Here is a 57,671-nt window from a genome sequence, read left to right as displayed (position 1 = left end):
AATATCGCTGCCAAACTTAAGCTGCACTGCTACTTCTCCAGCGTCTCCATAACGGAATGTACGTAAATTACTGCCTCGTAGTGCTGTAGAGACAAGTTTAGCCACATCGTTCACCTGAATGCCAAAACGGTTTGCTTTCTCTCTGTCTATGCGTATCTGAACTTCATCGCGGGTAGACCCCGTGTCGGCTTTTACATCCTCCAGCCCTTCAATAGTTGAAAGAATAGGAACTATTTGCTCTGAAATGTTTAGCAAGGTTTCGGACGATTCACCCAACAGCGTAACTCTTACGCCACCGCCGTTGCCGCTATCCCATTGAAAAGAGGGATGGGCTCGCACAAAGGAGGGCATGTTTTCACGTATATCCTCTTTAATTCTGCCCACACTAACGGGTAGTTCGTCATTAAGCGTAATACCGCTTACTGCATGGCCGGCAGTAAAATAAGTATAAACCTGTTTAATATGAAAACGTTCTTGGTTTTCATAAAGGTAAGCTTCCATTCTATCTACGGTTTTTTCCACTTCTTCAAGCGTAAAATTCTGCGTTACGTGATAGTTAAGCCAAATACGTTCCTGGTTGTTATTACCCTCATCGTCAGATGTAACTACCTGCATAGGTACGATTGTCGATGCAAGTAGCAATAGAGCAATTACACAGGTTGCGCCTTGGTGCTTCAACATCCAGTTAAGTGCGCGGCCATAGTCTCTTATGTAGGACGGCGTTTTAGGCGTTTTTACTACTGGGATCTTTACCCTAGTTGTCAGTAAGGGAATAAGTGTTTTAGCAATGAAAAGCGACGCGAAAAGAGATATACAGATAGCCACAGCAACGTGCTCTAGGAAAATAGTCACGTCTATTTTTACTCCAATAATATTAGGTAAAAACACTATTGCCGTGGTTGCAGTTCCGGCAATGACCGCAAGACTGACTTTGTTTACACCAATCTGGGTGGCTCGCTTAATGTCTCCCTCTTGTTGGCGTTCTTGAAACACGCTTTCAGTGATCACCACGGCGTTGTCTACCAGCATACCTACCGCTAGCATGAGGCCCATTAACGATAAGATGTTGAGTGTATAACCTAATAGATACATCACACCTAAGGTAATACAAATTGAGAATGGCACTGAAAGCACCACGATTAAGGTGGTGGTAAGCTGGCGCAAAAATAAGTACAGCACAATAACTGAAAGCAGCGCACCTAAAAGGCCAGCATTTAGCAAATCACTCAACGATGATGTTACGCTTTTAGCGGTGTCGTCCATTACAAATAAACTAATGCCTGTAAACTCAGGGTCTTCCTTGGCTTTTTCGATAACCTTCATTACCGCGTCGGAAACTTCTACAAGATTGCTGCCCGATTCGCGAAATACGTTAAAGCCTACCGCAAAGGTGCGATCTAAATGACGTCCTTCATTGCGTTGAGGAAGCTCGTACGTCACGCTGGCAATATCAGACAAGCGAACGCTGCGGGTAACCCACATGTTTTTAAAATCGTTTACATCAGTAAATTCGCCGGTTGGGTTAACCAGAATTTTTTCACCGTTATTGTACATGTAGCCCGCGGTGAGCGAGAAGTTGGCGTTTTGAAGCTGCTGCTCTAAGCGTGTACCGTCTATTTGGTAGGCCGCCATTTTCTTAGGATCTAAGCGAATAGTAATTTGACGCTTCATGGTGCCGTATAGCTCAACTTTCGATACACCCGGAACACGCTCCAGCGGACGCTTAAGGTTACGCTCAAGCAAATCGTAAGCATTCGATAAGTCGCGGTCGCTCGATACGCGCAGCTGGAATATAGGCATATCGTTTGTGTTGAATTTATACACCATGATCCGCTCTACATCGTCAGGAAGTTCATGGCGAATAGCATCAATCTTTTCCCGTGCCTCAATGCTTTTAGCTTTAAGGTTTTCATCCCAATCGAACTCCACAATGACCTCAGCCATATTGTCGTACGAGCGGGCCCTTAAGCGCTTTATCCCCGACATGGTAGCAACGGCCTCTTCAACCGGACGGGTTATCATCGTTTCAATTTCAACTGGCGTTGCATCAGGGTAGGGGATCTGCACTACCATTTCTGGAATATCAATCCCGGGGAACTTTTCAAGGGGTAACAAGCGTCCAGATACAATGCCGAAAAGCAACATAGACAAAAACAGCATTCCAATGGTAACGGGCTTATTTAACGCAAAGCGTGCAAGCCCAGCGCCTATACCTGCAATTTTTGAAAGGTGCGGCTGTGAAGCTATGTCTGTCTCGCGTTGATTCGGGTCACGTGTTTGGCGCTTGTCAGTGTGGGTTTCAGAACTGTTATTAGTGTTGTGAGAAGGTGTACTCATAGTACACCTCCTTTTGGCATTGCTTCCTTGTCACCAAAGCCTACGTTTTCACGAGAATTATCTTTCACAGGCGCTTTCTTCTTAACGTCGAACAGGCTGTAAAGCACTGGCAGTAAAATGAGGGTGAGCAAGCTTGCAAACAAAAGACCGTAAATTACCGTAATGGCCATTGGCGTACGAATTTCAGCGCCTTCGCCAAAACCAAACGCCATAGGCAATAAACCCAGTACCGTAGTGAGCGTAGTCATCACAATAGGGCGTAAACGGGTCTTTGCAGCATCTAGAATAGCGGTGTCTTTCTCTACTCCTTGGCGGCGTAACTGATTTATACGGTCAACTAATACAATAGCGTTGTTCACTACAATACCGCACAGCATAATCAAACCAATAAATACCACCACGTTAAGCGGCGTATTGGTAAGCCACAACCCGTACACAGAACCTGCACCGGCTAGCGGCACTGCGAACAAAATAAGCAGAGGGTGCAGCAGCGACTCAAACTGAGACGCCATAACCAAATACACCATAAACACGGCAAGTGCTAGGGCAAACTGTAGCGAACGGAAGCTGCTTTGCATGTCTTCACTTTGTCCAGTTACTGTTGCACTTAAAGATAGAGGAAGTTGGGTTTCATCAATGACTTTATTAGCAACGGCAACCGCTTCATCAAGCTTACCTTTGGCTAAATTCGCAGATACCAGCGCTACACGCTGCTGTCCAACGCGGGTGATCTCGCTAGGACCGACACTCATGTATACGTCTGCAACGGCACTTAATGGAATAGGTTGCGCAGAGCCTGGATTAACAACAATGGCGCGCACGCTGGCGATGTCATCTCGCTGGTTTTCTTGCGTTCTTACTAGCACATCTACCTTTCTGTCTTCAACACTATACTGTGTAGCGACACGGCCACCTACTTTGGCCGCAATAAGCTGAGAAACGGTTGATGCATCAAGCTCAAGGCGAGCAAGTTTCGCGTGATGGAAAGCTATTTTAAGCTCTGGGTTTCCATCACGAATGCTGGTCGTTACGTCTGCAAAATTATTAAAACTGGCTAGTTTGGTCGCAATAGCGTCGCCAAACTGTTGTAGTTGATTAAGGTCGTAACCTGCAATTTCAATTTGAATAGGCGATGCAAAGCTAAATAGCTCTGGCTCTGAAAACCTTGCCTGAACCTGAGGTTTAAACGCTAAATGATCGCGAAGGGCACGCTTTACCGCGTCCATATCGTTAGCCGTCGCCGTAGGCTGCATAACAATGTTTAAGCGGCCCCAATGATCGCCACCCTGATTAGGCGCGGCGCTTATCAGGCTACCAGTACCAGACATGGCATAGGTGCGAAGCACCTTGGTTTCGCCGCCATCATTGTTATTTACTGCAACCGCAGCAAGCTCGCTGATAATAGCGTCGGTACGCGCTAGTGGCGAACCCGCAGGGAGGGTCACTTCTACCGAAAATTCTCCTTGTGACAGGGTAGGGATAAGTTCCATACCTAGTCTTGGTACCAGCATTATCGCGCCAGCAGCAAGAATAAAGGCAGTAGCTAACACCAGCGCTTTGGCTTTAAGGCTTACGCGCAGCAGCTTTTCATAAGCATAAGCAAGAAGGTCAAACCCTTTGTTAAATACCCAGATAAGTGGTTTAAACGCAACGCTTAATAACTTGCTAACGATATGCCATGCGCCAATCACCAAAGTTACAAAGGCTGCAGGTAAAAAAACAAAGATAAGTCTGAATACCCAACGAATTGGCAGGGTAACGTAATACATAACTTTGCCAAACGTTGACGTAGGAGGGGTAGGCGCTGATGTAGTGAACACATCTTCGTGATCTAGCTGTTGCTTTTTCTTCTTATGTGCCATCGCAGGGATAAGTGTGAGCGCAACAACAAGCGATGCAGCTAAAGCGAACGACACGGTTAACGCTTGATCTTTAAACAGCTGACCTGCAATACCTTCTACAAATATCAGTGGCACAAACACGGCCATAGTGGTCAGTGTCGAAGCCACAATTGCGCCAGAGACTTCTTTTGTTCCTTCGCTAGCGGCAGATGCCTCAGTGTCTGTGGCTTCTGCCGTCGTTTTTTCATTAGCTGTAGCGTTATCACTCCCAGCCACTTTTAATTTTTTATGACGATCGATATTTTCAAGCACAACAATGCTGTTATCTACCAATAGTCCAACAGCAAGCGCGATACCACCTAAGCTCATCATGTTTAAGCTTATATCGTTGGCATACATTAGATTAAAGGTGGCAATTACTGATACCGGAATAGAAACCGAGATAATAACGGTAGCCCAGAAGTCTTTAAGAAAAAGGTACAGTACCAACATGGCTAAAATACCGCCCATCACTGCCGCTGACTTCACGTTGTCTATAGCTTGCTTGATGAACACGCTTTGGTCATAAATTTCGCCAAGCGTGTAGTTAGAAGGCAGGTTGTTGTTGACCTCATTTAACCGGCTAGCCACTTTTTGCGCTACGTTAACCGCATTAGCATCGCCTTCTTTATAAATGGCAATTTCAATGCCTTCATTGCCGTTAAAGCGCGTTACCACATCACGATCTTTATAAGCACTTTCAACCGTTGCCACGTCTTTAAGTTGAATGTTTCTGCCTTCAAAACGCCCAATGAAAAGGTTTTCGATATCGCTCAGTGTTTCAAACTGATTCAGGGTTCTGACCAAAAACGCCTGGGCTGCGTTATCAATTCGACCGCCGGCAGCGTTAATGTTTTCGGCACTGACCCGGTCAATAATTCGGGTAATGGGAATAGACAGCTGACTGGCTTTCTGCTGGTCGATAAGAATGTGTATTTCGTTTTCTAAACCACCGCCAACGCGCACGGCTGCCACACCTTCTACCGACTCTAAAGCTCGTTTTACCTGCTGTTCGGCATATAAACGTAATCGCTTCATTTGCGCTACGCTTAAACTTGACGTATCGCTTTGTGCCGTCAGCCCCAGTTTAATTACTGGATCTAAACTTGGGTTAAAACGAAGGAGCCTTGGCTTTTCTATATCAAGGGGAAGCTGCAATACATCAAGTTTCTCGCGCACTTCTAAGCTCGCGAAATCCATGTCAGTACCCCATGCAAATGAAAGCACAACGTCAGACTGGCCTGCACGCGATGTGGACGTGACTTTAAGTACGCCTTTTACTACGCCGATGGCTTCTTCAATGGGTTTTGAAACCAGTTGTTCGACTTCGCCTGGCGCTGCACCGTCGTAGTCAGTGCGAATGGTGAGAGTAGGGTACGATAAGTCAGGCAGTAGGTTAACCGACAGTCTGCCTAACGACACCATACCAAATAGCAATACCGCAAAAGTGAACATACTAACGGCAACAGGGCGCTTTACAGCAATATCTACAATACGCATTGTGTGAGTTCCTTGTTAGGCCGAATTAGCTGTTAACTACTTCAACAGGGGCGCTGTCTTTCAAGTTTTGGTGGCCTGCAGTAACCACTTCTTCATTACCGTTTAAACCATTAATAACTTCAACGACTTCGTTATTTTCAAAACCAGTAGAAATATCAACTTTCTTGACTTTGCCGTTATCAACAACGAATACGCTGTGGCTGTTATCGATGGTAACCAGCGCTCTGCGGGGCAACAATGTGGCGTTAGCATGGGTAGCATATTCAAGCGATACATCGGTAAACATACCGGCTTTGAGTTTGTTGTCTTCGTTCGGTACTTTTAAGGTTACTTTGAACGTGCCGGTGGTTGCATCAATGACCGGGCTTATACGTTCAACACTCGCGGTGATACTTCTGTCGCCTAAAGCTGCCACGGTAAGTATTGCACCTTGTCCAATCACTACGTTAGGTAGCTCATTTTCAGGCAGATACACAATGCCTTGAAGATTGCGCTGTTGAACGATATGGAACATTCTCTCCCGTTGGAACGATTCAGTCAGGTTGCCTACTTTGGCATTCCTTTCTGCAATGTATCCATCAATCGGTGCCGTGATCGTTGCTTCTTTCAAATCAAGTTCAGCTAAGCGTACAGATGCTTTTGCTGATTCAAATTGCGAAGTGAGCTTGTCGTAAGTGTCATCGCTGATAAGCTTTTTAGAATAGACTTTGTTGACCTTTTCTAGTTCGCTTTCAATGCCAGCTAAATCAGCCAAAGCTTTTGATAAGTTCAGCTCGTAGCGGCGTTTATCAAGCTGTGCCAGTACTTGGCCTTTTTCAACATAATCACCTTCTTCTACGAAGATTTCTTCGATAATTCCAGACGCTCGCGCAACCACAAATGCTTCTTCACGGGCTTCTAAAATAGCTGTTGTGTCATAGGTTGACGTAATGTCGCCAGTAACAATGGTTTGGGTTTCAACGGGAATAGCGAAAACGGTTTCTTCAACTTCGGTGGCGTTGGCTTGGTCGTTAATGGCATCAGCATCAGAACATGCTGTCATCGAGAGAGTAAGGGCGATAATACCGCTTCCAACAAGTAATTTGAGTGATGTTGGCGAAAACGGTAATAAAGAATGTGATGGTGAAAAAGAGGTGTTGCTGTGCGTTGTAGTTTCCATGGTCAATAACCCTAACGTAATTGTCGTTATATAATAATGACCATATACAGCAGCTAATATGCCAAAGATGTTAACTAATGTTAATTGTTAATTATTTCAATAATTTACGAGTGTAACAAACAGTTTTAACGAAAAAGCCAACCCAAGTGGTTGGCCTTTTCTACTAATGCTTAGCGAGAATCGCTAAAAAGAGGCTGGTTCTACTATAGTTTATTAAACCAAAGTATAACTTGTAGTGATCTCAACATTACCCGTTAGCATTAGCATGACGGAACAGTATTTTTCTGCAGAAAGCTGCACAGCGCGAGCAAGGGCCTTTTCACTAATGCCTTCACCTGACACCGTGTAATGCGCGTGAATTTTAGTAAATACACGAGGCGGCTCTTCAGCGCGTTCAGCTTCTAATTCACAGTTACAGGCTTCAATGTTAAAGCGACCTTTTTTAAGAATATCTACAACGTCAATACTTGAACATGCACCAACTGCCAACAGCACAGACTCCATTGGAGATACGGCCTTACCGCTGCCGTCCATCACCGTTTTGTAACCGCTGTCTGTAGTTCCTGTAAAAGTTAAATCTTGATCCCAAGAAACACGTGCTTTCATTGTTTGTCCTAATGTCATAAAAATAAAAAAGGAAGCTGCAAGGCAGGCTAATTTAGCGCTTCAATGCAGCTGTGACATGTGCGTTTATTTGTTAAGGCGAACTGCATCTGGGCTAAGCGTGATTTTCTTTTGCTTATACAACGCCCCTAACGCTTTTTTATACGCCGCTTTACTCACGTTAAAATGAGAGTAAATGGCTTCTGGCGCACTCTTATCTGTTAGCGTAGAAATGCCACCGTGGGCTTCTAAGTCATCCAAAATGGCTTGTTGAAGTGCATCACGGCCACCTTTGTCTACGCGCTGAAGGGCTACGTCCACTTTGCCGTCGTCACGAATTGTTTTAATTACCCCTTCAGTAGCTTGCCCGACTTTAAGTGGCTTAAAGGCATCGCTATGGAAAATAAGACCTAAGCTTTTTTCATTGATAACTACCTTAAAACCTAAATCAGTTTTGGCATAAACCAAGCATTGCACTGTGTCGCCCTCGTTGAGATAGGCACTACTTTCCTTTAGAAAATAGTGAAGCTTGGTAGCACCTAAAATACGCTGGGTTTTATCATCAAAAAAGGTGTGAACAACATAGTACATACCTGGATTAACAGGTTGGGCTTGGTAGTCGTTGGGCATTAAAAGGTCGTTGTCTAAACCCCAGTCGAAAAATGCACCAAAGTTAGTGGCAGATACCGCTTTAAGTACCTTAGTTTCACCAACTTGAATCAAAGGTTTCTTCATGGTGGCATAGAGATCGCCGCGCTGATCTGTGGCTACAAATACGTCTATCTGTTGTCCTTCTGCGAGGGAAGTTTCTACTTCGTCAATCGCAAGCGTAACAGTTTGCAGCTCTTCAGCATCATCTATTTCTATTACGCTGTCGTTTTCGTCGTTGTTTTCGACAAGTGGCGCTAAAGCGTAGCCAAAAGGGTATTGGGCTACCACGCGTAATGTATTAATTTTTCCAATATTTATCATCAGCACTGACTTTTTAAAAAGAACAGGTAACATGATACTGGAATGAACGTAAGAGCTAAACCATTATGAAGTTAAATTGCGATTTAGGTGAGAGTTTTGGCGCATGGTCTATGCCGGTGGAATCGGCCATTATGGCAGAAATTGATCAGGCCAACATTGCGTGTGGTTTTCACGCTGGTGACCCGTTAGTGATGAAGCAGGCTATTCGGTTAGCCAAACAACATGACGTGGTCATAGGTGCCCATCCAGCCTATCCAGACTTACAGGGATTTGGTCGCAGAAGTATGGCGATTGCCGCTGATGAACTCAGCGCTATGATTCAGTACCAAGTGAGTGCGTTGTCGGGTATGGCCACATTATATGGGGCTAGCGTTAGTTATGTTAAACCACATGGTGCGTTATATAACGATATGATGAAAGATGCAGGTATAAGACGTAGTGTTATGCAGAGTATTGCTGACATCAATGCGCAATCTTCACAAGACCCATTAACCCTGATGGTGCAAGCCACTGCGAAAAACGAGCTTATAAAAGAAGAAGCAAAAGAATTTGGATTGCCGCTCTACTTTGAAGCCTTTTCTGATAGACGCTACACCGATGACGGTTTATTACAGTCACGCAATATAGAAGGTGCAGTATTAGAGGAAAAGGAAGCACTAATGCAGGCTGAACAGCTTATAGAATCTGGAACGGTCACCACAGCATCGGGAAATACGCTGAAAGTTGAAGCTGATTCTCTTTGTGTACATGGGGATACGCTAGGCGCGGTAAGTATTGCTCAAAGGATCAGAGCATTTCTATAAATTTGCCTCTTAAAAAACACATTTACTAAGAATAATTATTTTATCAAGGACAGAAAATGCAAGCTTTTGGGTGTATTAAGCGAATTGTGACAGCGGGGGCTGACGCCATTATGGTGTACTTTGACGGCGCAAATCTGGATGAAGCAAACGATGCTTGCCACCGATTACTGTCTGCTATAGATATTAGACAGAGAGAAAGTCAAATATCAAAAGGTTCAAAAGCTGATGAACAAGGTGCCACGAGTTCGTGGCATTGGTTATTAGAGGCAGTACCTTCTTACGATAGTTTGTTAATTATTTTTGATATGGCGTTAATTGACAGCCACGGAGTATATCGCGCATTACGTAGTCTAGACACTGAAAGTGTAAGCGCCCACGTTGACATAACTAAGCCAAGTTGCGAAGGGAAAGTAATTGAAATACCTGTTTGGTATGGTGCGCCCAGCGCAAGCGATCTAAGTATAGTAAGTAAAAAAACTGCGCTATCAATTGAAGAGATTATCGAGTTACACACAAGCGTAACTTATAAAGTATACGCAGTAGGGTTTTCTCCGGGTTTCGCCTATATGGGCGATATTCCAGAAGCGCTCAGCTGTGCGCGGCTAGGTACACCGCGTAAACGGGTACCAAAAGGTGCTGTCGCTATCGCCGATAGGCAAACTGCCGTTTACCCCAGTGAATCACCAGGGGGCTGGAACCTATTGGGGCTCACGGCATTTGACATGCTCATTCACAGCGACGAACAAAGTGAATCGCGATTAAAAGCAGGGGATGTGGTTAAGTTTGTTTCGGTTACTGAACGAGAATACAAAGCAGGATTGCAGGTTGAACGATGAGAATTGAAGTACTCAACAAAGGACTGTTTAGCCTTATCATTGATAGCGGACGGGTAGGGCGACAACGGGATGGTTTTTGTGAATCTGGCCCCATGGATAGTAACGCCTATGAATGGGCCAATTTTCTTGCCTTCAATTTAGATGGCACGCCTTGCATTGAAGCCATTGGCGAAATGCAATTACAGGTAAATGAAGATTGTATAATTGCTGTGACTGGCAGGGAGACCACACTCGATATAGATGGAACACAGAGCGCGCCTTATCAAAGCCAACAGGTATCGGCAGGCGCCGTTATCACATTTGGTAGCACACTACTTGGTAGTAAAGCTTACTTAGCAATAGGTGGAAATTGGCTAGTGCCCAAAGCAGTGGGCAGTGCTTGTACCGTTGTTCGTGAACAGTTAGGCGGGTTAGACGGAATGGGAAGCGTGTTAAGAGAAGGCGACACTATTGAGGTTTTAGCTAACACAAGAAACCAGGGCAGCGCTAAAATGCGCACGCTTGCGCAGCAACATATCGATGACTATGGATTTTTAGAGTCTATTCGTGTGATCCCTGGTTATCAGTTTTCTAGCTTTAGCAAAGTTGCGCTGCGTACGTTTGAAACCAGTAGCTATACGGTTTCATCGTCTATAGACCGAATGGGGTTTAGGCTTACCGGCGAATCAGTTTCCGCCGAAATAGAAAACATGCGTTCTGAGGCAATACATTTAGGTGCAATTCAGGTGCCTGGTGACGGGCAGCCAATTGTGATGATGCGTGACAGGCAAACATTGGGGGGCTACCCTAAACTTGGCTGTGTAAGCCCCTGTGATATAAGTCGCTTGGCCCAAGCCGTACCAGGTGAAAAAGTGAACTTCGTATTTCAAAACGAAGAAGAAGCAAGGGCAGACTGGCTATTAATGACAAGTAGACGTCGCCGATTACAAGGAGAAATATTGTGACGATTGCGTTTTTAAACGGTGAGTATATGCCTCTTTCCGAGGCTAAGATTTCTCCAATGGATAGAGGTTTTCTTTTTGGTGACGGTATTTATGAAGTTATCCCTACCTATTCTGGTAACGCAGTAGGGTTTAAAGGCCACACCTCACGGATGTCGCAAGGCCTTGATGCTATAGAAATCACCAACCCGTATACGGCAGAAGAGTGGCAAACCATTTTGTCCAGCTTAATTGAGAAAAACAAAGTGTTTATTGAAAGTGGAAATATAGGCGTTTATTTCCATGTGAGTCGAGGCACCGATACAAAGCGTTTTCATGCCTACCCAAAGAATATAGCGCCGACAGTGTTCGGATTTGCCTTCGAAATAGCACCACCACAGCCCACGACAAAAGAGGATGCAAAACCTTTCAAGGTTGCGCTTGAGCAAGATAAAAGGTGGCAACGTTGTAATATTAAATCAACATCCTTGTTAGGCAACGTAATGCACTATCAAGCAGGCGTTGATGCAGGTGTTAACGAAACTATTTTGTATAACAGCGAAGGTATGGTAACAGAGGCGAGTTCATGTAACGTATTTATAGTGAAAGACGGGGGTATTTCTACGCCGCCTTTAAACCATGAACTTCTTCCCGGTATTACTCGCGCCATAGCCATTGAGGCATTTAAACATGCTGGCCTAGTGGTAACTGAAACCTGGTTTAGCAAAGCTGAGTTGCTAGAAGCGGATGAAGTATGGTTAACCTCTTCAAGCAAAGAAGTAGCGCCGGTAGTTGAAGTAGACGGCAAACCTATTGGCACAGGGGAAGTTGGTGATATATGGGAAAAGGCAATAAAGGCCTACCACGCCTACAAATTTAAAGCGTAATAAACAGCAAAAGGCCCGCTTAATGAAGCGGGCCTTTTGCTATAAGAGTAGCGCTACTTATTCAGGAGCGTTATCACAGTTACCGTCTGTACATTCACCGTACAGGTAAAGACTGTGATGAGTAAGCTTCATTTTATGCTGCTTAGCAATCATCTCTTGACGTTCTTCGATGATCTCATCTTCAAACTCGATCACTTTGCCACACTTAAGGCACACAAGGTGGTCGTGGTGGTCTTTATGACTGATTTCGAATACTGACTTTCCACCTTCAAAGTGGTGGCGGTTAAGAATACCTGCATCATCAAACTGGTTTAAAACGCGGTATACAGTAGCAAGACCAATTTCTTCACCCTGTTCGATAAGGATTTTATAGACGTCTTCAGCGCTGATATGTTGGTTTTCTGGCTCTTGCAGAATTTGTAAAATTTTAAGGCGAGGCAGAGTGACTTTAAGCCCTGCTTTTTTCAATTCTTTATTTTGATCCATTACAGCCTACTAAGAACGAGTGAAAAGATGTTTGGTGGTTATTATAGGTAAGTTGAAACAATTTAAAAGCAAAACCGTGGAATCTTTGTCTTCTCGACGAATATTTGCCCAAGGCGTAACTGCAAAAAATATTGCACTTATATGTGGGGCTTGCAGCATGTAGCCTGACCAGAATGTAAGTGTTAGATTTATCTAACAAATAAGCAAAATAATTAAAACTTTTGATGTATTGAATTAACATCCTGTTAAACTAAACTTAAAGAGTTGCTTTCTATTTTGTGGTTTTTGGCATGTTTTTAAGTGGAAGTACCCATGCGGTTAACAATTATAAATAAAATTACGTTAGGCTTCGGCTTATTCGGCTGCTTGTTATTACTAACTAGTATTCTTTCTTATTTTGGTCTCAGTGGCATAAAAGATTCTGCGCAAAATGTGGTAGAACAAAAAATGCCGGTACAGACCAGCATGGTTAAAGTTAAAACAGAAATATTGTCTCTTTCGGTGATAACAGCCAACGGCTATCACGTAGAAAATAGAAACGAACTCGATGCTAATAAGCAAACGTTCAATTCGCTTTCTTCAACCTTCTCCGATGACCTTGCGCAATTAAAATCGCTTATGCCTAGCAATTCGGTAGCAAAGAATGCTGTTGAAGTTAGTCTTGCGTATGTCAGTGATAGCATTGAAATGTATTCTGCAATCGATGAAAGGATGAATATAGAAAAAGCGCTTGCGGCACAACTTGAAAACGTTCTGATGATTGCTGATGAAGCGAGTGCACTCATGCTCGACCTTTCTTATCTAGAAAGTAACAACCCAAGTATTGAAACACTCATTGGGGCAGGTACCGCCATCGACAACAAGCTGCTAACTATGAACGATTCCTTTATCGAACTTGCTGAATCTAATGACGCAGAGCAAAGTGCCAGCATTATTGAGGATCTTGAATACCAGTTAAGCAATCTACAAGTAGACAAAGACTATGTGAATCGCTTGGCTACAGGGGTGGATGATGGTGGCACAATCGAGGCTTTTAATGAGCAATACGATTTATTGATAGACGCGGTGAATGGCTCGAGCGGTTTAATTGCGCTGCAACGCCAAAAACTCTTAGAGGTTGATAAAGCAGCGAAAGCGCAGAAACGAGCGAAGCTGGCATTAAAAACTGCGCTGACAGACATTAATACCCTGTTTGATACCGTTCAAGCACAATCACTGGAAGGGCAAAATGCTATTCTTGAATCTGTGCAAGAAAATTTGTTACGCAACATTATTGTTGCGGTATTGGGCCTTACCGCCGCTATCTTCCTTGCTGTTATTGTTACGCGTAGTATTTCAAAACCTCTTGGTAGAATTAATAAAGGGTTAAGCTTGTTAAGCCAAGGCGATTTGAGTACTAAATTGCCAGAAGAAGGCAATGATGAATTCTCTGCGCTTTCAGCAAAAGTTAATAGCTTGACCGATAGCTTACGAGAGTTGGTAGGTAATATTCTTGAGCAAGAAAAGCGTTTAATTGAGATTACAAAAGAAAGTGTTGAACTTGGAAATAAAAGCTTGTCTGAGGTAGACAAGCAGCGAGAACAAGTAACCGTTACTTCTACTAACACTAAAAATGTGCAGGATAAGAGCCGCAGCAACTTAGCCCAAATTAATGAAGCGATGGATGCGTTACGCACAATCACTAAACAAAGTTCAGATATAGGTCAACTCGTTCAAAAAAGCAGTGAGCAAGTAAGTAATCAAGCCAAACAGGCAGAGTCGTCGGCGCAGGTTATCGGACGTTTAGATGATAACTCACGGAGTATTGGCAGTATTTTGGACGTGATCAAAACCATTGCAGAGCAGACAAATTTGCTTGCGCTTAACGCCGCTATCGAAGCTGCGAGAGCCGGCGAGCAGGGCAGGGGCTTTGCTGTTGTTGCGGATGAAGTTCGAACTCTGGCAAATCGCACACACGACTCAACAGAAGAAATTGAGCAGATGATTGGCAATCTACAAAAAGATGCGGCACAGGCTGTGAAGGCGATTAATGCGGGTCGTGAGCAAGCACAAGAAGGGGTAGAAATTACGCACCAAGTGTCTGAGCAAGTCAATAGTATTCGCGAAATTATTGAACGCTTGAGCGATATTAATGAGCACATTGTTGAAGACACTGAACAACAAGATGTGTTGTTAGGAGATGTAGCGAAAAGCTTAAACCGAATAGTAGCACTGGCCGATTCAAGTGCGCAAAGCACAAGGCAGTCGAACGAATCAACTATGATGCTGGATGCGCAAACAGAGAGTTTACGAAGGGCGGTAGAGCGGTTTCAGCTTTAGCGGACGCTGAAAAATTATGCCAAAAAATTAAAAGAAGGCTCTTTACGAAACAAAAAACCGCTCCAATAGAGCGGTTTTTCAATTTATCGTTACTTAACAGCTTTCACAGTAAAGGTTAAGCAAACTCCAGCGTTTCTAGGCAAGCTCCGCCAAGCAAAGCTCGTCGTGAATTTGCTTACACCAGGCTTTAACGCGAGAGTCAGTTAGTTCTGGTTGACGGTCTTCGTCAATACCCAAGCCAACAAAGTGATTGTCGTCAGCCATGCCTTTAGACGCTTCAAAGTCGTAGCCTTCAGTTGACCATTGACCTACCAAAATAGCGCCCTTGGCTTCTACAATGTCGCGTACCATGCCCATCGCGTCTAGGAAGTATTCTGCATAGTCTTCCTGGTCGCCACAACCAAAAATTGCAACCAGCTTATCATTGAAGTCAATTTGCTCTAATTCAGGGAAAAAATCATCCCAGTCGCATTGTGCTTCGCCGTAGTACCATGTAGGGATACCGAAGATAAGCAAATCAAACTCAGCGATGTCTTCTTTACTGCTCTTGGCAATATCTTTTACATCAATTAGCTGTTTACCCAATTCCTTCTGGATCATTTTCGCAACATGTTCGGTATTACCCGTGTCACTTCCGAAAAATAGGCCAACGCTTGCCATATCTAACCTCTATTAATCGTTACTAATTAAACGCCTGTGCTTAGCCAAAACCATTCAATAATGCCTTTCGCAAGAAACCCTAACGCGCCTAAACCCAGCACGCCATAGGTAACCACTCGTCCAATAAGTGGAACATCGTTCTTACGTAATACATCGTGTACAGCAAAACCCATCAATCCAAAAAGAATAGACAAGCCGCCATACAGCATAATGGACTCAATGAGTTCGTAATTTTCTGCAAGCATAGTGTTGTTACTTAAAAATTTCTGGCGCAACTATACCACAGTATATACGCCTGTAAGAGCCTAAAACGTTCAAAAATATGTAATAATAGTCATTCTCATCCTGTTGAATGAGAAATATTCCACTTTATGACGATTTGTTGAGCGTTCTCTCTACAATTCCGTTAAATGCAGCTGGCTTTTCAGCGTGTAACCAATGCCCCGTACCTTCAATAATATGCGCTTTCGCATTTGGAAAGTAGCGAGCTATCGCATCGCGATAGGCCGGTGTGATGTAGTCGGACTCGCTGCCCTTAATAAATAAGGTTACGCCATCGTACGTTTGATTGGTTTGTTCCCAATCAATAATGTGCGAGTAACTTTTCATTAGCCCGTTCACGTTGAAGCGCCACTTCCATGCTCCGCTTTCGTCTTGATACAGGCTTTTTAAAAGAAACTGCCTAACGCCCATTTCTTTTATGTGGGCAGCCATTTGTTTTTCAGCATCCTTTCTACTTTCAATGGTGTCCAAAGAAACAGAATTCAACCCATTAAATACCGCTTGGTGGCTGTGTCCATAACTCACTGGGGCAATATCAGCTACGATTAAATGTGTGATTTTTTCGTTATGATTTAATGCCAGCTTCATTGCAACCTTTCCGCCAAGGGAATGACCCAGTACAGCGCTTTTTTCAATATTTAAAGATTGCATAATGTCGTAAATTGCATCTGCGGCAGCTGACATAGAAAAACTATCAGTCCACGGAGACTCACCGTGATCCGGAAGGTCTACACTTATAATATTAAAAGCTGATTCAAAATGCCGTTTAACAACGGCTAAATTATCTGCGTTGCCGAAAAGCCCATGGATTAAGATTAACCATGGTGATGATGCATCTCGCTTTGAAAGTTTATAATTTAACTTCACAACTTATGTACCCATGAATAATTGTCTGATAGACATAGCTTGAGTCTTAAAAACAAAATAAGGCCTGTAAAAACAGACCTTATTGGCAGGTTAAATAGTGATATTAATTAATAGCGTAATCGTTGAGAGATTTGCCGCTATCTAGTGCATCTTTGTAAACGCGAGGCATACGACCAATGCCCGTCCACAAGTGCTCTTCGCCATCGCTATCGACAAGTTTGTATTTAACGGGGCGCTTCTTACCTACGTTTTTATTTGTGCCGGTATCCAAAGCTTGTAAATCTTCTACGTTTAGACCTGCTTCTTCCATTTGCTGTTTAATAGCAGCAAGTTTTTCTAATTTTTCTTTTTTTAGTTGTTCTTGTTCTAATAATTTTTCTTTTCTTTTTTCTAATATACCGTTAAGTTTTTCCTGAACTTGTTCAAGTTCTTCTATGCTTAATTCCTTAACAGCACCTTGTAAACGTCTTCCATGGGTTAAAATATCTAAAAAGTCGCTCATTAATTAACCTTAATACGTTGTACTAAATTCCTATAAGATAATAATTAAAAGTAGCACAAAAAAAAAGCGAGCTAAGCTCGCTTTAAAAAAATATCAGTTAAATAACCAAATAATGCTTTAAATTACATATTTGGGTAATTCGGTCCTCCAGCACCTTCTGGTACAACCCACTTAATATTCTGACTAGGGTCTTTAATGTCGCACGTTTTACAGTGAACACAGTTTTGCGCATTAATTTGGAAGCGTTTTTCACCTTCTTCTTCAATAACCTCATAAACGCCAGCAGGGCAATAACGTTGTGCAGGTTCTGCGAATTTGGGTAAATTAACCTGTAAAGGAATAGACGGGTCTTTTAATTTTAAATGACAAGGCTGATCTTCTTCGTGATTCGTGTTTGATAAAAATACTGAAGATAATTTGTCAAAGCTGAGCACACCGTCCGGCTTTGGATAAGAAATCTCTTTCGCGTCCTTTGCTTCTTTAAGCTGCGCGTAATCTTTGTGTTCGTCTTTCATAGTGAAGAACAAATTACCGTTAAAGAAATTTTGTTCTACCGTGTTAAACGCACCGCCCCAGAAATTACCTAGTTTATGAATTGCAGGGCCGAAGTTACGAGAGCGGAACAACTCGTCATATAACCATGAAGACTTAAATTTCTCAGTAAAACTCGTTAGCTCTTTTACTGGCGCTTCGGCATTTTCTGAAATCGCTTCAAAAATACTTTCAGCTGCTAACATACCTGACTTCATTGCTGTGTGGTTGCCTTTGATTTTGGCGAAATTAAGCGTGCCTGCTTCGCAGCCAACTAATAATCCACCAGGGAAAGTCATCTTAGGTAAAGAGTTAAACCCACCTTTGGCAATTGCACGTGCGCCATAAGATACACGTTTACCGCCTTCAAGGTATTGTTTAAAAACAGGGTGGTGTTTTAAGCGTTGAAATTCGTCAAACGGACTCAAATAAGGGTTGTCGTAGTTAAGGTCAACAATTAAGCCCACAAACACCTGATTATCTTCGGCGTGATATAAATAGCTACCGCCTGTGGCGTCATCAAGTGGCCAGCCTGCACTGTGGACTACTAGACCCGGCTGGTGCTTAGCTGGGTCTATATCCCAAATCTCTTTAAAGCCAATAGCGTAATGTTGCGGTGAGCTGTCTTCATCTAAATTGAAGTGAGAAATAAGTTCTTTACCTAAGTGACCGCGACAGCCTTCTGCAAACACAGTGTATTTAGCACGTAGTTCCATGCCCGGCATGTAACCATCTTTTGGTTCACCGTCTTCACCCACGCCCATGTCGCCGGTAAGCACGCCGCCAACACTACCGTCTTCGTTGTAAATAACTTCAGAAGCTGCAAAGCCGGGGAATACTTCAACGCCTAGTTGTTCGGCCTGTTCTGCTAGCCAACGACTAACATTACCCATAGATACGATATAGTTACCGTCATTGTGCATGGTTTTGGGCGTAATGGCGTTTGGTAACTTCTTCGCTGACGTTTCGTCATTAAGTAAATAAATGTGGTCTTCGGTTACTGGGGTGTTAAGTGGCGCACCTTTTTCTTTCCAATCGGGAAATAGTTCGTTGAGAGAACGAGGCTCAAACACCGCGCCTGAGAGAATATGTGCACCTACCTCGGAGCCCTTTTCGACCACACAAACCATAAGTTCTTGGTCTTTTTCATTCGCAAGCTGCATAAGCTTGCAAGCAGTTGATAATCCAGCTGGGCCGGCACCGACGATGACTACGTCAAACTCCATCGATTCTCGTTCCACGGGAGGCTCCTTATGTTTGTATTTTTATAGTGCACTATTGATGAAACAAATAATGCTTTGTGTCAAAAACATGTAAATTAATTGTCGTTTTGCAAGGTAATGCAGGTTGACGTTTACGTCAACAGTAAGTACATTGCAAAGCAGTTTACGTTAACGTTAACTGGCAGCGTATTATACCTGCTCGTAAACGTGGTGTTAACGTCGTTTTAAGGCTAGCCTTTAAAAAACGTACGTTCCACAGATTCTTTTTTAACGTATAAGCATTGTTAAAGTTTCAAAAAGCGTGGTGATGTAATACGTTTTTAATTATTAATAGTTAATTATTAGTGAAACGTAATTAGCACTGACGAACTCAACAATTGAGGTAAATATGAAAATACTCGTACCGGTCAAACGCGCGATCGACTACAACGTTAAGGTAAGAGTGAAGGCTGATGAATCAGGCGTAGATCTTACTAACGCGAAAATGGCGATTAATCCTTTTTGCGAAATTGCTGTTGAAGAAGCCGTTCGATTAAAAGAAAAAGGCGTGGCCACTGAAATCGTTGTTGTTTCAATTGGTGACAAGAGCTGCCAAGAACAAATACGCACAGCACTAGCCCTAGGCGCTGACCGTGGTATCCAAATTGATACAGACCAAAATCTTGATTCACTTCAAGTAGCGAAGCTTTTAGCGAAAGTGGTTGAAGAAGAGCAGCCTCAACTTGTTATTCTTGGTAAGCAGAGCATTGACTCTGACAACAACCAAACTGGTCAAATGCTTGCAGCGCTAACAGGTATGCCTCAAGGCACCTTCGCATCAGAAGTGGTTGTAGATGGCGAGAAGGTGAATGTAACACGTGAAATTGACGGTGGCCTCCAAACGGTTGCACTTTCGCTTCCAGCTGTTGTAACGACAGACCTTCGTTTGAATGAACCGCGTTATGCATCGCTTCCAAATATTATGAAAGCAAAGCGTAAGCCCCTAGATGTTAAGGCTGCGGCAGACTTTGGTGTTGCGCTTGAATCAAACGTTAAGGTATTGAAAGTTACGCCTCCGCCTCAGCGTGAGGGTGGCATTAAAGTAGCAGACGTTGCTGAGTTGGTAGACAAGTTAAAGAATGAAGCAAAGGTGATCTCATGAGCGTACTCGTATATGCAGAACACGACAATGCAAGCTTAAAAACTGAAACGCATAAGCTTGTTAACGCCGCACAAAAAATGGGTGGCGATATTCACGTATTAGTAGCGGGTGAAGGTTGCCAAGCGGTTGCTGAAGCAGCAGCGCAAATTGACGGCGTTGCAAAAGTAGTTGTTGCCGACAATGCGGCCTACAAGCACCAGCTTGCAGAGAATACAGCTGATCTAGTAGTAGAGCTTGCTGGCGACTACAGCCATGTTGTTGCCGCTGCAACAACTACAGGTAAAAACTTTATGCCTCGCGTGGCTGCATTGTTAGATGTTGCCCAAATATCTGACATTATTGGCGTAGAGAGCGAAGATACTTTTGTACGTCCTATTTATGCAGGTAACGCGATTGCTACCGTTCAATCATCTGACGCAAAAAAGGTGATTACGGTTCGTGCCGCATCATTCGATGCTGCTGCAACTGGTGGTAGTGCTGAAGTAACCGCAATTGATGTTGTTAAAGGTAGTGAGAAGTCTGACTTCGTTTCAGCAGAGCTTACCGAATCTGAGCGTCCTGAACTTACTGCTGCAGAAGTCGTTATTTCAGGTGGTCGCGGTATGCAGAACGGTGACAACTTCAAGCTCCTTGAAGGTATTGCAGACAAGCTTGGTGCAGCCATCGGTGCATCGCGCGCAGCGGTAGATGCTGGCTTTGTTCCAAACGATATGCAGGTGGGTCAAACAGGCAAAATTGTTGCGCCTCAACTTTATATCGCTGTTGGTATTTCAGGGGCTATTCAGCACCTTGCGGGTATGAAAGATTCTAAAGTTATTGTTGCTATCAACAAAGACGAAGAAGCGCCAATTTTCCAGGTTGCTGACTATGGCTTAGTAGGTGACTTGTTTGACGTGTTGCCAGAGCTAGAAGGCTCTCTTTAATCTGCGTTTATAAACGACAATAAAACGAAAGGCTGCATTTTTGCAGCCTTTTTTGTAGGGAATTGTTATTCTACGCCCAGAGGTATTACTGGCATGTTCTATTTTTGAAGCATTAAGTTAAACGCGCACAACGGAATTGTCTTCAATGCTAACAGGTGAGGGGATATAAGCGTCGGCTTCCCAATCGTTTTCCCACTTCTCTCCGTCTAGCAGATATCGGAACTGGTACTCCTGATCTTTCTCTAAATCTACCGTTAATGTGAAATCACCACTTTTCAATTTTTTCATTGTCAGTGGCTGTGTCTTCCAGTCAGTAAAATCTCCGCATAGCGATGCTTCTTTGGCGTCCTTCGCCGCTTCCGCATTAAGTCGAAATGTCACTTTGCACAGAGGTTTTGATTTAAGGTATTGTTTCTTAAGACTCATAATGTGTTTTCCCTTCAACGTAGCGAAATCATTTCCGAGGCTACAATCTGTTAAGACTGCGCTTAACTAGCAGCCGCCGGTTAACTCATAACCAATGAGTGGTTAAATAATCAACGAAAAACTGATAATTATCAATCTTACTTTGTATTCTTTTGATAATTTTTTATATTAGAGGTTCTGATTTTGCGTGCACATTAAAATCAATAATTAGACACAAAATTTAACAATCTTAATTGAGCATGCAGAACATAAAATCAGTACACTAGTGTTGAAACAATAATAATAGAATTTAGTGGGTTATCGGGTGATAAGTGAATAGGGTGGTAATCTATAGCCTAAATGTCACTAGCACAGGTGCCTTCTTTCTCAGGGATAGTAAATGAAAAACTCCATGTTAATGAAAAGTGGTATTCCATTATTCATAGTGCTGCTCGCGTTTATCGCCGCGACGGTTATGATCAAATCACGTAAGCCTCCAGAGCAAGTGCCCGTAGAAATTCCCGCTTTTCTCGTTGACGCAAAAGAAGTTTACTCAGAAGCAGTAAACTTTGTTGTCAAATCCCAGGGTAACGTAGTTCCGCAGAATAAAACGTCATTGAGTGCACAGGTCAGTGGTCAAGTTATAAGCTTGTCGAAAGTTTTTGTTGCTGGTGGAACTTTTAAAAAAGGCGATGTACTTGCCACGTTAGAACAAGATGATTATCGCACTGATCTTAAGCTAGCCGAAGCTGAATTGGCCCAAGCTAAAGCAGCCCTTCAAGAAGAAATAGCTCGCGGAAAAGTAGCCGAACAAGAATGGCGTTCAGTCAGAAACGTAGCGCCGCCTGAGTTAGGCTTAAGAAAGCCTCAATTGGCAAAAGAACAGGCAAACGTGAAAGCGGCAGAAGCTAAGTTGGAGCGCGCTAAGCGTAACTTGGCTAGAACCCAAATTACCGCTCCTTACAACGGTATTGTGGTGGAGCGTAATATAGATCTCGGACAGTTTGTCGCCATGGGCTCTGTACTTGGCACTATTTACTCTACTGATACCGCGGAAGTTAGGTTACCTATTACCGACAGCGACTTAATGTTTATTAATATTGCTGGGCAGTCTAGCGAAGGGGCCCCTGTTTCATTAACTGCGACTGTTGGTGGTGTTAAACGCGTTTGGGAAGGTCAACTGGTTCGTTCAGAAGGTATTTTGGATACAGGAAGCAGAGTGGTGTATGCCATTGTTGAGGTGCAAGACCCTTACAATTTGCAGACTTCACACCAGTCACCTTTGCGTTTTGGACAGTTCGTTGAAGCAGAAATTACCTCACGTCAAAACGAAGAACTTGTCGTGTTACCTCGCAGCATTTTGCGTTTAGACAATACCGTGCTTACTGTGAACGATAACCGCGAAATTGAAATTAAGCCTGTCGAAGTAGCCCGCACCACAGCGAAAGATGTCTTTATTCGCTCAGGAATTGCGGAAGGAAGTTTGGTGGTAACCAGTGCGGTTCCAAACCCATACGACGGCATGAAAGTGCGCTTGCCGGGTGACGAGCCCGTACTTGCTGATACTGCAGAAGCGGACTCTTCTGATAGTACTGATAGTGTGGAAAGCGAATCGTCGGAAGGTGACAACTAATGAGTCGCATCGATACCAACAAAGGTTTAATTGCTTGGTTTGCGCGTAATAATGTGGCGGCCAACCTGCTGATGATTTTGCTTATTGTGGGCGGCTTGTTCAGCGCTTTTAGTATTCAAAAACAAGTGTTTCCGAGCTTTGAAATTGACGTCATTAGTGTTCGTGTACCTTACTTGGGCGCAGCCCCTCAGGAAGTAGAAGAAGGGGTGCTGCTTAAAATTGAAGAGGCCATAAAAGATTTAGAAGGCATCAAACAGCTAAACTCAACTGCCGTAGAAGGTATGGGTACGGTAAGTATACAGGTAGAAGAAGACTATGATGTTCAGTCTCTACTTGATGAAGTAAAGGTTCAAGTTGATGCCATTCCAAGCTTTCCCGCGGATACTGAAAAGCCCGTTATCTATCGCCAAAAAATCCAACAGGACGTGATATGGCTATCAGTTTATGGGGATGCTTCTGAAAGAGAGTTGAAAGAGTTTGCTAAAGACTTAAGGGATGACATTGCTAACCTGCCAGGTATATCAAGTGTTCAGGTTGTAGGCTCAAGAGATTATGAAATTTCTGTAGAACTTTCTGAAGTTGACTTGCAAAAGTATAACCTTACGTTTGCTGATGTGGTCGCTCGTTTGAGTCAAACCAGTGTTGACTTACCTGGTGGTTCAATCCGAACGGAAAACGGCGACATACTTTTAAGAACAAAAGGGCAGGCCTATACCGGTTGGGACTTCTCTCAAATCGTACTAGTCACAAACGCTAACGGTACTCGCGTTACTTTGGGTGATGTTGCCTATATCAACGATGGCTTTATTGAAAACAATCAATATGCATTGTTTGATGATAAACCCGCGGTTAGCTTGCGTGTGCAGGCTGTGGGCGATCAAAACGCCTTAGAAATTTCTGAGCAGGTTAACAATTACGTTGATAGTCAAAAATCGGAGTTTCCCGCGCATATTACTGCGGATACGTGGGGCGATAGCTCGTTCTATCTGGCTGACCGACTTAACATGATGCTTGAAAACATGTTCTTCGGTGCACTACTTGTATTTTTAGTGCTCTCGTTATTTTTGAAAATTAAGCTCGCGTTTTGGGTTATCGTTGGCTTGCCAGTCTGCTTTCTTGGCACCCTGCTTGTCATGCCGTTAGATATGGTTGGCGTGTCGATTAACATGCTTAGTCTTTTTGCCTTTATTCTTGTATTGGGTATTGTGGTAGATGACGCAATTATCATGGGTGAATCGGCTTACTCTGAAATAGATAAAAAAGGGCACAGTGCTGATAACGTTATTGCGGGCGTTAAAAAAGTAGCTATGCCTGCAACTTTTGGTGTTTTAACCACTATTGCTGCGTTTTCACCCATGCTTATGGTATCCGGTCCGTTCGGCATTATTTGGAAAACCATCGGCATGGTGGTGATTGTTTGTCTTATCTTCTCGCTTATTGAATCGAAGTTAATCCTGCCGGCGCACTTAGTGCACATGAAACTCAAGCCTTATGATCCGGAAAAAGCTAACGCGTTCCAAAAGTTCCGCGACTTCTTCAGTGAAGGCATAAAGACATTTATTAATGATAAGTACGCGCCGTTTCTGGCAAAAGCAATACGCAATCGCTATACAACAGTGTCTGTCTTTTTGGCGATGCTTATTCTTACAGTGGGGCTGTTTGGTGGCGGCATCGTACGTTTTGTATTCTTCCCGAATATTCCTAGTGACTTTATGATGGCCAGCTTTGAGTTAGAGCCTGGCTCGTCACTCGAACAGCGAGATAAGGTACTAACTACACTTCGCGAAGCTATGCACCGTATGGATGACAAAGTTGCAGAAGAGACGGGCGAAAACGTCATTAAGCACGCAATAGCCTTTGACAATGGTAACTTAGGTGGTGAAATCTTTGCTGAGCTTACAAAAGGTGAAACCCGCACCCTTACTGACTTTGAAATTCAGGATATGTGGCGTCAAGAGGTCCCTGAAATTCCGGGAGTGAAGTCATTTAATATTAGCTCACCGGGTGGTCCTGGCGGCGGTGCTGACTTAAGCTTTGAATTCAGCTCTAGCGATATTAAGGCATTGCGAGCTATAAGTGACGATATAAAAGAGGCCTTAGATAAATACGAAGGCGTTACCGATATCAACGATACCTTCTCAGGCGGTAGCGAAGAAATTCAGTTAGCGCTGAAACCTCAGGCCGATGCGTTGGGCATTTCACTGCGCGATTTAGGTCAGCAAGTTCGCTTTGGTTTTTACGGTGCAGAAGTGCAGCGTATTCAGCGTGATGATGAAGAAATAAAAGTTATGGTGCGCTACCCGAAAGCGGAACGCAGTTCCATAGAGCACCTTGAAAATATGCGTATTCGTGCGCCAAACGGTCAAGAGATCCCGTTCGAGCAGGTGGCCACATTCACCGTGGGGCAAGGGTTCGATTCAATCATTCGTGTAGATGGTAAACGTTCAGTCACCGTAACGGGTGTAGTTGATAAAGCGTTACTTGACCCTTCAGAAGTGACTAATGATGTCATTGATAACTTAATGCCAGACCTACTAGCCCGCTATCCGAGTGTTGAATTTCAGCTACAAGGGAATTCAAAGGAGCAGGCTGATGCTATGGTTAGTCTGATGCAGGGGCTCTTGTTTGCGTTATTTGCTATTTATGCCTTACTTGCGATACCGCTTAAATCTTACAGCCAACCCTTCATTATCATGTCAGTAATTCCTTTTGGTATTGTGGGCGCAATAGTTGGTCATTTGGTATTGGGAATGGCGGTGAGCGTTTTGTCTGTCTGCGGCATCATAGCTTTGTCGGGTGTTGTGGTGAACGATAGCTTGATTATGGTGGACTTTGTGAATCGCGCGCGTAAAGAAGGCATGTCGCTTATGGATGCGGCTATTAGCGCTGGTACGCAGCGTTTTAGAGCAATCATCTTGACGTCATTAACAACCTTTATGGGCCTTATGCCGATAGTATTTGAACGCAGCCTGCAGGCTCAGGTTGTTATTCCAATGGCGGTTTCTCTGGCCTTCGGTATTTTATTTGCCACGGTAATCACCTTGCTGCTGGTTCCTGCGCTGTACTTAATTCTCAACGACCTTAAAAATGTGTTTAGAGGAAGAAGACACCAACAAGTTACGACAGAAAGCTAAATAGACAATGCCGGGTAAAACCGGCATTTTCTTTTAAGGAATGAAAAAATGAAAAAAAATTTGATTTATGCAGCTGTAGTAGCAGCGTCAGCATGCTTAACTTTTGCATGCACAAGTTCACATACCGCTGATACTAATTTGGTTGGAAGTGAAACCCAAAGCGTTACTATGCCTAAGGTATCCAGCTATCCAGCAACCAAAACCGTTGCGCAGCAAGATAACTATCACGGCACTATGGTAAGCGATCCATATCGTTGGTTAGAAAACGAAAAGAGCGAAGAAGTTAAAGCTTGGGTCGATTCGCAAAACACTTTGGCTCGTCCTTATCTGGCTGAACTACCTTCTAGAGAGCTTTATAAAGAGCGCTTAACCGCGCTGTGGGATTATGAAAAGTATTCGACACCTTATATGGTGAATGGCAAGCTGTTTTATTCTTATAACGACGGCCTGCAAAATCAGTATGTACTTTATATGGCCGACGGCGTGAACGGTGAACCTGAAGTACTTATCGATCCGAATACGTTGAGTGATGACGGCACCGTGTCAATGGCGTCGACTGAACTTAGCCCCAAAGCATCTTATCTTGCCTACATGCTGTCTGATGGCGGTACCGACTGGAAAACCATCCACGTTCGTAGCACCAGCAGTAAAACAGACTTAACTGATACCATTGAAGGCATTAAGTTTTCAAATATTGCATGGCTTCCTGATGAAAGTGGTTTCTTCTATTCTCGCTACCCAAAAAATGAGGTGGGTAAATACGATGATAGCCAAACTGTATCTATCTATTTTCACGCTATAGGTACAGAGCAAAGTGCAGATAAAAAGGTCTTTGCATTTGATAATAAACCCACTTGGAACCCATACCCATCGGTTGTGCAAGGCGGCAATACTTTGCTTATATCCGTTTTTGAGGGGTACCAAGCTAACGGTGTTTACGCTAAATCGCTTGAAAAAGAAAACAGTGAACGTGTTCCCGTTTTCGACAAATGGGATGGGCGTTACGACCTAATCGGCGAACGCAAAGATGCGCTATTTTTTAAGTCTACTGCAGGTGCGCCTACTGGTAAGGTTATCAAAGTCACTTTTGATGGTGGTGTTAAAGCAACGGAAACCGTAATTGAAAGTACATCTGATACCTTGTCCAGCGTTTCACTTCTAGGTGAAAAACTTTTCGCTCAGTATCTAAAAGATGTAAAAGGGCAGGTAAGTGTATTTGATTTAAACGGCAAAAAAATAGATGAAATTGCGTTTACTGACATTGGAAGTGTAAGCGGATTTTATGGAAGCAAAAATGCAGATATAACATTCTATAAACTTACCGGGTTTACTAACCCGGGCCAGGTGTATTCCTATAATGTTGAAACTGGTGAGTCATCGCTATTTAAAACCATCGATACAGGTATTAATTATGATGACTACGAAACCAAGCAGGTGTTTTATACCAGTAAAGATGGCACTAAAGTTCCCATGTTTATTGTGCACAAGAAAGGCTTGAAGCTAGACGGAAACAATAAAACCTTATTGTACGGTTACGGTGGTTTTAATATTTCACTGCTTCCACGGTATTCAGTGTCGCGCATGGTATGGGTTGAGCAGGGTAACGTGTTGGCCATCGCCAACTTACGAGGTGGTGGCGAATATGGCGAGCAATGGCACAAGGCTGGGACTAAGCTTAATAAGCAAAACGTATTTGATGATTTTATCGCAGCAGGCGAGTATTTAGTTAAAAGTGGCTATACCAACCCAGACAAAATGGGGAGCCAAGGTGGATCTAACGGCGGGTTACTTGTGGGCGCTACACTTACCCAGCGACCTGATCTCTTCTCGGCAGCACTACCCGCTGTGGGTGTATTAGATATGCTTCGCTATCACACACCTAGTGCAAATGCGCGAGCATGGTCTTCTGATTACGGATTAAGTGAAAACAAAGACGAATTTGAAGCGCTTTATGCTTATTCGCCACTTCACAACACTAAGCCCGGCACGTGTTATCCGGCAACATTGGTAACAACAGGCGATCACGATGACCGCGTTGTACCATGGCATAGCTACAAGTTTACTGCGCAATTACAGGCCGCTCAAGGGTGTGATAACCCAGTACTACTTCGTGTAGAAACTCGCGCGGGTCACGGCGCAGGCACGCCTACGTGGATGAGAATTGAGGGGTATGCAGACCAGTGGGCGTTTTTAGAATCCGCTCTTAATTAACTTCTCACAATTTTCAAAGAAAACAAGCCGCTGTAAAAAGCGGCTTTTTTGTTTGCATTTTAAACAAATGACCATATACTGTATAAATATCAGTATGGTTTATTTTGGGTCTTATTTGGTTGGGCGACTTTGCACAACCTTTAGGAGAAAATTATGCAAACAGGCATTAAAGCGGTTGATCAACTTATTTCAAAACACGGCATTATGGCTGATTTAGGTGCAGACACGTTTCAACGCCGTACTCGCCTAACCGGTGGCGATGAGCGCGCAAACGCACTGCCATTTTGTATGTATCAAAAAGTGGCACATGCCCCATTATCAAAGCAGTTTACCGTGCACCATTTTTATATGCCGAGTAACAAAGGGAAGTTAGCAAGCTTTCTGTTTGATGAAAAAGGGCAATTGATAGAGCAAGTATACTATCAAAAAGTCGCGCGCTGGGTGCAGGTGTGTAGAAAGCTACAGCAGTTAGTGCAAATGCCTACGTCTGATGTTCATATGGCGGCGTAAAAGACATAAAAAAGCGGTGCCGTTTTTCAACGCCACCGCTTTTGATAATCCAAATAGCTACAATAAATGAAAGTAGCTACCTATCTTTGCTTAATAGTAAGTGTACTTGAACTCAACACCCCAAACGCGCGGCTCATTTACGATACCTGTAAGGTTGTTGAAGTCGATTGCACCTTTAACATTGTCTTCGTCAGTAATGTTACGACCAAATAGCGCTACAGTGTAATTGTGCGCGAAGTTTTCGTAACCAATACGTAGACCGCCTTCAAAGTTGTCGTCAGTAGTGAACTCAACCGCTTCGTATAGGAAGATGTTTGTTTCACCTTGGAACGCCCAATCAGTAAATACGAAGAACTCGCCATCATCACCCATAGGGATGGTGTAACGTGCAGTGAAGTTAAAGATAGACTCTGGCGCCTGAGGGAATGGGTTTCCGTCGATAGAGGCAACAAAACCGTCTGGACGAGGGTCTGTTACTGTACAGTTACCGGTAAATCCATCAGCAGCACTTGTTCCACACGGTGAAACAGTCAGTGAGTCATCTTTAATTTCAGTGTGGTTGTAGCTGTAGCCTGCTGTAAACGTAAGCTCATCAGTCGCTAGCCACTGTGCGTCTACTTCAAAACCGTACGCTTCGCCTTTGTCAGCATTTACAAGGGCAGTAAAGTTGTTGCCACCACCGATTGCTGAGAACTGCATGTCATCTACTGTGTAGTAGAATGCTGCAGCGTTTAGACGTAGTGAGTCATCGAACAAGTCCGACTTAATACCAAGTTCAAATGAATTGATCGTTTCTGCATCTGCAACTGAAGGCGCGCCTTCGAATGCAACGTCGCGGCCTTGAATTGTTTGAGCACGGAAGCCATTAGCGTAGCGAGCAAAAACAGACATATCATCAGTAACGCGATAGTTTGCGCTTAATTCAAAGCTCGCTTGACCGTCATCTACGTCAATGTCTTCATAGTCTTGAACTTGAGCTGCGCCAATTACTAGAGCAAAACCGTCAACGTTTTGGTCGCCGACTACTAAATTTTTAGAGTCGTGGGTGTAACGAATACCGCCCGTAACGTTTAGTTTTTCGTTAACTTGATAAGACGTCTGACCGAATACTGCCCACGTTTGGTTTTCGTGGAATACGGTTGTTGCACCAAAGAATCCGTCGATGCTGGTAACGTTAAACGATGCGTCATAGTAGAACGCACCTAGCTGCCAGTTCAAAGCATCGCGCGTGTTGCTTGAAAATCTAAATTCTTGGGTGTATTGCTCTAGGTCGTCAAGGTTATCTTGCGTTACCGCAGAGAAAGGAATAAACCCAGGGCCTGAAGTGCCGTCAGCACGATTAAAGCCACCATCAACGTCACCTAGGCTAGAGCCTTCAGCTGTTTCAATGGCTGAGATCGACGTGAATGTAACTTCATCCATGTCGTACTCTAATTTAAGCGAAGCACCAAAACCGTCGTATTCCTGTGGGTTGTTATCAATGCCGTCGCCTTGAAGGTCGCCGTCGTAGAAAACAGTTTCACGATCGTAGTTTTCGTTAAGTTCGTTGCTGCCTTTAGTAAACACGTTAGCGCGGAAAATAGACGCTGTGCCTTCAAGCTCACGGCCGTGTACGTTTAACAAAGCAGAAAAGTCGGCAGACGGCTCCCAAAGAAGCTGTAGACGGTAGGCTTTTTCGTCGTAGCCACCGATTGCATCGTTTTCGCCGGTGAAAGCATTATCGATGTAATCGTCGCGTTCTTGCGAAAGTAGCGATAAACGTGCAGAAAGCTCGTCGGTAAGACCGCCGCTAATCGCGCCTTCAAAATTCATAGTTCCGTATGAACCGAAACCTGCTTTCGCATAACCTTCAACATCTTGTGTAGGCTTAACGGTGTCAAATTTGATTATGCCGGCTGTAGTGTTACGACCGAATAATGTACCTTGCGGACCGCGCAGTACTTCAACTTGTTGAACGTCGAAAAGCGGGAAGCTTTTAAGCACAACGTTTTCCATTACCACTTCATCCATGATAATTGAAACTGGTTGTGAAGCAGCAAGGTCGAAGTCGGTGTTACCTAGGCCACGAATATAAAAACGCGGCGCAACACGCCCGTTAGATGACTCGGCGTAAAGACCAGGCACGCGAACTGCTAGAGCAAGGATATCTTCACCGCCAGAGAATAGGCTTTCGAATTTTTCACCGCTCAATGTCGCAACAGAAATAGGTACTTCTTGTATAGACTGAGTACGCTTTTGCGCAGTGACGGTAATTTGTTCAAGTGAGGCTTCTTTTTTTTCTGTCGTTGCGGCCTCTTGTGCAAGAACTGAAGAGCTGAACGCAGCACTAACGGCAAGCGCTAGCGTGGCGATTTTGTGTGTTCTCATGTTTCCACCAAGATGATTTTAAATTTATACTTTTGTAGTGTTTTTAGCACAAAAATTAATAATCTATGCTTGGCGTTGCATTTTACACAAAGTTTTAAATAAAAACTTCAAATTTGTGCAAAAAAGGCATGAATTCGTCGAAAATGCACTACATCAGGTAATACTAATGTGGCTTAAAAGGCATGGTGCACGGTCTTAGAGCATTAATTAGGAACAATGATTCTTTTTTGGTGCTTGCCTGTGATCGGATTCAAGCGACCTTATCCGCGTTTAAACTTTGTTCGATATTGAGAAGGAGATAGACCCGTATACTTTTTGAATAGTCGGGTGAAAGAACTCAGATCTTCATAGCCTACCGCGTTGATCAATAGCTCAAGCGGCATGCTGGATGTCTCGAGTAGTTTTCTTGCGTGTTCAATTCGCAGCGATTGTAAATACTGGCCAGGCGTGGTGTCACAAGCGTTTTTGAAACGTCGTATCAATGTACGTTCTGTCATATTGTGCCGCACTGCTAAATCATGAAGCGAACATTTGCTTTGTAAGTTTCGTTCCAGAAAAGATTGGACCGCTTTAATAACTTTGTCGTTGTGAAATCGTCGTTGACGACTACTTGCATATACCGTTTGGCTGGTTCTGGACACATCCAACACATGAGACTTTGCAGTATCGCTGGCAATTTGGTGACCACAGTAACGCTCTATTAAAAGGATCGACAGGTCAATCCATGCCATACCGCCTCCCGCGCAATAGACGGTGTCGTCCTCTGTCACCATTTTCTCTGGCTGCAGGTTTACACTTGGAAACATGGTTTCGAATTTATCTGCGTAACCCCAGTGAGTCGTTGCGGTTTTATTGTTGAGTAAACCTGTCTGCGCTAATAAAAAATTTCCCGTGCAATTAGCTGCTATATCCGCCCCCATTTTTTGAAGGCGCTTTATATGAACCAGTAGCGGCCGTGTATCATTCAGTACCTCATCAATATCACCACCGATAGTTGGAATAAGCAAAACATCGGTGTGAGATACATCTTCAATAGCAATATTCGGCTGCAGCACAACTTGATTAGAGCAGAGAATAGACTGTCCGTGATGACTCGCCAGCTGAACTTTAAATTGAGGTGCAGTAGGCAGATTGTGAATTCGCTGCCAACTAATACCAGCAAATGCAAACACATCAAGTGCGCCTGTAATGGCAGATGCCAAGGCTTGGTCAAAACCGAGAACGGTAACAGTGAATTTAGCGCTATTCATAAAAATAATTAAATTTATAAAAGAACATAAAGTTTAGTGATTGTTGGCAGTATTGGCCATTATTGTGTCATAAATGACAATAATGGCACGATAACGAATATGACACAATGCGTTAACAATTATTCGTAGGGGACAGAACACCATGGCCGACCAACTTATACCACGCCGTGAAATGCAATTTCAGCTGTACGAAGTATTAAATACTGCTGCACTGTGCGAAAAAGCACGCTTTGAAGAGCACAACGTTGAGACCTTCAATGCCGTTATTGACATGGCTGAAAAAATGGCAGAAGAGCTGTTTCTTCCCCATAACGCAGTAGCTGACAAAAATGAGCCTACGTTTGATGGCACCAAAGTATCTATGATCGACGAAGTAAAAGTCGCTTTCGATACCTACAGAGAGTCGGGCTTTATTGCGGGTCATTTCGACTTTGAAGATGGTGGCATGCAGCTTCCCGTCACCGTGATGAACGCATGTGCGGGCTATTTCTTAGCGGCAAATCCGTCGTCTACTGCATATCCTTTTTTAACTGCGGCTGCCGCCAACGTAATTAAACACTTTGCCTCAGACGATATCAAAAGCGCGTTTCTACCTAAAATGCTAGCGGGTGATTTTACCGGAACGATGGCGCTTACTGAGCCTCATGCGGGTTCGTCCCTTGCTGACATTCGCACCTCTGCGAAGCTGCAAGACGATGGTACGTACCGCATTAAAGGTAGCAAAATTTATATCTCAGGCGGTGAACATGAGCTTTCCGATAATATAGTTCATTTGGTACTAGCAAAAATTCCTGGCGGTCCTGCAGGTGTTAAAGGCATTTCACTATTTGCCGTACCTAAGTACCGACTAGATGCAGACGGCAACCCAGATGTACGCAATGATGTAACTCTTGCCGGCCTTATTCATAAAATGGGTTATCGAGGCACCACTTCAACTGCATTGACCTTTGGTGAAAATGGCGATTGCCACGGCTACCTAATCGGTGAAGCCCATCAAGGTTTGCGCTATATGTTCATGATGATGAACGAAGCGCGCATTGGTGTGGGCTACGGTGCGGCTATGATTGGGTATCGCGGTTATCGCTATTCACTAGAATATGCTAAAGACCGCACACAAGGGCGCGCAGCGCCAAATTTAGCACCTGAAGACGAACCAACGCCTATTATTAATCACGGTGATGTTCGCCGCATGCTGCTAGCGCAGAAAGCGTATTGTGAAGGCGGTATGTCCCTTTGCTTATACGGCAGCATGTTGATTGATGAAATGGAAACCGAAGCAGACAGTGAAAAGCGTACTGAGCTTTCTCAGCTTCTTGACCTTTTAACCCCTGTATTTAAGGCGTGGCCGTCAGAGTTTGGCCCGAAAGCCAACGACTTAGCTATTCAAATTTTAGGTGGCGCTGGCTACACCCGCGAATACCCGGTTGAGCAATGTTGGCGCGATAACCGCCTAAACCCAATTCACGAAGGTACCAACGGTATTCAGGCGTTAGACCTTCTTGGAAGAAAATTGTGGCAGCACGACGGTAAAGGTTTGCAAGTGCTACTTTCTCGTGTCACGCGCGATATGAAGCGCGCAGAAACACCAAGAGCACAGGCACTGGCTGCAAAACTTAAGCCTTATTTAGACCAGCTTGGTGCACTTATACAACAAGCGGCTGCAGATTTGCGTTCTGACAAACAGTCTGTGTTGTTAACCAACGCTAGCTGCTTCTTAAATATCTTTTCAAGCTGTGTAGTGAGCTGGATTTGGCTGCGCCAAGCTAACGTTGCCGAGCAAGCGTTAAGTAAGGGGGCCGGCGAACAGGATGTTGACTTCTACGAAGGAAAGCTTGCTGCAGCAGAGTATTTCTTAAATTGGGAACTACCGCTCGTAAGCCGCGATATAGAAGTACTGACGTCACGAGAAGCATCTTGCAACAACGTTAAGGCAAGCTATTTCTAAATTTATATCATTACTATGTGCGCTTAATACATTGCAGAAGAAGATACAGCGCACATAAATTAAACTGGAGTACAGCTAATGAATGTAGCTGCAAATGTTGAAGGTAAACATATTCTTATTACCGGTGGTGGCTCGGGGATCGGTGCCGCATCAGCTCGCGTTTTAAGTGCTCGTGGTGCAATAGTGGGTATTGCCGATCTCAATGAAGAGAACGCCAAAACACTGGCTGAAGAAATTATTGCATCAGGTGGTAAAGCGTATGCAGTGACGGTTGATGTTACTGAACCTGCACAGGTCAAGGCGATGTTCGAAACAGCCCTTTCTCATCTTGAAAAAATAGATGTGATCATTAACAACGCGGGTATCGATCATTTTCCTGCGCCACTTACCGAAGTCGACGACGCGATGTTTATGAAAAACATTCAGGTTAACTTGGCAGGCGTTTGGTATTGCATGAAAAACGCGCTGAAGCATATGACCACTACAGGTGGCGGTCATATAATCAATATCGCTTCTGTAGCAGGGCTACGCTCAGCGCCAATGATAAGTGCTTATAGTGCGTCTAAACACGGAGTAATAGGGCTGACTAAATCGGCGGCGGTGGAATACGCGCGAGCGAACATTCGTATCAATGCGGTATGTCCGAGTTTTGTTGATACGCCTATGGTTCAAGGCGTGTTATCTAAACTAGATGAACGCGGTCAGAAAGGTTTAATTGCAGCCAACCCAATGAAACGCTTGGGTAAGCCTGAAGAAATTGCAAATGCTATAGCATGGTTATGTAGTGATGAATCGTCATTTATGACGGGGCAGTCTGTGGTACTTGACGGTGGTATGCTGGCATAAGCGCCAAGTGTGATGAAGATAAATCGATAAGCTTTTAAATAATCGTATTTTTAAAGCCTATAAGAAACTTATTACAAGACAAATGCAGCTATCGTAGATAGGACACTGAGATACGTAGCTTGCGTATAAACAGCAAGAGAAGGAATGTTTAATGAACAACCTATTTGATTTAACAGGAAAAGTAGCACTGGTTACAGGTGCTAGCCGCGGTATCGGCGAATCTATTGCCCGTCTGCTTGCCCAGTACGGCGCCCACGTTATTGTATCGAGCCGCAAAATTGATGGCTGTGAAGCGGTTGCCTCTTCAATTCGCGACGCGGGCGGTAAAGCAACGGCGTTGGCCTGTCACGTAGGCGAAATGGAGCAAATTACCGAAACCTTCAATGTCATCAAACGTGATTTCGGTAAGCTGGATATTCTTGTAAACAACGCGGCAGCGAACCCTTATTTTGGTCATATTTTGGATACTGACCTAGGCGCTTATAACAAAACTGTAGACGTGAACATTCGTGGTTACTTCTTCATGTCAATTGAAGCAGGCAAAATGATGAAAGAGCAGGGCGGTGGCGTCATACTCAACACCGCTTCCGTTAACGGAGTAACACCGGGCGACATGCAGGGTATCTACTCTATTACTAAAGCGGCAGTTATTAGCATGACTAAGTCGTTCGCAAAAGAGTGCGGTAGCTTAAACATTCGCGTAAACGCATTGTTGCCAGGTTTGACTGACACTAAATTTGCCTCTGCGTTAACGACTAACGAGCAAATTTTGAAACACGCACTGAAAGTGATTCCGCTGGGCCGCGTAGCAGATCCAGATGAAATGGCAGGGACAGTATTGTATTTAGTGTCAGATGCATCTAGCTACACCACAGGCACGACAGTAGTAGTAGATGGTGGTATGCTAGCGTAATTAGTTTCAATTACGAGATACGACCATGCATATATGGGTTGACGCCGATGCGTGCCCTGCAGTGATCAAAGACATTCTTTTTAAGGCAGCCAGACGTACTAAGCTGCCTTTGTCTTTGGTGGCTAATCATTCTATGTCTGTTCCACCAGACAAACACATAACCTTAACGCAAGTGCCTTCTGGCTTTGATGCTGCTGACGATTACATTGTAGAGAAGTGTGAAGCGGGTGACTTGGTGATAACTAACGACATTCCACTTGCTGCGGATGTGCTGGCAAAAAACGCGCTTGCGTTAAATAACCGTGGTGAAGAATACGACAAGTCGTCTATCAAGCAGATACTGGGTATGCGAGACTTCATGGATACCATGCGCTCAAGCGGTGAACACACTGGCGGACCCAAAGCCTTTTCACAGCGCGACAAACAAAACTTTGCTAACGCACTAGACCGCCTTCTAACCCAAGGCCTCCGCAACCTCAAATAAAATTTGGGGTCAGAGTACATTTCTAACGCATGTAACACCCAAAATATGGGGGCAGCGTACTTTGTATACTGAAAAAAGTATTCTGACCCCATTATCTTTAGCAGTCGCCACCGCCGCCGGCATCACTGCCGCAAGACGAGCTAGAGCTGCTGCTTGGCGTGTAAATGGCTGCGCTACTGTCTCCGTGCGAACCGGACTTGCTGCTGCCAGTCTTTGTGGCAAACGATACTAAAAATATCAATGTACACAGAGCAATAATAGCGATAGATGCTTTCCAGTCACCTGTTGTAGTGCCCGCGTAGCATGCGTACGCAGCCACGGCTAAACTCACAAGCCTTACTAGTAACCTCATAACGTCCTCCTTGTCACTGAAACGTATCAGGGTCAAAGTAAAGACTCTGACCCCATTTTGCCACTTTAAGATGGGGGCAGAAATGTACTCTGACCCCATTATTTGGGACTATTTAACGATGGTCATCTCTTCGATAAGGTTTGTTGCACCGTCAACGTATTGCATTACCCATAGCATGTAGCGCGTGTCTACGTGTATAGTGCGGGTTGTTTTCGGATCAAAGTCCCAATCTGAATTAACACTTTCAAATGTACCGTCAAATAACAAACCGATTAGTTCTGCTTTTGCGTTAAGCGTTGCAGAGCCTGAGTTTCCACCTGTAGAATCTAAATCCGTTAGGAAGTTAACCGGTACGCTATTGATGTCTTCAAGCTTGTACGGACCGTACTGTTTGTCTTCAATAAGCTCAAGCTGCTTTTTCGGTGAATCAAATGGTGTTTCGCCGGTATCCTTTTCAGTAATGCCTTCAAGACGGGTAAAGGGTTCGTAGATAAGGCCGTCTTTTGGAGAGCCACCCATCACGTTTCCGTAAGTCACGCGAAGCGTGCTGTTCGCATCTGGGTAAGCAAGGCTACCCAAAGACTTCTGCCAATCGATTATCGCACTCATGTATTTAGGGCGAAGCGCAGCAGCTTTACCGCTAAGTGTTTTGCTCTTATCTTCAATGGCCATTTCAGTATCAAAAAGCGCAACGGCGAGTTTGATGAACGGGTCGTTACTGCTTTCAAAGTCAGCGCGGCTTGCGGTTAACCACTTCAAACGCTCTTCAGTGTTGTTCAGTGACGTGTTGTCATAAAACGCTTTTAACTTTTTATGAAGTGTTTCGCTGTCTGTACTACCATCAATGCCTACTGCTTTATCGAAAGCAGCAACGCGGTTTTCTTCAGGCTGCTCTAGGTACATGCTGATCATTTTTTGCCAAACAGCTTGATCAACAACCGCATCAAAACGGCGTTCTATACGCTCTGCGTTTTCTTTAAGGCGAATTTGGTCGCGCTCTTGATACCCACGTTCGCGCTCTGCATCTGGCTTTTCTCTTTCAATTGCATTGCGATAAAGGGTTTGAGCAGAAGATAAAAGCTGTGCACGACTAAGGTTGTTGTACCAGAAGTTTTGCTTGTTCATCTGCATTTGCTCAGCGCTGACCGCATCAAGTTCGGCCAATGCTTGCTTCAATTCACTCTTGCCATTTTTATCAAGCCATGCTGCCAGCTGCTCTTCACGCTCGGCGCGGCGAGGAACAAGCCCAACACGTTTAGCACCAGAAAGCTGTCCTAAGGTATTTTTGTGAAAGTTATTCAGGCCAGCAAGTGTTGCTTCATATTTAATGCGCGCATCGCTACCTTCTTCAGAGGAGCTTTCAATGGTTTTAATCCATTCGTCTACCAGTTCAAGGTAAGTAGGGTATAGCCAGTCAAACATGTACGAAACTTGCGACAAACGGGCATAGCGATTGGTAGAACCAGGGTAACCCGCCGCCATTACAAAGTCGCCGTCTTCAAGGCCAGCAGCTGAAACTTTCAAGAAGTGGTCAGGTTTAAACGGTACGTTGTCTTCACTGAAATCAGCTGGTTTCCCATCTTTACCAACGTAAGCGCGATAGAAAGAGAAATCTCCGGTGTGACGCGGCCACATCCAGTTATCTATATCACCGCCGTATTTACCGATGGAGTCAGCAGGCGCGTAGGCAATACGTACGTCACGGATTTCCATTTGCTTGATAAGCTTATACTCGAGGCCTTGAAAAAACGAAGGAACAGAGCAACGGAAGCCTGCTTCAGACTCACATTCTGCAATGAGTGCTTTGCGATTGGTCTCGATAAGGTCGTAGCGCTCACGCCCTTGAACATCATCACCGATACCGCCAATAACTTTGTCGGTTACGTCAGAAAAATCGACAGTAACAAACATGCGAGTACCCGGTGCTGCGGGTAGTTCATCACCAATTTCTTTTGCTAGAAAACCGTCTTTTAAGTAATTGTTTTCTGGAGTGCTGTTATATTGTACTGAACCGCGTGCGCAGTGGTGATTGGTTACTGCTAAGCCTTTGTCAGAGACAAAGGATGCTGAACAACCACCCAGTGAAACAATAGCGCCCATAGGAAATGCGGTTAAATCATTAATGCTGCTGGCAGGAATTGCCAAGCCGGTTTCTTTTAAATCGCCCGCGATTGAAGGGAGCTGTTCTGGCGTGAACATACCTTCCTTAGCATTAACCTGCATTGCCGCGCCAATCAGCGCAGCCGAAATACAAAATACACTTACTTTAGACATCAGTGATCCTTGTTCTTGTCGTCTATCTCATTGTTATAAATCAAACTTAATACATACCAAGTTAACGTTTACGTCAACATTGTTACAGTGTAACTATAATACTCTGTGCGCCCTATAAAAAAGCGTATAGCGCACAGAGTAAATTTGTTAGGAAGTGTGACAAACCGCCAATGAAGGCAGAGAAAGGCGCTTTTATCGCAAAATTAGGAAAGACGAAAGGCAAATAATTCGAACGAAAACAAAAAAGGCAGAGTATCAAACTCTGCCTTTAGAATTAGAAGATCGGTAGTTAGCGATTAAAGCACTGATACCAATGCTTTCGCTAGTGTTTCAACGTTTTCTTGGTTGATGCCTGCAATGTTTACACGGCTAGAATCTACAAAGTAAACGCTATGCTTTTCACGTACTTCGCGCACTTGCTCTGGAGTGATACACAAGAATGAGAACATACCTTTCTGGTCGTTCACGAAGCTAAAGTCTTTTGGTGAACCATTATCGTGAAGGTTTTGTACAAGCATTGAGCGTAGTGATTTCATGCGATCGCGCATCTCGTTCACTTCAGATACCCATTCGTTGTTCAGTGCTTCGTCAGCAAGAATAATGTCTACTAATGCACCACCGTAGCTTGGCGGCATTGAATAGATGCCACGAGCAATAGACTGAATTTGACCCTGCGCAATTTTACGCGTTGCTGAATCTTCAGTGATAATAGCTGCTAAACCAACACGTTCGCGGTAAAGACCGAAGTTTTTAGAGCAAGACGCCGCTACAATTACTTCTGGAAGATTTTCGACCAACAAACGCATGCCGTATGCGTCTTCATCTAAACCTTCGCCGAAGCCAAGGTAAGCTACGTCGATGAAAGGCAAGAATTCACGCTCTTTCGCTACTTCTAGTACTTCATCCCATTGTGCATTAGTAAGGTCTGCACCTGTAGGGTTATGACAGCACCCGTGAAGAAGAACGATATCGCCTTTTTCAGTTTTGCGAAGGGTTTCCATCATAGCGTCGAAACGAATGCTCGCTGACGCTTTATCGAAATACGGGTAGGTTTCAATTTTAAGGCCCGCAGAGCCGATAAGTGGAATGTGGTTAGCCCAGGTTGGGTCGCTTACCCATACTTTCGCGTTGTCGTTACAACGGGCAAGTAGTTCTGATAAAATACGCAGCGCGCCACAACCACCTGGTGCTTGAACAGCAGCAACACGGTCTGCTAAAAGAACAGGGCTATTCTTACCTAACAGCAAAGACAACATACCATCGATAAAACCTTGGTTACCCTGAGGCGTAATGTAGGTTTTGCTGGTTTCTTTGTCTAAAAGCACTTTTTGCGCTTTTGCGACACTTGAAAGAATAGGGGTATTACCTTGCTCATCTTTATATACGCCAACACCTAAATCGATTTTATTGGGGTTGGTGTCTTCACGAAAAGCAGCTGACAGACCAAGAATTGGATCAGGGGCGAGATGGGGTAATACTTCAAACACGATATGTCCTCACGTTACGTTGGTGTGCAATAATTAGCAGGCAGGCATTATGCCATCGATGGTAGAAAAAACGACCCCTAAAGGTTGAAAATATTTCAATTAATCTGCTTTATAAAGCGTAAACGAAAGTTTCATTTCAAAAATACGCTAAATTGAAAAAGAAAAGGCGCGGGTTTCCACTGTTTTTCCTTTGTCTGAGAACCGACGCTCTTTCCAAGTGAGCGTGTTGTTTTTATCAATCAACAACAAGGTAGACGTACGCGTGCCGTATTTTTCGGTTTGAATGAAAATGGAAGATAATGCCTTCTCCCATTCATAACCTATGCCCGTGACGGGTAGCAGGGCGTCATCTGCTTTATTTTCGTGGCGTAAAATATCAAATAAATCGTCATCATTGATTGTACTTCGTTGCTGCACATAGTCATTTAAGGCAGTAACGCCCTGCGTGACTTTTGGCCATGGCGTAGCAATATCAGCATTTGACAGCCCATACACACCGGTATCAATTGAGTGGGTCGAATTGTTTACGTTGTTGTAAACGTGAAGCGCATTCACATCGCCAAATAGTAAGTTATACCCGTTGTACTGGTGACGAGTTTCTTCAAGCGTAGCTAAATATGCTGACTGCTCGGCATAATCTTTTTGGGCCGGGTTTTGTTTAAGCCAATTAGCAACCAATTCCCCGCGGGATACTGCATTTTTATTGATGTTTTGTGGGTCTCTCACATTGGTAAGCGCTGCAATTTTTCCGTTACGCGTAACACCCATCCAAGTGCCGTCAGCTTCTAAATCCTGCCCAGCAAGCATGTGCGGGTGGCTTTCCCAAAATGTTGAAGGTGCAGTCGGTCTTGCGTAAAACTCGTCTCGATTTGCTGCAATGATAAGAGGATAGTCATCTCGCATCTTGTTTGCGATAAATAAAATACACATAGCGTACCTAGTGTCCTTTTCTTAATTTGTTCATCACACATCGTTTAATCGCTACTGTTAACAATTGCGTTACATTTGCGTTTTGATTACTCTTCATCAATGTACGCGCAGAATGATGTGTTACGTAGTAAAAGAATATGCGGGTACAAAACAGAAAAAGAAAGCACGAAGGCCTATGAAGTATTGAAAGCAACCTGCCAATAATGCCATGCCGATGTAGCTCACCAGTATTTAAAGCCTTAAACCAAGCCGTAAATAAAAACCTAAATAAAACCCAATATAGAATAAAAAGCAGAGCATAATAATAATGACAAAACCCTCGCACCCAAATAACCACTCTCAATTAGCCAGTAAGGTCATCGTGGGGAGCAGTATTCCTCGTAAGTGGCCACAGTGGCTGTCGTCGTTTGCCGCGTGGGTGCTCACAAAAAAAGGCTGGCAAGTAGAAGGCGAACTCATTAATCAGAAAAAAGCCATTTTAGCGGTAGCACCGCATACATCAAACTGGGACTTTTTTATTGGCTTATTCGTGGTGTTTTCATTCAAGCTAAACATTAATTTTTTTGGAAAGCACACCATCTTTAAGCCACCACTAGGTGGCATTGTGAGGAGGCTAGGGGGCATTCCCATTGAAAGAAGTAAAGCCCACGGCGTGGTCACCTCTATTGCAAATAAAATTAAAGAGGCTGATCAGCTTATTCTTGCCTTAGCGCCAGAAGGTACTCGTAGCCCCATTTATCCATGGAAAATGGGGTTTATGCATATTGCACAACAAGCTGAAATTCCTGTTCAAGTCATAGGTTTGGACTACGCTAGAAAAAGAATTGTATTGGGGCCAATTATTCAGAAAGTGACTAATATAGATGAACAAATGCAAACTATTTATACGTTTTATGATAATGTTTGCGCAAAATATCCTAAAAACTGCATTATAAAGCCATAACCATTTTTGTAAGTGGTATGTACGCATCTGTCATAAATAGACTAATCCGGTGCGTATTTGGCTAGGTCGCAAACATCTATTTTCGGAGCTTCACCCGTGACAAAATTGGGATTCACAACCCGTCAGGTACATTCTGATCGCATGCTAAACACTCCAGAACATGGTGGTGTACACAGCAGCACATCTAATTCGGTTCTTTTTGAGTTTAAAGATGCGCGGGGCATTATAGATGCGTTTCAAGGCAAGCGCGCAGCTCACGTTTACTCTCGTTCTTCTTCGCCCTCTGTGGCTGCATTACAAAATATGCTAAATGACTTAGAAGGCGGTGTTGGTACGTTATGCTACTCAACCGGTATGGCGGCTATAAGCAGTTCTTTATTTGCCTTGTTAAAGTCGGGCGATCATTTAATCGTAAGCCAATACCTTTTCGGCAACACAAGAAGCTTTTTCGAAACGATAAAAGATTTCGGTGTGCAGGTTACGTACACTGATGTGACCGACATTCAGCAAGTTCAAGAAGCGTATCAGCCGAACACAAAAGGTGTTTACACGGAAACCGTGGCAAACCCTGTAACACAGGTTGCTGATCTTCACGCCATTGGTCAATTCTGTGAAGAAAAGAACATGCTGTTTATGGTTGACAACACCATGACACCGCCGCCAGTTTTCTACGCAAAAGATGTTAAGGCATCACTGGTGTTTTGCTCATTAACCAAATACATCGCAGGTCACGGCAATGTATTAGGCGGCGCAGTAGTGGACACTGGCAACTTTGACTGGACAAAGTTTGACAACCTCAAGCCTGCCTATCAGGTTACAGATACAGCACAATGGGGCATTACTCAAATCAAAAAGAAAGGCCTTCGTGATTTAGGTGCTACATTGGCACCTCAATCAGCCACGGCTATTGCATTGGGCATGGAAACCCTTGATTTGCGTTTAACACGAAGCCAGCACAACGCGATGCAGCTAGCAACCTTTCTAGATAATCACCCAAAGGTATCTAAAGTGTTTTATCCAGGTCTTGCCGACCATCCACAGCATTTTATGGCACGGGAATACCTTAACGGTGGCTACGGTGCAATTTTGAGTTTTGATCTTATTGACGGTGCAGATCCTGTGGCGTTTTTGAACGAAATGGAGCTGGTTATTTGTGCAACGCACTTAGGCGATAATCGCACTCTTGCGCTTCCTGTTGCCCCTACTATTTATTTCGAGAACACGGCAGAAGAACGTGAACTTATGGGGATTTCCGAAACCATGCTACGTATTTCGGTAGGTATTGAAGACACTCAGGATCTGATTGCAGATTTCGAAGCAGCGCTAAACACGATTTAGACAATGTTTTGCTACGTTAAACTACAGAAAAAGGGGCTTTCGCCCCTTTTTTATATGGTATTAATTGCCTTCAATATATATGTTTGACTAGCACCTGTTAGTCAAAACCTAGCGTGATTTGACCGCGAATTTCACCACTTGGAAATGCGTCTGAGTGGAAGTTAGTGTAAAGACCCCCGTCTGCCATCACGCCCATTTGCTCAGCGGTTAACGTAGTATTAGCTGGTACAGACCACATTCCATCGGTACCATCAGTGAGCCCAAGTAATACACCACCATTTACACCCGCTTCACCTTCGTGAATGTGCGCCATGTTGGCAGTCATTCCAGTTATAGTTACGCTACCTGACAGTGCACCTGTTGATGTATTCAGAGTAAATGCACCAGCGCCGCTTGCTGTAGTAGTTACTGCAGGCACTTCTTGTAGGCCGTTGGCAATGATGCCGTACACTTCAATGTTGTCAGGCGTGATCTGACCTCGAATTTCACCGCCAGTGAATGCCGCTGTATGCACATTCACATAGTGACCACCTGAAAGTAATTGCGTAGCAGTGGCTTCATCTAGCATTACGCTACCGTCTGTCATCCACACACCCGCCGTTTCTTCGCTCTCGACCAACGCTTCTAGCACAGGCCCATTTACACCAGCAAACCCAGTGTGAATATGTGCCATAGTCGCATTTTCGATGGTGGTTACCGCCACAAGAGAAACGTTATTGTTGGTCGTATCGAAAAGAGCATAGCCAGAGCCCATTGCCATAGTATCTACTGCTGGTACTTCTTGACTGCCACTTAGCGAGAATGTCACTACCGCTGTTGTATCAGGAACAATTTGACCACGCACTTCGCCACTTGGGTTGGCGGTAGTGTGCACGTTCAGATACCATTCACCACTAGTAAGCGCATCTAAGTTACTCGGCGAAATGATAGTCTCAGCTAAAACATACGTGCCATTACCTGCATCAGTGAGTGGGAAAGCAACCGGGCCGTTCATACCGATGCCGCCATCGTGTACGTGTACACCCGTAACGTCGGTTAGGCCTGAAACGTCAACGCTTACGCTAAATGCAGGCAAGTCTTCGTCAATTTCAACTACTGCTGTTGCAGTAGACATAGTATCAACAGCGGGTACCTCTTGTGAGCCACTTAAACTTACGTTGTAAGTCATATCAGCGTTAAAAGCAGGTGGAGGTGGTGCTAGGCCATCAAGTAATGCTAATTGAGGTAAATCACCTTCCATTGCGCCGTCTAGTGCAACTGCCGTGTAAATCTCACCATTTTCTAATGATAAGACGTCTGTTTCAATTGCCACTGTCTTGGTACCAGTAGGCGTAACCGTCACTACGTAGTCACCTTCCGCAAGGCTTACATAACCTGTTTCAACAAGCTCACCGGTCTCATAGGCAATATCAGCAAATGCCGGGTCAACCGCATCAATTTCGCCGTCTGCGGTTACATAAATATCGACGTTACCCGCTGAAGGTGAAGCATGTACAATGCGTACTTTCGCTTCAGTAGCAACAGATCGTGGCATATCAACAAGTACATCAAGTTCTGGCGCCGCTAAAACGTTATTTGCGATAGCGGTATAAGACATACCTACTTCTAGTGTCAATTCTGCATCGTCAACAGCCACAACACTGTTGTCACTATCGGCTACAACATCAATTAAGTAATCACCCGCAGCAACGGACAGGTAATCGGTGGTGCGTGGGAACTGAATGCCGTCTACTAGCACAATCTCGTTATTGGCAATAACGTCCACCGCTGGCGCGTCGCTAATACCGTGCACTACGCGAATTTCGGCACCTGCTTCTGTATCCCATATCTTGAAACTGCCGTCACCGTCTGCAGCTAGTAGTGTTACAGGCGAATCACCAGTACCCACATTATTAGTGGCAGCAATGAGTAAATCCGCGCCGTCAGCCAAGTTAACCGTGCCTGAGTCGTACACTACAGTGGTTTCGCCCGCTGGCGTGATTCGAATTTGATAGTCGCCTGCCGGCACTTGAATTAAATCGGTAAAATCTGTGAATTCAGCGGTAACAAGCGGTTGCTCTGCGCTAATATCCGCTTCTGGGGCGGTAACGTAGATGTCAACCGTTGGCGCCATAGACGCTGCATGTACAATTTGTACTTGAGCGTTACCAGCATCAACTGCGGTTTCCATACTGGTCACAGTTAAAAGCGATAATGTTTCATCGCCAACATTACCCACGGCAAAAATATCGTAGTTCACGTCAGCTTCTAAAGTAACGTCAGCTTGCAGCACTTCAGCGTTTTCACCTGGAAGAATACCTGTTACCCCAATATCGTATGTACCCGTTTCAACTTCAAACCGTGATGAAGCGACCTGGTAATCTACATTTTCTAACCCGTTCAGAATTGCGTCGTTAGCGGTGACATTGACCATAGGAGCGTCAGATGCTGCGTGAACAACGCGAACGTTAGAATACTCAATAACGGGGGCGGGGACTTCAACGACTTCATCATCGTCATCATCAGAGCAGCCGATTAAAAATAGTGGTAAGATTGAACATGCAAGGAGCGCTTTGGTCCTTCTCATTTTTTGTATCCTCTTAATTGTGTTGTGGCAAACCCGATTACGTGAAGCGGATAAGAGAAGATCAACCTCCTTGTAACATTAATTCAATGTAATGTTTTCAATTAATTTACAAGGTTGTCTAATTTTTCAGATTATCGTTCGATAAACTAGAACAGTTACCTCATTTTTTTGAGATTTTCATCCAAACTTATTCCGCTAATATCATTGTGTATTAACGAAACAACGAACATTGGAGTGCAGCATGAAAACAGTTTTAGCTATATTTTCCAGCCTTAGTGGCGAACAAGGTAATTCTTCAAAAATTGCAAACGAATACCTTTCAAAAATTGAAAGTGATGACTCAGTAAGTATTAATCGTGTGGATGTAGCCTCGCTGGCCCTTCCTCACCTAACAGGTGAAGAGATGCAGGCGTGGATGACTGAGGCGTCTGAGCGAAATGAATCACAACAGGCATTGGCAAAAATCTCTGATGACATTGTTGAAGCAGTAAAAGAGGCAGATGAAATTGTACTGGCAGTGCCAATGTACAATTTTGGTATTCCATCGAGCTTGAAAGCTTATTTCGATCGTATTGCAAGAGCAGGTGTCACGTTCAAGTACACCGAGACAGGCCCTGTTGGTTTATTAGAAAATAAATCAGCTACTGTTTTTGCCGCGCGTGGTGGTGTATATGCAGGTTCAGACTTTGATACGCAAACACCATATTTAAAACACTTTTTAAATTTTATTGGTATTAGCGATGTAAAATTCGTTTATGCTGAAGGACTTAACATGGGTGAAGAGCAGGCAAATAAGGCTTTTGCTGAAGCAAGCGAAAAAATTATTGAACTAACCAACAACTAAACACACTAAATTAATGCAGTTAGCTAAAACGTAGGAAGTATGTTTTCAGCTAAAAGTGTGTTCCAAGTTGAGTGTGCTTGATTGCCCCGCGTCTTACGCGGGGCTTTTTTATGCGCGGCTTTTAGATTCTCGTTTGGTGTGACCTGTAGGCAGCGTTGATATTCGCGGTTTTATTCGCTTTTGAGGAGTGCCTCTATGTCAGCGATAAAAGCCGGATCAGTGGGCTTTGTTGAACTAGGGTAGTGGGTTATTTGCTTACCGGAACTGTCAATAAGGTACTTATTAAAGTTCCATGATGGCGCTTTGCCGGTGGCGGTTTTTAGCATTCTATACATAGGATCGGCGTCTTCACCTTTTACCGATATTGGTTCAAACATCGGGAACTTTACGCCATAAGTCAATTCACACAGTTCTGCCGTTTTGCCTTCATCATTATCTTCTTGGTTAAAATCGTGCGACGGGAAGCCAAGTACTACAAAATCTTTGTCTTTATAATCACTATAAAGGGCTTCTAAACCTTCAAATTGTGGCGTGTAGCCGCAATAGCTGGCTGTGTTAACCACTAAAAGGGTCTTTCCGGCATATTCGTTACACAAATTCACCGTTTCTTGTGAGTTGAGCTTACGCTTCATGAATTTTAGTACGCTGGGGCACTCGCTCGCAAAGCTAGGAGTCGTGAAAAAGCTGAGCGCAAGCAACGCAGGTACAAAACCTTTCGCTTTCATAGTGTTTTACCTCATCAGTGAATTTTTGTTATTTTGTTCAGGCCGACAGACCAGTTTCACAACCATAAACGCAGAGGGTTTACGTTTGGTTCACTATCTCAATCGATGAACGTTAGCGCTTTAGCAACGGCTCTGCGTATAATGTTAACGTTTTTTACATAACAACGACTTAAAATAATGAAAAAATACTCTTCTTTACTCATCGCGGCTAGCGTTACTTTTGCGTTGGGCGGATGTGCAAGCACCACTAACGAAACATCTAGCCAAGCAGCGCCTACATCGCTTCCTGCTGCCACTGTCCAGCAAACCGTTACACCAGATGTCGGGCCTCAGAACAGCGCGAAAAATGGTGACATTACTTTAAAGCAAATAATGTCAGACCCTCAATGGATGGGCGCGCTACCCGAAGGTATGGGGTGGTCGGTCAATGGCGATAAAATTGTTTTTGAAAAAGAAAGGCAGAATAGCGCGTTAACAGATGTTTATGTTGCTGAACTCTCAAACCCTGCCAATGCCGTAAAAGCGCCATTATCAGACTTGCACAAGTATCGTTTTGACGAACGTGTAGTAAGAAATGATGGTGTAATTGCTTATTCATTTGAAGACAGTGTTTATGTGCAATTTACCAACGGTGAAACCGTGCGTATCGCGCGTGGCGGGAATGCGCTGTCAACGCTTTCATTTATGACTGATGGCCGCTTAATGGCGTTAAGCGGTAACAAATTTATTGCTATAGACCTATCTAACGGCAACCGCGAAGAATTATTGAGCTGGGAGTTTAGCGACGAACCCAAAGCGGTTGAGCCGCCTAAAGATTATATTGCCGAGCAGCAACAGTCGCTGGTGGAATACATCAAACTACAGCGCAAAAACAGACAAGAAAAAGACGACGCTCAAAAAGCGTTGGCCAAAGAAAACAGCAGTGTAGCACCTACGCCGTTTTACTTTGATAAGTCGCATCGACTAGCGGGTATTAGCGTTTCACCTGCGGGTAACTTCGCGGTAGTAGCAACCACGGAAAGTAAGCCGACTCGTGATGACAGCGACATCATGCCGCATTATATCCAAGAAGACAGCCGCATAGCCGCGAAACCCGTGCGCCAACGTGTTGCAGATGCGGAATCGGTAAATCATGAACTGTGGCTGCTTAATTTGAAAACAGGCGAGAAGAGTGAACTTAAATACTTTACTTTGCCTGGCTACAATGACGACGTACTTGCAGATGTAAAAGAAGAAAACGCGAAAGCAAAAGGCGAGACCTATGAAGTTAATCGTTTGCCGCGCGACATTACCTTACTGCAAAGCTGGTATTGGACTAAGCCTTCGATTCGCTGGCACAAAAGCGGTAACGCTGTTGCCGTAATGCTAGAAGCGTGGGACAACAAAGACCGCTGGATTGCAACAGTCGACTTAGCGAATAAAACGCTAGAAAACCAACATAGGCTTCATGACGATGCGTGGGTAAACTACCGTTTCAACGCATTTGATTGGCTAAATGACAGCGAAACACTTTACTATCAGTCTGAGCATACTGGTTACTCTCACTTATACGTTCAAAAGCCTGGCGAGAAGCCTGTCGCGCTAACCAGCGGCCGTTTTATTGTTGACGATTTAACGCTTTCTAGCGATGACAATTATATCTACTTTAAAGCTAATATGGAGCACCCGGGGCTTTACGAAGTTTATCGTGCAGATTTAAGTGACAATACCATCGATACCATGACTGATTTGAATGGTATGACAGACTACTCACTTAGCCCTGATGGTAAAAATTTGCTGCTAAGCCATAGCAAGGTGAATCAACCACAAGAGCTTTACATTAAGCCAGCAAACGAAACAACAGCGGCAAAGCAAATCACGCAAGGCACCAGTGCAGATTTTAATGCACTTCCATGGGCGGTGCCTAACGTCGTTGCTATTGAATCGTCGCATACCGATGCACCTATTTACGCACGAGTATATTTACCGGAAAATTACGACAAGACGGCACCAAACAAAGCGGTAGTGTTTAATCACGGTGCAGGCTACTTGCAAAACGCCCACATGGGGTGGTCTGGTTACTTCCGAGAATACATGTTCCATAGCATGCTCGTGCAGCAAGGCTATGTCGTACTAGATATGGACTATCGCGCTAGTGCTGGCTACGGACGTGATTGGCGAACCGCTATTTATCGTCAAATGGGTACCCCTGAAGTGCAAGATTTGCGTGATGGTGTTAACTGGCTTGTTGAAAATGCAAATGTAGATCGTGAGCGTATTGGCACATACGGCGGTTCATACGGCGGCTTCTTAACCTTTATGTCTATGTTTACCGCGCCAGATCTGTTTGCGGCAGGTGCAGCACTTCGTCCGGTAACCGATTGGGCCCATTACAACACGCCATATACGGCTAATATTCTGAATACGCCTGATATCGACCCCATCGCGTTTGAGCGTAGCTCGCCGATTTATTTTGCCGATGGACTAGAAAAGCCTTTGCTTATCAATGCGCCAATGGTTGATGACAACGTGTTTTTCCACGACACCGTGCGATTGGTACAGCGTCTTATCGAGCTTGAGAAAGAAGATTTTGAAACGGCCATTTATCCGGTAGAGCCACATGGCTTTGTACAGCCAAGCTCTTGGCTTGACGAATACCGCCGTATCTATAAGTTATTTGAAGAAAACTTATAAGCAAAGCCTTTACTTGAATCGCCTAACGCCTAAGAAGCGCTGGGTTGTTCACAAAGTAATAGGCTTACAGAAAAAGGCCCAAATTCAATGAATTCGGGCCTTTTTTATTCTTCATTTTTTGCTTCAGCACATTTTATCTGTTTTAACGAATTAAAATGCGCAAAAAGAGTGACGCTATATCGCTCGAGTTTCTATTTTCTTTTCGCCGTAATAAACATAAGTAAAAAGATTGCGAGACCCGTAAGCGCCCCGAATAAATGCGCGTCTACGGCAACTTTTGCGTCAATCAGGTTTGCAACTTGTTCACTACTACCGTCTATTTGCTCGTATCCCACTTTAATCGCTAACCCAATAAGTAGTAACCAACCCGACTTCATCTTCTCTTTTATATCAACACAGGCGCCCCATGCGAAAATACCGTGTAATGCGCCAGACAAACCCGCGTACCATATTAGATCTGGAGAGAAGAAATAAAGCCCGACACTGGTTCCTAAGCAGCACCATACAAAAACTTTTAAGTACAAACCAATGCGATAATGTTCACCGTGTAGCGCCCACAACAGCGCTAGACCTGCTAAATTTAAAAGTAGGTGGTAGCCATTGGTGTGCACGATATTGCCGCTGACTATACGCCAAGTTTCTAGACCTTGAATGGCGTACCTATCGTAAGCCAAATAATTGCCAGACATAGGCTCAAAGAAAAACGCGACTACGGAGCATAGCGCTATAAATAAAGGACCAGCGCTATACTTAAGCGAAAACGGCAGTGACATCATCAGTGTTAGTTATTTTTGAAATTAGAATTTGCTGGCTATGATACAGAAATTGCCTATAGGGTGAAAACTGAAGTACGCCCAAAACAAAAAGACGACAGTAAAGGAGTAATTATGTCTTACATCATTACCGAAAATAATCAGCAGTGCTTAACCATTACGCTTAACCGAACTGACAAGAAAAATGCGTTAACACGCGATATGTACCAAGAAATGGCGAATGCCATATTAGGTGTTAAGAACGATGGCTCAACGAAAGTGGTGGTGATAAAAGGTGCCGGTGATTGTTTTACCGCAGGCAACGATATTGGCGACTTTACGCAGCAGCAAGATCACGCTCAGGTGCCAGAAACAGCTGCCTTTATGCGAGCTTTGGCTGCATGTAATTTACCGGTTATTGCTCAAGTTCACGGATTAGCAGTGGGCATAGGCACAACGCTTTTACTTCATTGCGATTTTGTTTACGCCACTCCAGATACCCGATTTGTTCTACCATTCATCAACTTAGGGCTTGTTCCTGAATATGCATCAAGTTATCTTTTGCCTAAGGTTGCAGGTCATATCAAAGCGGCAGAGTGGCTAATGCTGGGCGAACCTTTTACCTCTGCCGACGCTTATCAATTTGGTATTCTGACAAAAGCTGTCGACGCTCACGAAATAGATAAAACGGTTCAAACTACGGTAGAGAAACTCGTCGCCAAGCCTTCATTTTCGCTTAAACAAACAAAAGCGCTATTAAAAGGTAACGGAGAGCGAACAAACCAACAAATGAACGAAGAGTTTGATATATTTTTAGAAGCGTTGGGCACAACCGCAGCCCAGGAAGCGTTTGATGCGTTTCTTAAAAAACGCCCAATTAACCCCGAAAAATTTAAATAAGAGGAAGTATTATTTTGAGACGCAGTGCTTTTTTCAGAGCTTCAGTGGTAACTCTTGCATTATCTAGCTGTATTATTTTTGGTGCGAACGCGAAGCAAACACGTGAAGTCGGAGAACCAGAAGCGGCAACAGGCTACATAGAGAAAAAGGCATTTGAAGCCGAAGATTATATGGTTGTAGCGGCCAATCCCTATGCGTCTTGGGCGGGAAAGAATATTTTAGAAAAGGGCGGAAGTGCGATCGATGCAGCGGTAGCTGTGCAATCGATGCTTTCGCTGGTTGAACCACAATCGTCAGGTATTGGTGGTGGTGCATTTATCCTTTATTGGGATAATAAGAATAAAGTACTTCACACCTTTGATGGCCGTGAAACAGCACCGAAAGCTGTCAATTCTCATTGGTTTATTGAAGGTAATAAGCCAATGCGCTGGTTAGATGCCGTAGTAGGCGGTAAGTCGGTTGGCGTGCCTGGTGCAGTAAAAGCGCTAGAAATGGCTCAGGGCGAGTTCGGCAAGCTGCCTTGGAATACGCTGTTCGACGATACAATCAAAACAGCTGAAGACGGCTTTAAAGTATCGCCGCGTTTAGCCAAACTTGTTGCATTAGACTATCACCCTGGCCTGAAAACTTTTCCTGCAAGCTCTACTTACTTCTTCCCGGCAGGCTTACCGTTAAAAGAAGGCACGGTAAGGAAAAATAAGAAGCTGGCCAAAACCTTAAGAGGTATTGCTGAAAAAGGCAGCGACTATTTATTGAAAGGCGAGGTCGCTGAAAAAATAGTAAAAGCGGTAAATAGCGCTGAAATCAACCCAGGCCAGATGACGTTAGATGACTTAGCAAACTACGAGCCTGTAAAGCGCGAACCTGTTTGTGGGCTATATCACGAAAAGCGTATCTGCGGTATGGCACCGCCTAGTTCTGGTGGCGTGAACGTCTATCAAATTCTTAAAATGTTAGAAGGTTTTGAACTTAGCCAGTATGCGCCGGATTCAGTAGAGTTTGCCAACCTGTACACGCAAGCAAGTGCGCTTTCGTATGCCGACCGCGAGAAGTTCATAGCGGATAGCGATTTTACTAACTTGCCGTTTGCGGCCATGATTAATACCGCTTATCTTCAGCGCCGTGCCGAGAGTATTGCTGTTGATAAAGAGTGGCGCCGCAAACGCGCGGGTAATCCTTACGCCGATGCGAATGTAGCACTTGGTACGTCAATGGAGCTGCCCAATACCTCACACGTTTCTATAGTAGACAAAGAGGGCAATGCAGTATCAATGACTACCAGCATTGAATTCATGTTTGGTTCTGGGATTATGGTAGAAGGCTTCCTGCTTAATAATCAGCTTACCGACTTTTCATTTTCGCCAACCAAAAACCGTTTTCCAGTACCAAATCGCGTAGAGCCTGGTAAGCGTCCTAGAAGTGCTATGAGCCCTACCATGGTGTTCGACAAAGAAGGGAATTTAGAGGTGGTTGTAGGCTCGCCGGGCGGCTCTAGAATTGTAAGCTACGTCGCTCAAACCCTAATTGGAGTTTTAGACTTTGGCTTGGATATTCAGCAAGCCATCAATCTTCCTAAAATTACTAATCGAAACGACTACACTGCGTTAGAGAAGGGCACACCAATAGCTGAGCTTGAAGAGCCGTTAAAGGCACTCGGCCATAACGTTAAAGTAGTGGATTTAAACAGCGGTCTTCATGGCATTCAGTTTAAATCAGGTAAATTAATTGGCGGCGCAGATCCTCGCAGAGAAGGCATTGCAGTAGGGCGCTAATTTGGCGTTTGCCTAGTTAAAACTAAATGCAGCAATGCGCTGTTGAGTGAGTGAAAGCGGAAGGTTAGATATCTTCCGCTTTTTTGTTTGTGCTGGGGTAATGTAAATAAAATGGTCTGCTCTTTCGAGTTTCTACTCTTAACTATTCGATTTTTCAAGAAGGAGTAATACCGAACGAACATGTGCAGAAAAAGACGACACTGGTGTTACTTGAATGACACGCCAGCCCTGATTGTTGTATTTGGTAACTTCTCCGTTAAGGGTGTCTAAATTAAGTTGGCTAGACCAAAAGTTTCGAGTTTTAAATTCAACGACTTTTTGCATTTATTTATAGTTCCTTCTACAGCTTTATTCTTTAAATTGTTAGATAGTAATATAACCTTCAAGGTAAGACACCGCTTGGCCAGAAATAAGCACGCGGTCGCCTGCCACCTCACATTTTAATGTGCCACCTCGTTTAGATGCTTGATAAGCCATAAGTTTTGACCGTCCAAACACTTTTGCCCAATAGGGAGCCAGCCCAGTGTGGATTGAACCGGTAACCGGATCTTCATCACCGCCATTCGCAGGCCAGAAATAACGGGATACAAAGTCAAATTGCGTACCCGGTGCTGTCACTACCACATCATAGGGGGCGAGTGATTTAAGCTGCTCGCTGTCTTGAATTACGCTTAAAACATCGTCTTCGTCAGAATAAACAGCAAAATAAGCTTGGTTATTTTTTAAAATACTTTTGGGCTTGATAGAAAGCCCTTGTAGTAACGCTTCAGGCACATCGTTGACTGGGTGGGGCATTTTATTGGGGAAGTCCATTTGAATAAATCCGTCGTCTTTCTTAACGACTTTCATCATACCAACCGACTTGGCTAATAGAGAAATATGCGGTAATTGGTAATTTTCGCTAAAGATTACGAAAGCGGATGCCAGCGTTGCGTGGCCACAGAAGTCGATTTCCGTCATGGGGGAAAACCAACGTATAGCGAATACGCCATTATCATCTTCAACTAAAAAGGCGGTCTCTGAAAGGTTATTTTCAGCAGCGATTTCTTGCATTTTTTCATCGCTAAGCCATTTTCCCGTTATAACTACTGCAGCAGGATTACCCTTAAACCTTACATTGGTAAATGCATCGACAACGTTAATTTTAATTTTCATTAGAACGCGCTTTTTTTATGATCGTATTTAAGTTTGGTTCAATTGGCATTGCCTTAAATGGGCTAACGTTAGCGCCACCTGTATTTCCATGAGGTACTAGCCCAAAAACAGTTTTAGTGGCAGCGCCCGCAATTCTGAAAAGTTGACCAAAAAACTCACCAATATTGCCTTGTTTCACTGCCCATAAAAGCATTTGAACGTGTACTTTAACGTGTAGCCTTGTAGAGGCTTGACTAAGAACATGTGCATTTTCTAAGTGTGAAAAAGCACACTGTTGGCTGTTTTGGTTTTGCTTTCTATGAGCTAGCGCTAGTTCAGCTTCTACATAAGGGCGAATATTGCGCGTAAAGCCTTTTGCTTTGAACATGGTGTAAGCACCTTTATTGAGGTTGATTTAAACCAAGCTCTTTTTGCATTTTCTTGGTTAACCCTAACGATACTAGTTTATAAGATGCGCTTAAATAGTATTCTAACGCTTCATCTTCATCACTCTCGCAATTGTACTGTTGTATCCACTTCATTCCACGACTAGCGAGATAGGGCGCAGGCCTATAGCCAGGCTTTTCTTCCAGAAAATAATAGTTTTGCTCAGATGTTTTAAAGGTAAAAGCAGGGTGTCCGTCCTTGCCAATGCTGCCTATAGCAAAAACTTTACCACCTACTTTCCATACTTCTGAATTTCCCCACTGAACGACATGAGTAGTGTGGGGCAGTGATTTGCAAAAATGATTGAATTCGTCGAGGGTCATAGTTACTCACTTAACTAATTGTCAGAGCATGAGTCATAGATCTTTATCATAATCTTATGTTTCGCTGTCACTACGATGCTTGCTGATTAACTCTGAAATAGCATTTGTTTTTGCCTGCGAGCGACTTTTACATTTCTTTTTATCATCATAATGTCCCGAAGAGCACTCAGCTTGGTTGCCGTTAGCTTTAATCACAGCAGACGTTGTATTGTAGATAGCATCTAAGCCGTCATGGGTGGTATTAATTGTGCCGCAGCCAACAAGAAGTAGAGAGAAAAGTGGGAATGCAACAATCTTCATTTAGTTAAAACCTTCCTTGAAAATAGATGCAGTTGCGCCTAATTAGCGCTACCTTAAACACTTGAAATTACTACAACTACACAAAGAATACAAAACTAGACGGCAGACTAAATTAACCATATTAGGTGATTTTTCATCTTACTCTTCTTGCTTTAGCCAAAAAGAATTAGCAAGGATGAAAGTGGGCCCCCCAGGTCCATGAACCTTCTCGCTGACCAAAAAAAGGCGACCTAGCCTTTCTTCGCGTGTACAAATTCAAGATGGTCAAGCAGTTAACTTTAGTTGGTTACAGAGCATGGCACTGAATCGATGGCTTCCTTGAGTTCTTGGGTAAACTCGTGACCCAAACCCAATGACTGTTCTTGATACCAATCAAACGACTCTTTTATTTCCCTTTTAACTTATAGGTGAAAGGAAACAGGCAGTATCTTTTAATTAAGACCCTTTTCTATCTCTACCCAACTAATGCTTTTTACCGCACCAGACTCTAGCTCTGCGCTGCGAGATTCTGCAAGTTTTACCCACTTGGATTCCACATCGCTATCAATCTTGGTATCCATAGCCGTTAAAAGACAGTGGGCAGCAAGTGCTTTCTCTTTAGTACTGAGTTGCTCGATATTTTCTAGCATCACTTTGAATGCCTCAGACATAAAATAACTCCCATTGGGTATGATTTGATATTACCACTAAAAAAGAGAAGTGAAAGGCTGGATTTACAAGTAGCGGTGGTCTTACCCACTAAAAGTGGACATCCATGTTAAGCGTATGTCGCTTCGTATTCGTAAGGGCTGACATAGCCCAATGTTGAATGCTGACGCACGCGATTATAAAAAATTTCAATGTACTCGAAGATACAAGATTTGATTTCCTGAAGCGAGTTGAATTTCTCCCCGTATATGAGTTCGACTTTCATTCGACTGAAAAATGACTCCATTACTGCATTGTCCCAGCAGTTGCTTCTTCTGCTCATGCTGGACACTGCGCCAATGCTCATTATTAGGTCTTGGTATCGCACAGAGCGATATTGAACACCTCTGTCGGAGTGAATGATTAACCCTGGTTCTATGTCTCGTCTGCTAATTGCCATATTAAGTGCGCGTATAATAAGCTCTTCGGTCATATGGCCATCAAACGCCCACCCAACAATAGCTCTTGAGTACAAGTCCATTACGGTAGCCAAATAATGCCATTGGCCTTTAAATCGAATGTAAGTGATGTCAGTGACCCACTTTGTATTGGGCTTTGTTGCTACAAATTGTCGGCGCAAAACGTTTTCACTCACGCGCACATGACTATGACTATATTGCGAGTATCGAAACGCTCTACCGTTACGAGCACGTAACTTTAGTTGCTGCATGATTTTCGCAATGGTATTAACGCAG

At 44.0% G+C, this 57,671-nt stretch carries 49 protein-coding genes and 1 pseudogene (1 of these 50 running past the window's edge); 22 read left to right on the top strand and 28 right to left on the bottom strand.

Annotation, left to right across the window (positions count from 1 at the left end; all coding sequences use genetic code 11):
• From ACXAGV_RS11030 to ACXAGV_RS11010, 5 genes are all read right to left on the bottom strand, one after another.
• Positions 1–2,337 carry the 5' portion of an efflux RND transporter permease subunit gene (locus tag ACXAGV_RS11030; RefSeq protein WP_474873297.1) on the bottom strand. The gene continues 843 nt to the left of window position 1, outside the view, so only the first 2,337 of its 3,180 coding nucleotides appear in the window; it begins with the start codon at positions 2,335–2,337; its stop codon lies off the left edge, out of view.
• Positions 2,334–5,717 carry an efflux RND transporter permease subunit gene (locus ACXAGV_RS11025; RefSeq protein WP_474873296.1) on the bottom strand — a complete coding sequence of 1,128 codons (3,384 nt, stop codon included), beginning with the start codon at positions 5,715–5,717 and terminating at the stop codon, positions 2,334–2,336. The genes ACXAGV_RS11030 and ACXAGV_RS11025 overlap by 4 nt, the downstream gene beginning before the upstream one ends.
• A 25-nt stretch (positions 5,718–5,742) precedes the next feature.
• On the bottom strand, positions 5,743–6,876 hold the full coding sequence (locus ACXAGV_RS11020) for an efflux RND transporter periplasmic adaptor subunit (RefSeq protein WP_474873295.1): 1,134 nt from the start codon (positions 6,874–6,876) through the stop codon (positions 5,743–5,745).
• Between the two features lie 213 nt (positions 6,877–7,089).
• The gene (locus ACXAGV_RS11015) at positions 7,090–7,482 is read right to left on the bottom strand and encodes an OsmC family protein (RefSeq protein ID WP_014949747.1); all 393 of its coding nucleotides are present in this window, start codon (positions 7,480–7,482) and stop codon (positions 7,090–7,092) included.
• Positions 7,483–7,566: 84 nt separating this feature from the next.
• Positions 7,567–8,451, bottom strand: coding sequence for a CvfB family protein (locus ACXAGV_RS11010; RefSeq protein ID WP_061485999.1), 885 nt, complete (start codon positions 8,449–8,451; stop codon positions 7,567–7,569).
• Between the two features lie 65 nt (positions 8,452–8,516).
• On the opposite strand from ACXAGV_RS11010, the gene ACXAGV_RS11005 reads away from it, so the two are divergent.
• Genes ACXAGV_RS11005 through ACXAGV_RS10990 form a run of 4 tightly spaced genes read left to right on the top strand, consistent with a single transcriptional unit; the run spans position 8,517 to position 11,897 of the window.
• On the top strand, positions 8,517–9,254 hold the full coding sequence (locus tag ACXAGV_RS11005; RefSeq protein WP_474873294.1) for a 5-oxoprolinase subunit PxpA: 738 nt from the start codon (positions 8,517–8,519) through the stop codon (positions 9,252–9,254).
• A 56-nt stretch (positions 9,255–9,310) separates the two neighbouring features.
• On the top strand, positions 9,311–10,090 hold the full coding sequence (locus ACXAGV_RS11000; RefSeq protein WP_474873293.1) for a 5-oxoprolinase subunit B family protein: 780 nt from the start codon (positions 9,311–9,313) through the stop codon (positions 10,088–10,090).
• Positions 10,087–11,034, top strand: coding sequence for a 5-oxoprolinase subunit C family protein (locus tag ACXAGV_RS10995; protein ID WP_474873292.1), 948 nt, complete (start codon positions 10,087–10,089; stop codon positions 11,032–11,034). The genes ACXAGV_RS11000 and ACXAGV_RS10995 overlap by 4 nt, the downstream gene beginning before the upstream one ends.
• Positions 11,031–11,897 carry a D-amino acid aminotransferase gene (locus tag ACXAGV_RS10990; protein ID WP_474873291.1) on the top strand — a complete coding sequence of 289 codons (867 nt, stop codon included), beginning with the start codon at positions 11,031–11,033 and terminating at the stop codon, positions 11,895–11,897. Before ACXAGV_RS10995 ends, ACXAGV_RS10990 begins: the two co-directional genes overlap by 4 nt.
• A 57-nt stretch (positions 11,898–11,954) precedes the next feature.
• On the opposite strand, the gene fur is transcribed toward ACXAGV_RS10990, so the two are convergent.
• The gene (gene fur / locus ACXAGV_RS10985; RefSeq protein ID WP_179983643.1) at positions 11,955–12,383 is read right to left on the bottom strand and encodes a ferric iron uptake transcriptional regulator; all 429 of its coding nucleotides are present in this window, start codon (positions 12,381–12,383) and stop codon (positions 11,955–11,957) included.
• Between the two features lie 312 nt (positions 12,384–12,695).
• Here fur and ACXAGV_RS10980 point away from each other — a divergent pair, with 312 nt between their 5' ends.
• Positions 12,696–14,702 (top strand): methyl-accepting chemotaxis protein, encoded by a 2,007-nt coding sequence (locus tag ACXAGV_RS10980; protein WP_474873290.1) that lies wholly within the window; start codon positions 12,696–12,698, stop codon positions 14,700–14,702.
• A 135-nt stretch (positions 14,703–14,837) separates the two neighbouring features.
• On the opposite strand, the gene fldA is transcribed toward ACXAGV_RS10980, so the two are convergent.
• The 5 genes from fldA to ACXAGV_RS10955 all read right to left on the bottom strand — a co-directional run bounded on the left by fldA (position 14,838) and on the right by ACXAGV_RS10955 (position 18,785).
• Positions 14,838–15,362, bottom strand: coding sequence for a flavodoxin FldA (gene fldA, locus ACXAGV_RS10975; protein WP_014949739.1), 525 nt, complete (start codon positions 15,360–15,362; stop codon positions 14,838–14,840).
• Between the two features lie 26 nt (positions 15,363–15,388).
• Positions 15,389–15,607 (bottom strand): DUF2788 domain-containing protein, encoded by a 219-nt coding sequence (locus ACXAGV_RS10970; protein ID WP_012519093.1) that lies wholly within the window; start codon positions 15,605–15,607, stop codon positions 15,389–15,391.
• Between the two features lie 124 nt (positions 15,608–15,731).
• Complete coding sequence (locus tag ACXAGV_RS10965; protein ID WP_474873289.1) at positions 15,732–16,511, bottom strand: alpha/beta fold hydrolase; 780 nt, start codon at positions 16,509–16,511, stop codon at positions 15,732–15,734.
• 103 nt (positions 16,512–16,614) lie between these two features.
• Positions 16,615–17,013 (bottom strand): H-NS histone family protein, encoded by a 399-nt coding sequence (locus ACXAGV_RS10960; RefSeq protein WP_474873288.1) that lies wholly within the window; start codon positions 17,011–17,013, stop codon positions 16,615–16,617.
• Positions 17,014–17,135: 122 nt separating this feature from the next.
• Entirely contained in the window at positions 17,136–18,785 is a 1,650-nt protein-coding gene (locus ACXAGV_RS10955) for an electron transfer flavoprotein-ubiquinone oxidoreductase (RefSeq protein ID WP_474873287.1), read from the bottom strand.
• 370 nt (positions 18,786–19,155) lie between these two features.
• On the opposite strand from ACXAGV_RS10955, the gene ACXAGV_RS10950 reads away from it, so the two are divergent.
• Positions 19,156–19,908 (top strand): electron transfer flavoprotein subunit beta/FixA family protein, encoded by a 753-nt coding sequence (locus tag ACXAGV_RS10950; RefSeq protein WP_039216447.1) that lies wholly within the window; start codon positions 19,156–19,158, stop codon positions 19,906–19,908.
• Complete coding sequence (locus ACXAGV_RS10945; RefSeq protein ID WP_474873286.1) at positions 19,905–20,831, top strand: electron transfer flavoprotein subunit alpha/FixB family protein; 927 nt, start codon at positions 19,905–19,907, stop codon at positions 20,829–20,831. The genes ACXAGV_RS10950 and ACXAGV_RS10945 overlap by 4 nt, the downstream gene beginning before the upstream one ends.
• A gap of 117 nt (positions 20,832–20,948) precedes the next feature.
• Here ACXAGV_RS10945 and ACXAGV_RS10940 read toward each other — a convergent pair whose 3' ends face one another.
• Complete coding sequence (locus ACXAGV_RS10940; RefSeq protein ID WP_474873285.1) at positions 20,949–21,257, bottom strand: isoamylase early set domain-containing protein; 309 nt, start codon at positions 21,255–21,257, stop codon at positions 20,949–20,951.
• 379 nt (positions 21,258–21,636) lie between these two features.
• Between ACXAGV_RS10940 and ACXAGV_RS10935 the strand changes: the two genes are divergently transcribed.
• The 4 genes from ACXAGV_RS10935 to ACXAGV_RS10920 all read left to right on the top strand — a co-directional run bounded on the left by ACXAGV_RS10935 (position 21,637) and on the right by ACXAGV_RS10920 (position 28,724).
• The gene (locus tag ACXAGV_RS10935; protein ID WP_474873284.1) at positions 21,637–22,869 is read left to right on the top strand and encodes an efflux RND transporter periplasmic adaptor subunit; all 1,233 of its coding nucleotides are present in this window, start codon (positions 21,637–21,639) and stop codon (positions 22,867–22,869) included.
• Complete coding sequence (locus ACXAGV_RS10930; protein WP_474873283.1) at positions 22,869–26,003, top strand: efflux RND transporter permease subunit; 3,135 nt, start codon at positions 22,869–22,871, stop codon at positions 26,001–26,003. Before ACXAGV_RS10935 ends, ACXAGV_RS10930 begins: the two co-directional genes overlap by 1 nt.
• A gap of 48 nt (positions 26,004–26,051) precedes the next feature.
• Positions 26,052–28,214, top strand: a complete 2,163-nt coding sequence (locus ACXAGV_RS10925; protein WP_474873282.1) for a prolyl oligopeptidase family serine peptidase — start codon at positions 26,052–26,054, stop codon at positions 28,212–28,214.
• Positions 28,215–28,367: 153 nt separating this feature from the next.
• Positions 28,368–28,724, top strand: a complete 357-nt coding sequence (locus ACXAGV_RS10920; RefSeq protein ID WP_474832725.1) for a hypothetical protein — start codon at positions 28,368–28,370, stop codon at positions 28,722–28,724.
• A 90-nt stretch (positions 28,725–28,814) separates the two neighbouring features.
• Here ACXAGV_RS10920 and ACXAGV_RS10915 read toward each other — a convergent pair whose 3' ends face one another.
• A complete protein-coding gene (locus tag ACXAGV_RS10915; protein WP_474873281.1) occupies positions 28,815–31,091 on the bottom strand; it encodes a TonB-dependent receptor in 2,277 nt (758 codons plus the stop codon).
• A 260-nt stretch (positions 31,092–31,351) separates the two neighbouring features.
• Positions 31,352–32,341, bottom strand: coding sequence for a GlxA family transcriptional regulator (locus ACXAGV_RS10910; RefSeq protein ID WP_474873280.1), 990 nt, complete (start codon positions 32,339–32,341; stop codon positions 31,352–31,354).
• A 142-nt stretch (positions 32,342–32,483) separates the two neighbouring features.
• On the opposite strand from ACXAGV_RS10910, the gene ACXAGV_RS10905 reads away from it, so the two are divergent.
• From ACXAGV_RS10905 to ACXAGV_RS10890, 4 genes are all read left to right on the top strand, one after another.
• The gene (locus tag ACXAGV_RS10905) at positions 32,484–34,286 is read left to right on the top strand and encodes an acyl-CoA dehydrogenase (RefSeq protein ID WP_474873279.1); all 1,803 of its coding nucleotides are present in this window, start codon (positions 32,484–32,486) and stop codon (positions 34,284–34,286) included.
• A 78-nt stretch (positions 34,287–34,364) separates the two neighbouring features.
• Positions 34,365–35,132 carry an SDR family NAD(P)-dependent oxidoreductase gene (locus ACXAGV_RS10900; RefSeq protein ID WP_474873278.1) on the top strand — a complete coding sequence of 256 codons (768 nt, stop codon included), beginning with the start codon at positions 34,365–34,367 and terminating at the stop codon, positions 35,130–35,132.
• Positions 35,133–35,283: 151 nt separating this feature from the next.
• Positions 35,284–36,045, top strand: a complete 762-nt coding sequence (locus ACXAGV_RS10895; protein ID WP_474826012.1) for an SDR family oxidoreductase — start codon at positions 35,284–35,286, stop codon at positions 36,043–36,045.
• Between the two features lie 25 nt (positions 36,046–36,070).
• Complete coding sequence (locus ACXAGV_RS10890; protein ID WP_120959091.1) at positions 36,071–36,529, top strand: YaiI/YqxD family protein; 459 nt, start codon at positions 36,071–36,073, stop codon at positions 36,527–36,529.
• 97 nt (positions 36,530–36,626) lie between these two features.
• Here the strand turns inward: ACXAGV_RS10890 and ACXAGV_RS10885 are convergent, their stop codons facing one another.
• The 4 genes from ACXAGV_RS10885 to ACXAGV_RS10870 form a co-directional block, all read right to left on the bottom strand.
• Complete coding sequence (locus ACXAGV_RS10885; protein WP_474873277.1) at positions 36,627–36,881, bottom strand: hypothetical protein; 255 nt, start codon at positions 36,879–36,881, stop codon at positions 36,627–36,629.
• 108 nt (positions 36,882–36,989) lie between these two features.
• The gene (locus ACXAGV_RS10880; protein ID WP_474873276.1) at positions 36,990–39,155 is read right to left on the bottom strand and encodes a S46 family peptidase; all 2,166 of its coding nucleotides are present in this window, start codon (positions 39,153–39,155) and stop codon (positions 36,990–36,992) included.
• Between the two features lie 296 nt (positions 39,156–39,451).
• A complete protein-coding gene (locus ACXAGV_RS10875) occupies positions 39,452–40,642 on the bottom strand; it encodes an amino acid aminotransferase (protein ID WP_474873275.1) in 1,191 nt (396 codons plus the stop codon).
• A gap of 147 nt (positions 40,643–40,789) precedes the next feature.
• Positions 40,790–41,572 (bottom strand): NRDE family protein, encoded by a 783-nt coding sequence (locus ACXAGV_RS10870; protein WP_474873274.1) that lies wholly within the window; start codon positions 41,570–41,572, stop codon positions 40,790–40,792.
• Between the two features lie 307 nt (positions 41,573–41,879).
• Between ACXAGV_RS10870 and ACXAGV_RS10865 the strand changes: the two genes are divergently transcribed.
• Positions 41,880–42,515 carry a 1-acyl-sn-glycerol-3-phosphate acyltransferase gene (locus ACXAGV_RS10865; RefSeq protein ID WP_474873273.1) on the top strand — a complete coding sequence of 212 codons (636 nt, stop codon included), beginning with the start codon at positions 41,880–41,882 and terminating at the stop codon, positions 42,513–42,515.
• A 96-nt stretch (positions 42,516–42,611) separates the two neighbouring features.
• On the top strand, positions 42,612–43,853 hold the full coding sequence (locus ACXAGV_RS10860) for a cystathionine gamma-synthase family protein (protein ID WP_474873272.1): 1,242 nt from the start codon (positions 42,612–42,614) through the stop codon (positions 43,851–43,853).
• A 97-nt stretch (positions 43,854–43,950) separates the two neighbouring features.
• On the opposite strand, the gene ACXAGV_RS10855 is transcribed toward ACXAGV_RS10860, so the two are convergent.
• Positions 43,951–46,419, bottom strand: coding sequence for a CHRD domain-containing protein (locus ACXAGV_RS10855; protein WP_474873271.1), 2,469 nt, complete (start codon positions 46,417–46,419; stop codon positions 43,951–43,953).
• Positions 46,420–46,660: 241 nt separating this feature from the next.
• Here ACXAGV_RS10855 and ACXAGV_RS10850 point away from each other — a divergent pair, with 241 nt between their 5' ends.
• Positions 46,661–47,263 (top strand): FMN-dependent NADH-azoreductase, encoded by a 603-nt coding sequence (locus tag ACXAGV_RS10850; RefSeq protein WP_474873270.1) that lies wholly within the window; start codon positions 46,661–46,663, stop codon positions 47,261–47,263.
• Between the two features lie 170 nt (positions 47,264–47,433).
• Here the strand turns inward: ACXAGV_RS10850 and ACXAGV_RS10845 are convergent, their stop codons facing one another.
• Entirely contained in the window at positions 47,434–47,988 is a 555-nt protein-coding gene (locus tag ACXAGV_RS10845; RefSeq protein ID WP_014949715.1) for a glutathione peroxidase, read from the bottom strand.
• A gap of 177 nt (positions 47,989–48,165) precedes the next feature.
• On the opposite strand from ACXAGV_RS10845, the gene ACXAGV_RS10840 reads away from it, so the two are divergent.
• On the top strand, positions 48,166–50,661 hold the full coding sequence (locus ACXAGV_RS10840) for a S9 family peptidase (RefSeq protein ID WP_474873269.1): 2,496 nt from the start codon (positions 48,166–48,168) through the stop codon (positions 50,659–50,661).
• Between the two features lie 191 nt (positions 50,662–50,852).
• Here ACXAGV_RS10840 and rrtA read toward each other — a convergent pair whose 3' ends face one another.
• Positions 50,853–51,437, bottom strand: a complete 585-nt coding sequence (gene rrtA, locus ACXAGV_RS10835; RefSeq protein ID WP_474873268.1) for a rhombosortase — start codon at positions 51,435–51,437, stop codon at positions 50,853–50,855.
• Between the two features lie 111 nt (positions 51,438–51,548).
• On the opposite strand from rrtA, the gene ACXAGV_RS10830 reads away from it, so the two are divergent.
• Entirely contained in the window at positions 51,549–52,313 is a 765-nt protein-coding gene (locus ACXAGV_RS10830) for an enoyl-CoA hydratase (protein WP_474873267.1), read from the top strand.
• A 14-nt stretch (positions 52,314–52,327) separates the two neighbouring features.
• On the top strand, positions 52,328–54,085 hold the full coding sequence (gene ggt, locus ACXAGV_RS10825; RefSeq protein WP_474873266.1) for a gamma-glutamyltransferase: 1,758 nt from the start codon (positions 52,328–52,330) through the stop codon (positions 54,083–54,085).
• A gap of 138 nt (positions 54,086–54,223) precedes the next feature.
• Here the strand turns inward: ggt and ACXAGV_RS10820 are convergent, their stop codons facing one another.
• Genes ACXAGV_RS10820 through ACXAGV_RS10800 form a run of 5 tightly spaced genes read right to left on the bottom strand, consistent with a single transcriptional unit; the run spans position 54,224 to position 56,289 of the window.
• Positions 54,224–54,409: a DUF4177 domain-containing protein gene (locus tag ACXAGV_RS10820; RefSeq protein ID WP_474873265.1), complete on the bottom strand. Its 186-nt coding sequence runs from the start codon at positions 54,407–54,409 to the stop codon at positions 54,224–54,226.
• Positions 54,410–54,448: 39 nt separating this feature from the next.
• A complete protein-coding gene (locus ACXAGV_RS10815; protein WP_474873264.1) occupies positions 54,449–55,240 on the bottom strand; it encodes a PhzF family phenazine biosynthesis protein in 792 nt (263 codons plus the stop codon).
• Positions 55,230–55,607 carry a DUF3703 domain-containing protein gene (locus ACXAGV_RS10810; protein WP_474873263.1) on the bottom strand — a complete coding sequence of 126 codons (378 nt, stop codon included), beginning with the start codon at positions 55,605–55,607 and terminating at the stop codon, positions 55,230–55,232. Before ACXAGV_RS10810 ends, ACXAGV_RS10815 begins: the two co-directional genes overlap by 11 nt.
• Before the next feature lie 13 nt (positions 55,608–55,620).
• Positions 55,621–55,989 (bottom strand): MmcQ/YjbR family DNA-binding protein, encoded by a 369-nt coding sequence (locus ACXAGV_RS10805; protein WP_474873262.1) that lies wholly within the window; start codon positions 55,987–55,989, stop codon positions 55,621–55,623.
• Between the two features lie 54 nt (positions 55,990–56,043).
• Complete coding sequence (locus tag ACXAGV_RS10800; protein WP_474873261.1) at positions 56,044–56,289, bottom strand: hypothetical protein; 246 nt, start codon at positions 56,287–56,289, stop codon at positions 56,044–56,046.
• A gap of 227 nt (positions 56,290–56,516) precedes the next feature.
• On the opposite strand from ACXAGV_RS10800, the pseudogene ACXAGV_RS10795 reads away from it, so the two are divergent.
• Positions 56,517–56,594: pseudogene (locus ACXAGV_RS10795) on the top strand (hypothetical protein); the annotation flags it as partial.
• A 126-nt stretch (positions 56,595–56,720) separates the two neighbouring features.
• Here ACXAGV_RS10795 and ACXAGV_RS10790 read toward each other — a convergent pair.
• Together ACXAGV_RS10790 and ACXAGV_RS10785 are read right to left on the bottom strand one after the other, a co-directional pair.
• The gene (locus tag ACXAGV_RS10790) at positions 56,721–56,939 is read right to left on the bottom strand and encodes an addiction module protein (RefSeq protein ID WP_474873260.1); all 219 of its coding nucleotides are present in this window, start codon (positions 56,937–56,939) and stop codon (positions 56,721–56,723) included.
• A 107-nt stretch (positions 56,940–57,046) separates the two neighbouring features.
• Positions 57,047–57,671, bottom strand: a 625-nt coding sequence (locus ACXAGV_RS10785; protein ID WP_474873259.1) for an IS3 family transposase, incomplete at its 5' end; no start/stop codon positions are given.

The organism is Alteromonas sp. ABH4_453 (assembly GCF_056160665.1).
The sequence above is the reverse complement of the archived record's forward strand: the minus strand, read 5'-3'. Positions and strand labels throughout refer to the sequence as shown.

Bases quoted from the DNA above. Each gene is read 5' to 3' on its own strand.
- ACXAGV_RS11025 (WP_474873296.1), bottom strand. From the start codon at position 5,717: ATGCGTATTGTAGATATTGCTGTAAAGCGCCCTGTTGCCGTTAGTATG.
- ACXAGV_RS11020 (WP_474873295.1), bottom strand. From the start codon at position 6,876: ATGGAAACTACAACGCACAGCAACACCTCTTTTTCACCATCACATTCT.
- ACXAGV_RS11015 (WP_014949747.1), bottom strand. From the start codon at position 7,482: ATGAAAGCACGTGTTTCTTGGGATCAAGATTTAACTTTTACAGGAACT.
- ACXAGV_RS11010 (WP_061485999.1), bottom strand. From the start codon at position 8,451: ATGATAAATATTGGAAAAATTAATACATTACGCGTGGTAGCCCAATAC.
- ACXAGV_RS11005 (WP_474873294.1), top strand. From the start codon at position 8,517: ATGAAGTTAAATTGCGATTTAGGTGAGAGTTTTGGCGCATGGTCTATG.
- ACXAGV_RS11000 (WP_474873293.1), top strand. From the start codon at position 9,311: ATGCAAGCTTTTGGGTGTATTAAGCGAATTGTGACAGCGGGGGCTGAC.
- ACXAGV_RS10995 (WP_474873292.1), top strand. From the start codon at position 10,087: ATGAGAATTGAAGTACTCAACAAAGGACTGTTTAGCCTTATCATTGAT.
- fur (WP_179983643.1), bottom strand. From the start codon at position 12,383: ATGGATCAAAATAAAGAATTGAAAAAAGCAGGGCTTAAAGTCACTCTG.
- ACXAGV_RS10980 (WP_474873290.1), top strand. From the start codon at position 12,696: ATGCGGTTAACAATTATAAATAAAATTACGTTAGGCTTCGGCTTATTC.
- fldA (WP_014949739.1), bottom strand. From the start codon at position 15,362: ATGGCAAGCGTTGGCCTATTTTTCGGAAGTGACACGGGTAATACCGAA.
- ACXAGV_RS10970 (WP_012519093.1), bottom strand. From the start codon at position 15,607: ATGCTTGCAGAAAATTACGAACTCATTGAGTCCATTATGCTGTATGGC.
- ACXAGV_RS10960 (WP_474873288.1), bottom strand. From the start codon at position 17,013: ATGAGCGACTTTTTAGATATTTTAACCCATGGAAGACGTTTACAAGGT.
- ACXAGV_RS10950 (WP_039216447.1), top strand. From the start codon at position 19,156: ATGAAAATACTCGTACCGGTCAAACGCGCGATCGACTACAACGTTAAG.
- ACXAGV_RS10945 (WP_474873286.1), top strand. From the start codon at position 19,905: ATGAGCGTACTCGTATATGCAGAACACGACAATGCAAGCTTAAAAACT.
- ACXAGV_RS10940 (WP_474873285.1), bottom strand. From the start codon at position 21,257: ATGAGTCTTAAGAAACAATACCTTAAATCAAAACCTCTGTGCAAAGTG.
- ACXAGV_RS10935 (WP_474873284.1), top strand. From the start codon at position 21,637: ATGAAAAACTCCATGTTAATGAAAAGTGGTATTCCATTATTCATAGTG.
- ACXAGV_RS10930 (WP_474873283.1), top strand. From the start codon at position 22,869: ATGAGTCGCATCGATACCAACAAAGGTTTAATTGCTTGGTTTGCGCGT.
- ACXAGV_RS10925 (WP_474873282.1), top strand. From the start codon at position 26,052: ATGAAAAAAAATTTGATTTATGCAGCTGTAGTAGCAGCGTCAGCATGC.
- ACXAGV_RS10920 (WP_474832725.1), top strand. From the start codon at position 28,368: ATGCAAACAGGCATTAAAGCGGTTGATCAACTTATTTCAAAACACGGC.
- ACXAGV_RS10915 (WP_474873281.1), bottom strand. From the start codon at position 31,091: ATGAGAACACACAAAATCGCCACGCTAGCGCTTGCCGTTAGTGCTGCG.
- ACXAGV_RS10910 (WP_474873280.1), bottom strand. From the start codon at position 32,341: ATGAATAGCGCTAAATTCACTGTTACCGTTCTCGGTTTTGACCAAGCC.
- ACXAGV_RS10905 (WP_474873279.1), top strand. From the start codon at position 32,484: ATGGCCGACCAACTTATACCACGCCGTGAAATGCAATTTCAGCTGTAC.
- ACXAGV_RS10900 (WP_474873278.1), top strand. From the start codon at position 34,365: ATGAATGTAGCTGCAAATGTTGAAGGTAAACATATTCTTATTACCGGT.
- ACXAGV_RS10895 (WP_474826012.1), top strand. From the start codon at position 35,284: ATGAACAACCTATTTGATTTAACAGGAAAAGTAGCACTGGTTACAGGT.
- ACXAGV_RS10890 (WP_120959091.1), top strand. From the start codon at position 36,071: ATGCATATATGGGTTGACGCCGATGCGTGCCCTGCAGTGATCAAAGAC.
- ACXAGV_RS10885 (WP_474873277.1), bottom strand. From the start codon at position 36,881: ATGAGGTTACTAGTAAGGCTTGTGAGTTTAGCCGTGGCTGCGTACGCA.
- ACXAGV_RS10880 (WP_474873276.1), bottom strand. From the start codon at position 39,155: ATGTCTAAAGTAAGTGTATTTTGTATTTCGGCTGCGCTGATTGGCGCG.
- ACXAGV_RS10870 (WP_474873274.1), bottom strand. From the start codon at position 41,572: ATGTGTATTTTATTTATCGCAAACAAGATGCGAGATGACTATCCTCTT.
- ACXAGV_RS10865 (WP_474873273.1), top strand. From the start codon at position 41,880: ATGACAAAACCCTCGCACCCAAATAACCACTCTCAATTAGCCAGTAAG.
- ACXAGV_RS10855 (WP_474873271.1), bottom strand. From the start codon at position 46,419: ATGAGAAGGACCAAAGCGCTCCTTGCATGTTCAATCTTACCACTATTT.
- ACXAGV_RS10850 (WP_474873270.1), top strand. From the start codon at position 46,661: ATGAAAACAGTTTTAGCTATATTTTCCAGCCTTAGTGGCGAACAAGGT.
- ACXAGV_RS10845 (WP_014949715.1), bottom strand. From the start codon at position 47,988: ATGAAAGCGAAAGGTTTTGTACCTGCGTTGCTTGCGCTCAGCTTTTTC.
- ACXAGV_RS10840 (WP_474873269.1), top strand. From the start codon at position 48,166: ATGAAAAAATACTCTTCTTTACTCATCGCGGCTAGCGTTACTTTTGCG.
- rrtA (WP_474873268.1), bottom strand. From the start codon at position 51,437: ATGATGTCACTGCCGTTTTCGCTTAAGTATAGCGCTGGTCCTTTATTT.
- ACXAGV_RS10830 (WP_474873267.1), top strand. From the start codon at position 51,549: ATGTCTTACATCATTACCGAAAATAATCAGCAGTGCTTAACCATTACG.
- ACXAGV_RS10820 (WP_474873265.1), bottom strand. From the start codon at position 54,409: ATGCAAAAAGTCGTTGAATTTAAAACTCGAAACTTTTGGTCTAGCCAA.
- ACXAGV_RS10815 (WP_474873264.1), bottom strand. From the start codon at position 55,240: ATGAAAATTAAAATTAACGTTGTCGATGCATTTACCAATGTAAGGTTT.
- ACXAGV_RS10810 (WP_474873263.1), bottom strand. From the start codon at position 55,607: ATGTTCAAAGCAAAAGGCTTTACGCGCAATATTCGCCCTTATGTAGAA.
- ACXAGV_RS10805 (WP_474873262.1), bottom strand. From the start codon at position 55,989: ATGACCCTCGACGAATTCAATCATTTTTGCAAATCACTGCCCCACACT.
- ACXAGV_RS10800 (WP_474873261.1), bottom strand. From the start codon at position 56,289: ATGAAGATTGTTGCATTCCCACTTTTCTCTCTACTTCTTGTTGGCTGC.
- ACXAGV_RS10790 (WP_474873260.1), bottom strand. From the start codon at position 56,939: ATGTCTGAGGCATTCAAAGTGATGCTAGAAAATATCGAGCAACTCAGT.